The following is a 57,671-nucleotide window of genomic DNA, read 5'->3' as shown; positions in this document are numbered from 1 at the left end:
AAGCCGTGAAATTCAACCTCGATCGTGTTAATTCCAAGGATTCGCAGATTAGTGATCTAAAAAATATTCAAAGTGTAGAAGTTGTTGACGACAAAACGGTGAAGCTTCTTTTGTCCCAGCCTGATTCTTCAATCATCTTAGCCTTATCTGATCGCGGGGGCATGATGGTTTCGCCTACGGCAATCAACACCCTTGGCGCAGATTATTCGCAACATCCTGTAGGTGCCGGTCCCTTCATAGTGAGCAATCATATCCCTAATGGAGAGATTGGCTATGAAGCCAATAAAGATTATTGGCAAAAGGGCTTGCCCTATCTTGATAAACTGATTGTCAAAGTGATTCCTGATGCCAATTCCCAAATCAATGCCCTCAAAACCAGCCAAGTTGATTTTCTTGCTAATGTTCAACCGCAGATGGTTGCTACATTAAAGGCTGATCCTAATATTGTCTTAAAGCCTACGAACACCTTAGCTTTAAATATGCTTTATCTGAGAACGGATGCATCGCCCTTCAATAATAAGGCTGCAAGGTTAGCAGTATTATATGGAATTAATCGTCAGCAATTGATTGAGGCCATTAACTTTGGTCAAGGGACAGTGGCTGTTCAACCCTTCCCTAAAGATTACTGGGCACATGACGATAGTATCGACGTACCCTATGACCCCGAAAAATCCAAGCAGTTGCTGAAGGATGCCGGTCTGAGTAATGTTTCTTTCACCTTAACAACCTATCCTATTGAGTGGTGGACAAGGCTGGCTAATGGAATTAAAGGACAGCTTGAAGAGGTAGGAATCACCGTAAATATTGAAACTTTAGAACCCAATGCAGCGGTTAAGAGCTTTCTTGGTGATAAAGAGACCAATGCCCTGACAGGCAATTGGTCTGGACGGCCTGATCCCCAGATGACCATTAACAGTCTTTATGGAAAAGACAGTTATTATAATCCGGGAAGAGCTACTACTGAAGAACTTGAGGCACTGATCAAAGAGGCTGCTGCTACCACGGATCAGAATCAACGTGCCGAACTGTATAAGAAAATAGTGAATACGTCAGTAGTCGAAAATGCCTTCTCCATTCCCACCTTCTCCCAACCGATGACGGCAGCTATGAACAAGAAGGTCCAAGGTTTTGAGCCAAACATGTTAGGAAAGGCGATCTTTTCATCTCTTTGGGTAGAACAAAAATAAATTGTTCTGGCTATATCTGCTTCGGAAAAAAGTGAAGTGGGATTTCGATCCTGCTTCACTCAATTTTAAAGGAGGGTAATAATGTTTTTGAAATTCATGCTGCGACGCTTAGTATACGTCATCCCCATGCTGTTCATTACAACCCTCGTCGTCTTTTCTTTAATACTACTCATCCCGGGTGATCCTGTCCTGGCCATTCTCGGTGAAAATGCTACCTATGAAAAAGTTGCCGAATTACGTCACCAATTAGGCCTTGATCAATCTGTGCTTATGCAATATATCCATTGGTTAAATAATGCTCTTCACGGCGATTTAGGGAGATCGATCTTTACCGGGCAGCTTGTCGGGCAAGCCATAGGGCAGCACCTTTCGGTCACGATCCAGCTGGTGGTGGTGGGGATGACTTTTTCGATTGTCGGTGGAATGTTTTTTGCCATTACCTCCATTTACTATCCTAAGAGCTGGATGGATTATGTTGCCCGCTTTTTAGGAACTTTAGGCACAGCCATCCCGAATTTCTTGTGTGCCATGATCCTGATTATCATTTTTAGTTTAAAGCTGAATTGGCTTCCAGCGACCGGATTTATAAGCATTACCGATGGAGCCGGATCTTTTGCGAAATTTATTTTGTTGCCGGGCTTTTCCTTGAGTTTAGCCGGAATAGCCGTCATTACACGCCAGTTGCGCTCCTCATTAATGGAAACCATGGATGCGGAGTATATACGTACAGCCTATGCCAAGGGTGCAGGTCGCTACCGAGCTATTTTTAAGCATGGCCTCCAAAACGCTATGCTGCCTGTTGTCACGACTATTGGTCTCTTAATGGGAACCATGTTAGGGGCCACGGTCGTTGTGGAAAATATTTTTGCCATTCCGGGTATGGGACAACTGGTGATTAACGCCATTGGCCAGCGTGATTTCACTGTGGTGCAGGGTGTGGTACTGGTGATGATTCTGATGGTCGTTGTGATTAACTTCATTACAGACATTGTGTATGCCTTATTGGATCCACGAATCGAGTATTAGAGGGGAGCCGGGAGAATGAGTTTTAAAACAATCTTCAAACGCTTAATGGCGGAAAGACTCGCCTTTATCAGCTTTATTTTTCTCGCCATTCTCGTCATAATTGCCCTACTTGCTCCTCATATTCAACCTTATGACCCATTCAAGCAAGATTTAACAAAGGTCATGCAGCTCCCCAGTGCCGAACATTGGCTGGGTACAGATGGGTTAGGTTGTGATGTTTTGAGCAAAATGCTTATGGGATCACAGACTGCCATTAAATCATCCTTGTTTGCTATTATGATTCCACTCTTTATCGGGGTGCCATTAGGGGTTTTGAGCGGTTATTTGGGCGGCGTTATCGATGATATTTTTATGCGCATCGTCGATGCCATCATTGCCATTCCCGCCCTCATTCTGGCCTTAGGAATCACCAGCGCTTTAGGCGTTAACCTCTGGAATGCCATGATGGCTATTGGAATAGTCTTTACCCCCAAATTTGCCCGTTTGGCCAGAGGTCAAACTCTGCAAGTACGCTTAGAACCTTATGTCGAGGCTTCGAAAATTTCCGGAGCGGGTTTTCTTTGGATTATGATCAGACATATCCTTCCCAATATCTCGCCGCCCATCGTTGTTCAGGCTTCCTTTAATCTCAGTATTGCCATCCTAACGGAAACTACCCTTAGCTTTCTGGGGATGGGTGCCCAGCCTCCTGATGTCAGCTGGGGGAACTTGATCCAGCAAGGATACAGTTTGATCTATATTAATCCCTGGATGATCGTCTATCCCGGTATTGCCATTATGCTGACCATTCTGGCCGGGAACTTTCTGGGTGATGGTCTGAGGGTCGCGCTTGATCCTAAACAACAAAAGATACTGTAAAAGGGGGGAGATACTTGCATACAGAAACACCCATACTGGAAGTCAATCATTTAAAAACCTACATCCCGACCCCCAAAGGTGAGATTAAGCCTGTGGATGATATTTCATTTTCAATTCAGAAAGGTGAGATTGTAGCATTAGTCGGCGAATCAGGAAGTGGGAAAAGTGTTTCTTCTCTTTCCATCATGAGATTGAACGCAAGCGCCATCAAATATCGCCCGGATAGCTCCATCCTGTTTGAAGGACGCGACTTATTAAAACTAAAGGAAAAGGAATTAAGGAAAATTCGAGGCAATGATATTGCGATGATTTTCCAGGATCCCATGTCAGCGCTAAACCCGGTCCATCCCATTGGCAGGCAAATCGCCGAAGCAATCCTGCTTCATAAAAAGGTCAGCTACAAGGAAGCGCAGCAAACTGCCCTGGATTTGCTGAATAAAGTCGGCATTCCTGACGCCCAAAGGCGTCTTAGTGATTACCCCCATCAATTATCCGGCGGGATGAGGCAAAGAGCGATGATTGCCATAGCCCTGGCCTGTAATCCGAAGCTGCTGATTGCGGATGAACCCACAACTGCCCTTGATGTTACCATTCAGTCTCAGATCTTATATCTCTTGCGCGATTTGCAGAAGAAGTTTGGTATATCTATCCTCTTGATCACCCATGACCTCGGCGTTGTCGCAGAGACGGCAGACCGCGTCCTTGTTATGTATTGCGGAAAAATCGTCGAAGAAGGCAATGTGGAAGGGATCTTTGCCAACCCTCAACATCCTTATACTAAGGGGCTGATGGATAGTATTCCCTCATTAGCCGGACCTTCAAAGGAAACTTTGGACGCGATTCCAGGGGTAGTACCCAATCCCCTTGAATTGCCCAAGGGCTGTAATTTCGTGACACGCTGTAGCTTCGGCATGGATAAATGTCACGAGGTCGCTCCTGAATTGGCGCAACAACCCTCAGGAAATCGTGTGTCCTGCTGGATCCACTCATCAGGGAAGGGGTATGAGGAAGATGACAGAGAATCAACCGCTATTGTCACTTAAAGGGGTAAAGAAATACTTTCCGGTGGGAAGTGGACTTTTCGGTAAAAAGAATAATTTTGTCAAAGCTGTGGATGGTGTCAGTCTGGATATTTATCCCGGTCAAACCATGGGTCTGGTCGGGGAGTCCGGCTGCGGAAAGTCAACCATAGGCAGAATGGTGGTGGGGCTTACCAACCCCACCGCTGGGGAAATCTACTTCGAAGGAAAAAAGCTCTCTGAATACAAGAGCAAAAAAGAAATGGGCAAGAATCTCCAGATGATCTTCCAGGATTCCTATTCTTCCCTAAATCCCAGAATGTCCGTTGCCGACATTATTGCTGAACCTCTGGTTCTGCATAAAGTGGGGACCAGTAAAGAGCGTAGAAAAAGAGTGGATGAACTACTGGAAAGAGTAGGGCTGGCTACCTATCATGGCAGCAGGTATCCCATTGAATTTTCAGGAGGACAAAGACAAAGAATAGGAATTGCCCGAGCCCTGGCCTTACAGCCCAAACTGATTGTCTGTGATGAGCCTGTTTCAGCGTTAGATGTGTCCATTCAAGCCCAAATCCTCAATCTCTTGAAAGAAATCCAAAGAGATATGGGGCTGTCCTATCTGTTTATCGCTCACGGTATTCAAGTGGTGAAGCACATCAGTGATAAAATCGCCGTCATGTATTTAGGTAAAATATCCGAATTCGCCGAGAAAGAGGAGCTGTTTGCCAACCCTCATCATCCTTATACCAAGGCCTTATTAGCGGCCGTCCCCTTACCTGATCCCAAGCTTCGGGATCGCGAACGGATTATCTTAAAAGGAGATCTACCAAGCCCGGCAAACCCTCCTACAGGCTGTCGTTTCCATACACGCTGTCCGGTGGCCATGGAAAAATGTAAGGAAACTGATCCGACGCTCATTCGAACCTCTAAAGATAGTCTGACAGCTTGTTTATTATATGATAGCTCCACTGTCCCAGAGTGTGTGACCTTAAACTAGTAATTACAAAGCAAAAAACTAGCCCCGCGCAACCGCGGGGCTAGTTTTTTTCATACGTGTCAGATATTCTTGCCTCTATGAGCCATCACTGATGAATGGAAAAAATGTCTTCGGGCGCAAGCCACGTTTTCTTTAAGTTAATATAGTGGTGCTCTACTTAGACTCATTATAAAACTTGATAAATTGTTGAATCATCGGATTATCTTTATTTTCCTTATGAATCAAGATGCCGATTCGGCAGTTGATTTTATCCCGAATGGGGGTCGTAATCATGCCGTCTAAAACCTTCGGGAAGAACTTCGCCTGTCTGGCAGCACCGAGGGTGATGTGCTGGCCTTTCTGTAAGATATCATAAAAAGTAAATAAGTTGCTGACAGAGAACTTGATATTGTCTAAACCATACTTGGCAAATAGGTCTTCAAAAGGGGAAGGGGAATGGCTTGTCGGTTTATAGACGATCAACTGTTCCTTGCTTAAGGCTTTAAGGGAGATGCTTTTAAAGCCTTGCTGGGCAAAGCGACTGTCCTTATGAGAATAGACCACGAATTTGATATTGCGCATGGGGTAATAGCACAGCTCATCTGTGATTAACTCATTATATAAATCATCAATCAACATGATAATTCCTACATAGTCTTTGCTTTCATGGACCTGATGGATTATTTCCGGCACACCCATTTCTTGATAACTGAGCTTAATGTTTGGATATTCGCTGGTAAATTTATTAATGACAGTGGAATTGCTATCGCCGGCAATATTGGCCGGACAAAGAATGGTTAGATTTCCTTGCCTGTATGGCCGTGTTTTATTGTCATCGGCAAAAGCTCGGATCATCTTCTTTTGTTCATTCATGGCGTTTTGAGCCCATGCCAATACTTGTTTCCCATGTTCGGTTAGGGTAATACCACGATTAGTCCTTATAAATAGCTCCGTGTCAAAATACCGTTCAGTTGTTGCCATCATCTTGCTCAAATTTGCTTGGGTAAGGTGAAGGTTTTTACTGGCCTTGTTGATCGACTGACAGCGAGCGACCTCGACGAAATACTTCAAGTATTCAACTCTCATCTAAAGACCTCCAATTACGCCAAATAGATGGTGCTTTCCGCCTTCTACCCTTATTCTATCAGAATGTGCTCGTTATAACAATTTAAATATAACAAAACCAATTTTCACAACATATTCATGTCTACACGTCAAGCAAGCTGTGTAATATAGTTACCTTAAAGGGACGAATCATAATATTCAACCATAAGCTAAGGAGGTTTATCATGAAACAAAAAGCATTAACTGAGAAAGTAATTGTTCTCGGTGTCGATGGCTTTGACCCTAGATTAGCCAAGAAATTCATGGATCAGGGAAAAATGCCTGCCTTGAAAGAATTCACACGCAAAGGGTCAGCCAGAGAAGATTTAGTACTCTTAGGAGCAATGCCAACAGTAACTCCACCCCTCTGGACAACTTTGGCCACGGGTGCGAATCCCGGAACCCATGGCATTACTTGTTTCTTTGCATCCGATCCTGTGAATATTGACACAATGTACTATAATTTAGATTCCCGTAAATCAAAAGCTGAGCCTTTGTGGAATGTCTTTGCTGAAGAAGCTGGGAAGAAGACCTTAGTCTGGCACTGGCCTGGATCTTCTTGGCCTCCGACCTCAGATAGCCCGAACCTTCATGTCGTTGACGGCACCCAGCCTTCAGGGATCAACAATGGAATCCCCTTTTTGGATATCCTGAAAGTAATCACCGGCTCTGAGAAAATTGCTTCCAGCCAATACCTGCCCAATACCTCCCATGTCGCCCCGGGCCAAGGCTGCATTATTGACAATGCTGCAGACTTGATGGAAGAAGGAGCACAGGCAGAGACATCTGTATTTCGTAAAGTAATTGCGGCCGGTAATAATGCCAAAGGTTTTCAATTTAGTATTACGGAGCAAGACGAATGCGAAATTGAAGCCCTGGGTAATATGATTTGCGATACCATTAAAGCGGCGATTAAACCTGCCGAAGGCTGGGCTCAGGCACCGGCACAGGCCAAGGAATTTACTTTCTTTGTATCTAATGGTTTAGAACGACGCCCTGGCCTAATCGTGCCAAACGAGCTAGGAGTCTATGATACGATTCAACTCTATAAATCCAAAAAGGCAAGTGCTTCTTACCTGACCCTGAAAAAAGGAGAGATCTGCTTTGATGTCAGCGACACGGTCAAAAATGATGAGGGAGCTGATGTTCCCTGCAACCGTAATTATCAGTTGCTGGATCTAGCCGAGGACGGTTCAAAATTCAATATCATTATCAATAATGCTTCTCAGGTTGGGCGTGATGATTACTTCCATCCCAAAAGCTTATATAAGGAAGTCGTGGAGAACATCGGCAATGTTCCGGTGAATTTCCGGGTCAACGGTTCCAACGAAGTACTGGTGCGTGAGACCATGCTCCCCTCTTGGGACAATTACTGTGCTTGGCAGGCAGCGTGTCTGACCTATTTTATGAAGCATGACAAGTATGATATTATCTTCTCTCACCTTCATAACCTGGACGGAGTAGGACATTATTTCTGGCATTACGCTTGTAAGCAGGAAGAATGGAAGGACAATAATGAGCTTGCTTACCAGCAATTCCAGGAAGAAGCATACTGCCAGACAGATCGCTATCTAAGCCAATTTTTGCCCTTCCTTGATCAGGGCTGGACCATTATCATTACCTCCGATCATGGTTTGCTTACCCAAGAATATCACGGGGTAATTCTCGGTGAGATTCACGGGGTTAATGTTCCTGTAATGGCTGAATTAGGGTATACCGTCATGGTTAAGGATGAAAACGGTAACGATACCAAAGAAATTGACTGGACCAAAACCAGAGCCATCGCGATCCGCGGCGATCATATCTATATCAACCTCAAGGGAAGAAACCCTCATGGTATTGTGGACCCCGCCGACAAGTATGAACTGGAAACTCAGATTATTTCAGATCTGTATAACTACCGCGATCCCCATAGTGGCCGCCGGGTTATCTCGGTAGCAGTACGCAATAAAGATGCAGTACACTTTGGCATGGGTGGTGAACAATGCGGCGATATCGTTTATTTCACGGAAGAAGGCTTCAATAAAATTCACGCTGATTCACTTTCCACCCAATGGGGATATGCCGATACTTCCGTTTCCCCAATCTTTGTGGCTGCCGGCCGCGGCATCAAAGAAAATTGTGTCACGGAACGTGTGATCAGACAGGCTGATGTGGCCCCCACCATTGCCCTGCTCACCGGCGTGAGAGTACCGGCTCAGTGTGAAGGTGCACCGATCTACCAAATCATTTCCGAATAAGCTAAAAGAATTGATCAAAAAGTCATGTCTCAGTGATATATAGCCAGTGTTAAGTAAAGCACGGCTATATATTGCTGAAACATGGATATAAGTTTACAAATGTCCCTGAGGAAAATAATGAATTCAACACCATGAAGGAGTCAGAAAAATGCCATTAAATCAATTGAATTCTACTTCTTTCGACGAAATGATTTATAATAAAGGTCAAGCCTGTTTGGTTATTTTCTCAAGAAAAACCTGTCATGTTTGTCAAAAGGTCGTCCCCGTCCTGGAAGAATTGCAGCAGAAATACGAAGGCAAATTTGCTTTTAGTTATGTTGATTCTGAAGAAAACACCGCCCTTTTTCAACGATTCTCTTTAAAAGGTGTGCCCCAAATCCTCTATTTTAGTGAAGGCGAATATCGAGGGAAGCAAACCGGTCTTGTTGATGAGGAACTAATCGAGGAAAAAATCGCAACGATCCTGGAAGCAAATCCACTCTAACTGTAGTAAGAGATTGCTAAAATCTTATTTTAAAGGAGGGAATCAAAGCGCATGGGTAGGGATGAAAAAAACGTAGAATCTATCAATGAGGAAGAACTAGAATCTCTATCTGAAGATGGTGGTAAACGCAGACCGTTGACTGGCGGAGTGGCCTTATTTGTCAGTGCCCTGGCAGTCATCTGGACCCTATACACCATTTATTCCACAATTTTTGGCGTGCTGAATGTACTGGTTTACCGTGGAATTCATTTGACCTTCGCACTGGCACTAGGCTTTATATTATTTCCGCCAGCAAAAAAGCTTGCAAGTAATAAGGTGGCATATGCCATCGACATCGTATTGGCACTGACCAGTGTATCTTTAGGTATTTATGTCCTAAATAGCGCAAGTAGTTTTGCGGATCGGATTGGAATTCCCAATCAAGCAGACTTTATCTTTGGGGCCATTGCCGTGGTGCTGATTTTAGAATTAACCAGACGGGTTGTCGGAAAATCCATGACCATCGTGGCTACTGTGTTCTTAGTTTATGCCTTATTTGGCAAACACTTACCATCGTTTCTCGCTCATCCGGGTGTGGACGTAAAGATGCTTACAAGTACCTTGCTCATTTCCCTAGAGGGTATTTTCGGGGTAGCCTTGGGTGTTTCCGCCAATCTGCTTCTGATATTTATTGTAGTTGCCCAGTTTTTAGTGGGCACAGGGACTGGACAATTTATTATGGATCTATCGAGTTCCTTGATAGGCTGGGCGAGGGGAGGACCGGCCAAGATCGCCATCATCAGTAGTGGCTTATTTGGCAGCATATCCGGCAGTGCGGTAGCCAATGTACTCAGTACCGGAGCTGTGACCATACCGATGATGAAGAAACTCGGCTATAAGCCTCATTTCGCAGGTGCGGTCGAAGCTGCAGCCTCAACCGGAGGACAAATCATGCCACCCGTCATGGGTGCGGCGGCCTTTGTCATGGCGGAGGTCTTGGGGGTACCCTATGCTAAAGTTTGTGTTTCCGCTGCCCTGCCTGCTATTCTCTACTATATCGCCTTGTTGATCATGGTAGATTTAGAAGCAGCCAAAACCCGTTTGACCGGGATTCCCAAAGAAAACCTGGTTCCGGTGAAAAAGACCCTAAAAGAAGGTTGGTTCTATATCATCCCCCTAGTTATTTTGATTTATTTAATCATGACGGGCAGTTCTCCCCAAAGAGCTGGGGTCATTACCATTGCTGCCAGCATTATCATCAACCTTCTAAATTGGAAAAACCGCTTATCAATCAAACAATATCTTGATTTATTAAAAGAAGGAAGTCTGGGTTGTATTTTAATCGCCATGGCCTGTGCTACAGCTGGGATCATCATGGGCTGTGTTAATCTCACCGGGCTTGGCCCCAATTTCTCAGGTGTTCTGGTATCTTTAGCTTCAGGTAATCAATTGGCGTTACTTCTATTGACTATGGTGTCTTCCATCATTCTGGGTATGGCTTTACCGACCTTGATTTGCTACATGATTTTAGCTGTTCTCATCGCCCCGGCTTTAGTCAGCATGGGAGTAGAGCCTATGGCCGCCCACCTTTTCGTCTTATATTTTGGGGTAGTAAGCTTTGTGACCCCTCCGGTGGCTTTGGCAGCCTATGCCGGTGCAGCCATCGCCAATTCCAATGCTATGAAAACAGGCTGGGCGGCTGCTAAAATTGCGACATCTATGTTTGTGCTACCATTCATGTTCGTATACAATCCGGAGCTCATCTTGATTAACGGCATAGGTCTAGGTACACTACCCATTATCGTTACATCTGTGATTGGTATAACCGCGATTTGTATGGCCATCCAAGGGTATATATTTACTCCAATTAAAAATTGGTTGATAAGGTTAATCCTGTTTGTCGGAGGCTTAAGCCTAATTTACCCCGGAATATATACGGATCTATTTGGAATAACATGTTTTGTGCTGATAGTTATCACAAACTATAGGTTTAAGAAAAGAGTCCAGGTTGCATTAAGTGAATAATTTAAGGTTTGCAGTGTCCAATGTCATTTAAATCTCATCTTTTCAAGGATATCTTTCAGGATTATCTATGTTATCTTAGGTCTCAATTTGGAAAATCTCCAATAAATTTAATTTAGGAGGGCTTATCCAATGAAAAAATTTAATAAGGTAGTGTCTGTTTTCGTGATGTTTGCAATGGTGTTAATGCTCGTTTCCGGTTGCAGTAGTGCAAGTAAGAGTAATGGTGGTAATGATCAGGCTCAGGACAAGGAAAAACCGGTTGCCAAGACACAATTACGGATCATGTCGACATCCGGTGGCGACAAGTACTTCTTGACCACAGGAATTTGTAAAATCAGTGATGATTCCAGCTTGCCAATTAAAGTAGTGCATCAAACAGTAGCCGGTGACGCCGAAGCAGTCCGCAGATTAAAAGCGGAAACAGCGGATATCGGCATGGCTAATGTATTTGTAGCCTCCATGTTTTACAACGGTACGTATACCTTTGAAAAAGATGGTGCCTTCAAGGATATGAGAGCTCTATTCGCTGGCCCCTCCGCTGTAGCTCAATATGCAGTCAGAGCAGATTCCAATATCAAATCATTCGAAGACATTAGTAACAAAACCCGGATGGCCACCTTCATGGGAGCATCCCAAGTGTACACAAAATTGATTTTAGACGCCTACGGTAAACAAGAAAACGTGGATTATGTATTTATCTCTTCTAACTATGCGGATATGGCTGACCAAATCAAGGATAAGACGGTGGATGTAATTCAATTCTGGTCGGGAGCTCCCTGTCCACAAGGTGAAAACATCGAAGCTGACGTACCAATCCGCTTATTGCCAGTCAATGATAAGGCGATGGAAAGCATTAAAAAAGAGATTGACCCCTCTGTGTATCCTGCAGTAGTTAAAGCAGGCACCTATAAAGGTCAAGCGGAAGATGTGACTGTACCTGCAACTCCGACGTATTTCATCATGCGTGCCAATACAGATGAAGAGGTCGCCTATAATGTAACAAAACTTGTTCTGGAGAACTTGGCTGAGTTGGAAAAGATTCATCCACTGGCGAAGGAAATAGACATAGACAATCCGACCAAAGGGTTGCCATTTCCTTTACATCCAGGTGCAGAAAAGTATCTCAAAGAAAAGGGATATGTCAAATAATAATTACTTTTCAGATTTCAAACAACTCAATAAAGAATAATATGAAATTTGCCGGAAGCACTTTTGCTTCCGGCAAATTATTTGCACCTGTTCTAACTGCAGAAAGTCCAATATCAATCGGTGATATCCGTAAATATCTGCATGAAGTTTGTGAGGTATAGAGGATAATAATTTCGCTTTTTGTGAATAAAGCATATATCTAATGAGACTTGGAAATCGTCCAACGGAATTACCTTGATTTTAGAGCTTTCTTTTAACCCAGAGGCACTAATAAAAGTTTCAGGCATTATGGCAATTCCAAGATTTGATTCTACTAATTTTATAGAGGTCTCATAGGTGTCGGTAGAATAAATCCCATCATTTTTTACCAAATCTCCTAAAAAGCTATCAATTTCTTCTCGATAAATCCCTTGACGTCGTAAAATTATTCTAACATCCATTAGTTGGCTGAAAGAAATTTTATCATATTTTGCCAACGGATGATTATAGGATGCAATTGCCACTGAATTAGCATTGTATAATACTTGATATTTAATACCTGATAATTCCATTAGTGATTTTATTCTGCTGTTTGCCGCAATTAAAGCCACATCCATGGTATCGTCAAGAAGCCTCTCGATAATTTCCAAGGTTCCGCTTTCAATAAGTTCAACACAAATATCAGGATAAATTTTTACGAATTCCGTTAGCTTTTTCGGAACAAAGTCAAGCCTCGTGATCGGAATTACCCCAAGTTTTATTAGCCCAGATCCGGGATTAAGTATCTCCGAAATGCCGACTTCAAGCTCTGAGACGGCTTCAAGAATTGCTTGGACTAATGGTAAAAGCTGCTTACCTTCCGGAGTTAAAACGATTTTTCTTCCTTGCTTTTCAAATAATGGTAATCCAATCTCTTTTTGCAATTCATGAATTTGTTGGCTAATTGAAGGTTCACTTATAAAAAGCTTTGCAGCTGCCTCTCTCATTGTCCCATACTTAACTATAGAGTCAAAATAGCGGAACTGGCGCATTTCCATCAAATCACCTCGCTTGATTGATAGAAATAACCTATCAATCATTCATATTAGTTAATTATCACCACAGGGTAATTATAGTATAATTCAGATGAAGATAACAGAAAAGATGTTTGTGAATGTAATCCTTTGGATTAATGAGGCTTAGTAAACCATGGGAAGGTGATATGACTGCTGGTATTGAGCCAATGATCAGAGCAATTACTAAATGTTGAGGAGGTAGTTTATGAACTCAAAAACTCGTAATATAGCTGTAGCACAGATTTTCTCAACACCTCGCAGAGGAGGTGTGAAGCTGTGAAGACTTTGCAGGCGGATCGGATAGCCGGTGTGTTCTTCCTTGTTATTGGCGGGTTGGCTATTTCTGAGGCGATACGTTTGTATCCTATGCATATTGGAAGATCCCTAGTCGGCGACGAATCATTTATTGGTTTTTTAGGGGTGGCACTTATAATTCTCGGGGGACTGTTTATCTTTGTGCTCAAGCCAAAAGAAGACAAACAGGCGGAGTTCCCTACCGGTCCGTTGCGTAAAAAGATGCTGTTCGTTATGGGTTTAGTTTTTGCTTATTGGGGGTTATTGCATGTCATAGGCTACCCAGTCAGTACCTTTATTATTGCGATGGGTTTATTCCGAGCCATCGGTGATTATGGGTGGCTGCGATGTACAGTGTTTGCAGCCATACTTATTATTGTCTTTTACGGAATATTTGTAATGTGGCTAAAGACCCCATTTCCACAGCCACTCTTCACAATTTTATAACGGGGGTAAATTAGAATGGAAGCATTACAAATGTTGTTCTCCGGATTTGCATTAGCACTGGAACCCACCAATATACTAATGGCTGCCCTCGGTGCTTTGGTCGGTACGATGGTCGGCGTTTTGCCCGGTTTAGGACCAACCTCGGCAATTGCCATTTTGTTGCCTCTTACTGCTATTTTACCACCGACACAGGCTATTATTATGTTGGCAGGAATCTACTATGGAGCGATGTATGGTGGCTCCTCGACGGCGATCTTGTTAAACATCCCCGGAGAAGTTGCTTCAGTGCCTACCTGTCTCGATGGTTACCCCATGGCTCAGCAGGGACGGGGGGGACCGGCGCTGGGAATTGCTGCGATTGGCTCGTTTATTGCCGGGATTATGGGGATCATAGCCTTGACTTTTTTTGCTCCCCTTTTTGCCGAGCAAGCACTTAAATTCGGTCCTCCGGAGTATTTTGCCCTAATGCTGTTAGCACTGACCATCGTCGTAAGTTTAGGTGGAGCATCCATAAGCAAAGCTTTGGCTATGGGGTTTTTCGGATACCTACTGTCATTAATCGGCCTAGGAACGATGACAAATATGCCGCGCTTAACCTTTGGCTATACACCCTTATGGGGTGGCCTGGATGTGATCAGTGTCGTTATCGGCTTGTTTGCTATCAGTGAAGTATTAAACGGGATCGAGGAGAAGAAAATCGCTATCTCGATGGGTAATATCGGTTCGGTTTTCCCAGGGCTTAAAGATTTACGGCAAAGTTTCAAAGCGATCTTCCGCGGAGGTGCACTAGGGTTCTTTATGGGATTATTACCTGGGTGCTCCCCGGCAGTAACCACTTTTCTTGCTTATGATCTAGAAAAAAAGTGTTCGAAAACACCGGAACGGTTTGGCAAGGGGGCAATTGAGGGTGTAGCTGCCCCTGAGGCTGCCAATAATGCCACAAGCTCAGCCGGTTTTATTCCCTTGTTTGCTCTCGGTATTCCAGCTTCCCCACCGCTAGCTGTTCTTCTAGGTGGACTGATGATTTACGGCCTTACACCCGGACCTTTGCTGTTCGAGCAGAATGGTGATTTTGTCTGGGCAGTTATCGCCAGCATGTTTATCGGGAATGTGATGTGTCTGATTCTCAATCTCCCTCTGGTTGGACTTTGGGCAAAGTTAACCCAAATACCCTATGGTATCTTGGCTCCGATTATTTTACTGATATCCATCGTAGGAGCGTATACAGTCCGTAACGATATGTTCGATGTTTTGGTTGCTCTTATCTTTGGGGTTTTGGGATATTTTATGAACAAATTCGGTTGGCCCGTGATCCCGTTCATCATCTGTTTCATCCTTGGCCCTATGTTGGAAACGTCCCTTTTACAGTCCTTCGGGATGGCGTTTGAAAACCCCTTCATCTTCTTTCAGCGCCCAATCTCCTTGACGCTCCTTGTTGCAACCGGTATCTTTTTGCTTGTCTCCATTAAGCTCAGGCGGCGGACTCAAAGCAGAATTGATAACTCTGGTTTTGAAGTAAATTAAAAAATAGTAATGGGGGATTTATCAATGAAAAAGAAAATGGTTTGGATCATTGGCATCGTTCTTTTGACAGCTATCCTTGCCGGGTGCTCGTCACAATCTGCCCAGGGGCCATCACAAGCTAAACAGGAGGATGCGACTTATCCGACACGGCAAATTGAGATGGTGGTTCCGGCCGGTCCTGGGGGCCTCACAGATCTGACAGCTCGTGCTGCAGCCGATTACTTAAGCAAAAAGTGGAGTCAGCCTATTCTAGTCGTTAACAAACCCGGTGCTGGTAACGTAACTGGATTGCAATATGGTTTAATGCAGGGTAAACCGGACGGATATACCGTAGTGGCGGATAATATTGCCGCTTCCGTATTGATGAATGCCGGAATGAAAAACCCACCAATCAAGCTTGAGGATAGAGTTTTTATCTCGAAATTTGTGGAAAACCCCATGTGTTTTTCTGTTGCAGCCGATTCTCAATTTAAGGATATGAATGAACTCGTCGAATGGATTAAGCAAAATCCAGATAAATTGACCCATACTTCTTTAAGTGCCACAAGTATGAATGCACTAACTGCAGCTGAATTGTGTAAAGCCATCGGTGTGGATTACACAAAAACTCAACCCGTTCTGGTTAAGAGTGGGAGTGAAGGAATTACCATGATCGCTGGCGGTCATGCCATTTTAGGTGATCAATCCGTACAGGAAACCTATCCTCTTGCTGCAGGCGGTAAATTGAAAGTTCTGGCTGTCGCCGCCAAAGAGAGAAGCCCATTATTTCCAGATGTACCTACTTGTCAAGAACTGGGCATAGATATTGACGTTACTTGGTATGGTGGTATAAGTGCACCCAAAGGTACCCCAGAGTATATTGTAAAAAAATGGGATGAGGCCATGGCTGAAATGGTAAAGGATCAAGAATTTATGGACAAAATGAAAGAGCTTCATGCCAATATCAGCTACATGAATACAGCAGATTATAATAATACAATTCAAGAACAGGTTGGACACTATACTGAGTTGTTTGATTCAATCGGCGTTCGCCAGTAATCCTTAGTAGATCCTACAACGACATAATTGTCAGTGAGAATGGGTTTTGTGCAAAATCCATTCTCATTCTTTTAATATCCATACTCTATTTCAAAAAGAAAGGGAGGGATCAGTAGAAATGGGATGGTTTATTAATTTAAAAACCAGTAGAAAACTCTTTCTAGGTTTTTTAATAATGGCCTTATTAATCCTGCTGGTTGGTATAACCGGGTTGCTTAACCTGGGCCGGGTCAATGCTAACATCAAAAAGATTAACCAAGATGGCATCCAGCCAATTCTCATTTTGGAAGACTTGACTAAGAGTTTCGGAAAAGGAGCTGCTGAGATGGTCGGCGTAGTCTGGAAGAGCCAGGTTTCTGAAGATCCTACCCTGATTGGCGATTCCCGGAGGGTTATTGCCCAGTCGATCGAGGATTACGACCTGTTAATCCAGCAGTATCAAATGCTCAACTTGGCCGAAGAAGAAAAAGAGCTGTTAGCAGAATTTAAAAGCGAGGTGGCTGTTTACAGCGACTTGAGAGAAAAGGCTATTACAGCAGTTGAATTGAAAAGCTATGACTTAGCCGGTGACTTTAGTCAGCAAGCCGCTTTGCAGCAGGCTAAAGTAGAAGGAATAATCGAAAGCATGGTTAGTTGTGCCTTAGCATACAACGAAGAGCTTCAGCTCGCTTCGGAAGAGGAATTTACCAAGGCCAGAATGATTATCATGATTCTGACGGCTTGTGGGTTTGCCTTGGCCCTGTTACTGAGCTTGCTTATCGGCAGGATTATCAGTCGTCCGATTTTAGCTGCTGTGGAGCAAGCCAAGCTATTCGCCCAGGGTGATTTCTCTACGGATCAGCAAAAAGGTTCTATCAAGAGGAAGGACGAAATCGGCCAATTAGCCCGAGCCTATGATGAAATAGACAGCAACATGAGCCGCCTTCTGGAAAATGTTATAGCGGCTGCCGAAGCGCTGAAGACAGTGGGGGCAGAGCTATCTGTTTCAGCTGAGGAACTGAACGAGCAGGGTCAAAACATTAATGCCGGAACAGAACAGATTGCAGCAGGAATGGAGGAGACAGCGGCTTCCACGGAAGAAATGCTGGCCTCGGGGGAGGAGATCAGCAATGGTGCCGCGCAACTGGCCAAAAAGGCTTCTGTGGGCAGCAAGATTGTCAAGGAAATCGAGGAGAAGGCTCAGATGATGCGTGTAAAAGCTGAGGCCTCAAGGGGAGAGACCCAAACTATCTATCTGCAAAAACAAGAAAAAATTATCGCAGCGATTAAAAACGGTGAAGTGGTTCAGGAAATCGGGATCATGGCTCAAACCATCGACGGTATAGCTGAACAAACAAATTTATTGGCGTTGAACGCCGCTATTGAAGCAGCTCGGGCAGGAGAGCAGGGGAGAGGCTTTGCAGTGGTCGCTGAGGAGGTACGCAAGCTGGCTGAACAATCAGCAGAGACTGTGGCTGGTATTCATGAAGTAATCAAGAAAGTAACGGAAGCATTTGGCGATCTTTCGCAAAACTCCTCCGAAGTCTTACAGTTCATCGAAAATAAGGTTATTCCTGATTATGAGATGCTTGTGGAGGCGGAAGAAGAATATGCTGAGGGTGCCCATAGGGTAGGAACGCTGGTGAATGACTTTGCTGTGACTTCAGGTCAGATGCTTACTACCATTGAACAAGTAAATAACGCCATCCAAACTGTTTCGGCTTCAGTTGAGGAAACCACCGGCAGTTCCCAGGAAATCGCCGAAAATATGGACCGGATGGCCAAGGTCATGGAGCATGTGGACAAGGTTGCCCAGATTCAGGCCGAACACGCTATGAGGTTGAATACCCTGGTAGAGAAGTTTAAGATTTAATCGTTTAGTTCATAAATTATTTCTATCAGCTTGCTTTCAATTGATAACCTTAGCCTATCAGTTGTTCTTAATCGTTAATTATCACCCCAGATTAACTATAGTATAATTTTTTTAGAGATAACTTCCGAGGACATGGGCTATGAACTCTGGATAGGTTGAAATTCGCATTGTATATGTGACGAAAGGATGATATGAAAATGAAGAGGAAAGCTTTAACAGAAAAGATCGCAGTTATTGGAGTAGATGGTTTTGAGCCAAGGCTGGCGAAGAAATATTTGGACCAAGGCAAAATGCCCAATCTGCAAAAGTTCATAGAAAGGGGTTCTAGCCGCGAAGATATGGTTTTATTGGGGGCAATGCCAACTGTGACTCCAACCCTATGGACGACCTTAGCTACCGGTGCCTACCCAGGAACTCATGGTATTACCTGCTTCTTTGGACACAATCATGGCCATTTAGATAGTTTGGTCTATAACTTGGACTCTAGACGATCCAAAGCCGAACCCCTGTGGAATATTTACGCTGAAGAGGCGAACAAAAAGACATTAGTATGGCATTGGCCGGGGAGCTCATGGCCAGCCACTTCAGATAGCCCCAATCTTCATGTGGTTGATGGTACTCAGCCCCAGACCATTAATACTGGAATTGCCGGGGTAGATATTTCCAAAATAGTAATTGCTTCAGATAAATTTGCTGAGGCACAATTCTTGCCCAATACTTCTACGATTACGCCTGGCGCCGGTTGTATTATTGAGAATGTGGAAGAATTACTTGAAGATGACGGGGAAGTTAGCTATCTAAGAGCAGCCATATCAAGCGGTGCAAAAGTGATCAAAAATATTGTTACTTGTGAAGGAGAAAATGAAATCAATGTTTTGGCCAAAATGATTGCGGATACAGTAAAGTCTCCAATCAAAGAAGCCACAGGTTGGGCAAACGCACCTGAGGGTGCTAAGGAATTTACGATTACCTTGGGAAAAGGCTTGGATCGCCGCCCAGTGTTGCTTTTGAAAAACGAACAAGGTATTTATGATACGGTTGAAGTTTATAAATCAAAGAAAGACTCAAAACCTATTGCGACCATTGAAGTAGGAAAATCGGTTTATGACGTAGTGGATACCATCAAGAATGATGAAGGGGAAAATATCCATTGTAACAGAAACTACCATCTTTTAACGATTAAGCCTGACGGTTCAGAAGTCACGATGCTGATTGGCATGGCATTAGATATAAGCCGGGATGATTTATTCCACCCGAAGAGTCTGTATAAGGAAGTTATCGATAATATCGGGTTTGTTCCCAACAGGCCGGTCGTCAATGGCGCTAACGAAATCCTTGTAGACAAAGTATTTATTCCAACTTGGGACCACTATAGTCAGTGGCAGGCCGATTGTTTGACCTATTTTATGAAGAAGAATACGTACGACGTCATTTATTCTCATTTGCATAATGTTGATAATGGCGGCCATTTGTTCTGGCATTTTGCTAAGCACCAGGAGACGTGGCAAAATAATGAAGAAGCTTATAAGGCATTTATTGAGAGAATGTATATTCAAACGGATAACTATCTCGGAAGATTCCTGCCCTATCTAGATGAAGGTTGGACCATTATTGTCACTTCGGATCATGGCTTGAGTTGTCAGGAAAACCATGGTGTGGAATTGGGTGAGGCAGGTGGAATCACTACACAGGTAATGGAGGAACTTGGTTATAGCAAAATCATTACGGATGAGAACGGCAATCACGAATTTGATTGGGCGAATACAAAAGCCGTGGCCAGTCGTGGCAATCATATTTATCTCAATTTGATCGGTCGGGATGAGCACGGAATCGTTGACCCTAAAGACCAATACGATTTGGAAACCCAGATTATCTCTGATTTATATCAATACCGTGATCACAAAACCGGCAAACGAGTTGTGGCACTGGCCATGCGTAATAAGGATGCTGTAATTATTGGTCTTAGTGGACCTGAGTGTGGCGATATTATCTATTTTAAAGAAGAGTCTTTCAATGTTATTCACGCGGACTCTTTATCAACCCAAAATGGATATGCGGATTCCTCTCTTTCACCAATTTTTGTTGCGGCCGGACCGGGGATTAAAAAGGGTTATCAAACTGAACGGGTTATTCGTCAGGTGGATATTGCGCCGACAATGGCCTTTCTGAGCGGCGTTCGCTTACCGGCTCAGTCTGAGGGATCTCCTGTACATCAAATTCTTACAGAAGAGATATAAAGGACGCTCAAAGAGGTTTCTTGGCTTCTTAATTTAAGATGGAAAACATATTTACCCTCGATATTAGTTCATGGGAACATATCGAGGGTATTTTTTGGAGAAAATTAATTTAATTGATTAAAATCAATTTTTATTTCTTATATCGTTGATACAATTAAATCAGAATTCAAGGAAAATATTTTAAAGATAATAACCAACAAGAAAGAAGGAATGGATATGTCAAAGCAATTAACTTTTAATCAAGCAAAGGAAAAACATTTTAAAACCTTAGAACAATATGTACCCATCGTGGACAGAGTTCATGGCGGTAGTCACCCAGAGTTTCATGAAGTTCGTGAACTTTTTGAAGCACTCATTAAAAAAAGTAAGGCAGCGGGAACAGAAAAACCTAATTTGGATGAGGAATTAGTCAAATTACGTGAAGTTACCAATAACTTCACCGTGCCAGGTGATGTTTGCGAAAGCTATGAAGCTGTGTATAACATGTTAGCCGAAGTAGATAAAGCCTATCAGGCTTAACAGAAGGGGCTATAATCCAGAAAGCATTTTTAATAGATGCTTTCTGGAAATACGCGGGGAGGAGAATTGAGATGCAAAAGTTTATCTTAGGTAAGAAAAATCATATAACATGGATCAGCGCAGTTTTAATTGTCATTGCCTTTATGAGCAAACTTGCTTTTGAAAATATAGAGATATTCATTGGGTCCTTGGCTATCGCCTCGATTTTAGGGGTTGCACCCATTGCCATCCAAGCCTATCAAGCATTAAGGGTGAAGGTTGTCAGTATCGATGTGTTAGTAACTATCGCCGTTCTCGGAGCATTTTTAATTCAGAACTTTGAAGAATCTGCTATCGTCACTTTTTTATTCTTATTTGGTGCTTTTCTAGAGCAGCGTACCTTGAATAAAACGCGTTCGGCTATCAAAGAATTAACTGAAATGGCACCGGAAAGTGCTTTGAAACAAATGGAAAATGGCGAATTCGAAGAAGTAGAGGTAGATGAGGTTGACGTAGGCGATATATTACTGGTTAAAACCGGTGCCAAAGTTCCTGTCGACGGTACAGTGTTAACGGGAGAAGGGCATATCAATGAAGCAAGTATTACCGGTGAATCTGTGCCGGTGAGTAAAAAGAAGGATACCCAAGTCTATGCCGGAACGATTTTGGAGAATGGAACCCTGCAAATTGTCGCTGATCGTGTTGGTGAAGATACTACTTTTGGTAGGATTATTGAGTTAGTTGAAGAAGCACAGGATTCAAAATCAGAAGCGGAACGGTTCATTGATCGATTCTCCAAATACTACACCCCGGCCGTTTTAGTTCTCTCGATTATCGTATGGTTAATTTCTCGAAATATTGAACTGGCCATTACCATATTAGTTCTGGGATGCCCAGGAGCCTTGGTCATCGGGGTGCCTGTATCCAATGTTGCAGGGATTGGTAATGGGGCACGGCACGGTGTTCTTCTCAAAGGTAGTGAAGTAATTAATGATTTTAGTAGGGTTGATACAGTAGTTTTTGACAAAACGGGTACCTTAACCATAGGGAATCCAAAAGTAGCTGAGCAGCAAATTTATACAGATAACGTCGATGAAGTATTAGGTTACCTTGCCAGTGTGGAAAATGAATCAGATCATCCCTTAGCTAAAGCAGTTGTAGAATATATTGGCGATACAAAAGCATATCCAGTTGAAAAAACAGATGTTGTAAAAGGTGGCGGGATTGTCGCTCAGGTTGATGGACATCGTGTTGCTGTCGGTAATGTTGCCCTCATGGAACAAGAGAAGGTGGATATAACGGGAAAAGCTCGTGCAGATATTGCAAGATTTGAAGAGAATGGAAACTCACTTGTACTGACAGCAGTGGATGGTGAATTAAAAGCACTGATGGGGATTCGCGACCAAATTCGTCCCGGTGTAAAAGAAAATCTGCAAAAGCTGAAAAGATTAGGGGTCAAAAATCTCGTCGTGCTTTCCGGAGATAACCAAGGGACAGTTGATTTAGTAGCACGTGAACTTGGGCTTACAGAAGCACATGGACACATGTTGCCGGAAGATAAATCAGGATATATTGGGGAGTTACAAGCAAAAGGTCGAATTGTCGCCTTCGTCGGTGATGGAGTAAACGATAGTCCTTCCCTAGCTCTGGCCCAGATTGGAATTGCTATGGGAAGCGGCACAGATGTAGCGATTGAAACTTCAGATGTGGTCTTGATGAATTCGGATTTTAGTCGCTTGCCCCATGCCTTAGGCTTAACCAAAGCAACAGCGAATAACATGCGCCAAAATATTCTTATCGCAGTGGGAGTTGTATTAATTCTACTAGCCAGTCTCGTTTTCAGTGAATGGATGAGCATGTCAATCGGTATGTTGGTCCACGAAGCAAGTATATTAGTCGTAATTTTAAACGGCATGAGACTACTTCGTTACAAATTAAGATATTGAAAAAGAATAAGCTGCAAAACTTGATGTAAATCAATTTATAATAACCATAACTAATGTAAAATAGAGTTATAGAAAACTTAAGGGAGCGATGAAAATGCAAAAAGCAACCATTCAATTAGGGCCCCTAACCTGTCCATCATGTTTACAAAAAATTGACAATGCAGTAAGATCTTTAGAAGGTGTAGATAAAGAAAGTGTCAATGTGTTATTTAACTCAAGCAAAGTAAAGCTAAACTTTGATGATGGGAAAATATCGATAAAGGATATCGAAAATGCTATCGATAAACTAGGATATGAAGTTAAGAAATCACAAGTAAAAGCAATATAAAAGCACCGGTCCTCATGAGTTAGAACTATGATCTAGCCAAGGGGGCCGGCTTTTAGTTTGAAGCTTAATTATAAATTTACGTAGAATTATGCACATTATGAGTATACTCATTACTCCTTATAGGAAAAATAGATAAGACAGAGGATTCTCTGAATTGGCAAACATGTATGAGCGTTAGAACCATGGAGGGAGTCCATGGTCTGGAGGTGTATCCATCATGATCTCGCGTAAATCAGTAATCACATTCGGCATGGTCGCGATTCCCATCGCCATGTACACAGCTACCCAAGACAATGATATTCATTTTAATCAACTACATAAGGAAGACAAAAGTCGTATACGGTATAAAAAAACCTGCGCTCATTGCGACAAGGAAATAACCGCGAAAGACATTGTCAAAGGGTACGAGTATGATGATGGTAAGTATGTTGTCGTTACCGAAGAAGAAATCGAAAAGATTAAGACTGAAAAAGAAAAATCTATCCAGATTCTGCATTTTGCCGAATTGAACCAGATTTCTCCCGTCTATTATAATAAAACCTATCAGGCTGCACCTGAGGCAGGGGGTGAAAAAGCCTTCGAGCTGTTACGTGCCGCGCTGATGAACGAACAGAAAATTGCCATTGGGAAAACTGTCATGGGCACAAAGGATACTTTGATGGCGATTATCCCCCGGGAAGATGGAATCCTCATTGCCACGATGTTCTATGCTGAAGATATTAAAGAGTTGCAAAAACAGTATTCGAAACCGGATATATCGGAGCAGGAACTCACTATGGCAAAAATGCTGATCAATGCCATGGACACACCCTTTGACCCCACCCAATATAAGGATGAATACCAAGAAAAACTTCGCATGCTCATCGAGTCAAAAATCTCCGGCAAGGAGGTCGTTGCAGCGGAGGCTGGCAACACCGGAAAAGTCATCGACCTGATGGAAGCCCTCAGGGCCAGCGTCGATAAAGCCCAAAAAGTCAAGGAATTAGCGTAAGTTTATGACGGGGCGGCTAAGTGAATACAACGAAAAAAGAAATTTTACTAAAACGCTGGAGCCTGAAGGGAAAATAGATTCTGATGAGCAGTTAAGATTTGTTGTCCAACACCATCTAGCCCGCAATGACCACTATGATTTGCGCTTGGAATGGCAGGGGGCTCTTTTGAGTTGGGCTGTACCTAAGGGTCCTTCCTATAATACACATGACAAGAGGCTTGCTGTCCAAGTGGAGGATCACCCTCTTGAATACAGGAACTTTGAGGGGATGATTCCCAAGGGCGAATATGGTGGCGGCGTGGTCATGCTCTGGGATGAGGGCTTATGGGAGCCTCGTGGCAATGTGGATGAAGGGCTGATTGAAGGTAGCCTGAAGTTCGTTCTGCACGGAAGACGGCTTAAGGGAAAATGGGCCTTGGTCCGGCTGAAATCGAAGGACGGAGAGACGAGGGATAACTGGCTTTTGTTGAAAGAAAAAGATGAACATGCCAAAAACGAAGTAGGGATTGCCACATTTACCACCAGCATCCGGACCGACCGCTCCATGTCAGAAATCGCAGCCGGTGCCGAGACAAAAATCACAAGGAACCCCTTTGACAGAGCGGATGTACAACTGGCCAAGCTGATAACCAAGGTTCCTGTGGGTGAGGATTGGCTTTATGAGTTGAAGTATGACGGCTATCGGATTTTGGCGTTTGTGGAAGGCAATAGCGTCCGGTTGATGACTAGGAACGACAATGATTATACTAGACGGTTTTCAGGGGTGGCTACTGCCCTCATCACTATGGCTGCCGGAAGGGCAATGATTCTCGATGGGGAAATGACCATCACGAATCCTGAGGGCAAGACAGATTTCCAGGCGCTGCAAAACTATCTGAAGAACCCCCAGGAGCAAAGCTTAACCTATATCGTCTTTGATCTTCTGGCGTTAGATGGTATGGATCTGCGAGGACGGCCCCTTATCGACAGAAAAGCTGCCCTTGAAGCTTTGCTAAAGGATGCGCCCGGAAGCATTTACTACAGCCGACATGTTATCGGCAAGGGAAAGGAGAGCTTTCTTGCTGCCTGTGAGGCAGGTCTGGAGGGAATCATCGGTAAAAGAATGGATTCCTTATACAGGTCAACGAGAAACGGGGACTGGATCAAACTGAAATGTGAGCAAAGGCGGAATTTTGTCATTGGGGGATATACGCTATCCGACAAAAAAACCAGCGGAGTAAGCTCGCTTCTGCTTGGAATCTATGAAGGCGAGGATTTCATCTATTGCGGACGCGCCGGAACGGGGTTCAGTGAACGTGAAAGAAAGAAGCTGGCGGAACATTTCAGAAGCCTACACAAGGCGGAGCCGTCTTTCAAAGAAGCACCCCAGGCAAGATCTAATGAAAGAATTACTTGGCTTGAACCTCAACTGGTCGCGGAAATTAAATTTGCTGAATGGACAGAAGATCAGCGGTTGAGGCAAGCAAGCTTTAAAGGCTTGCAGGCAGATAAGCATCCTCGGGATATCCAAAAAGAAACGACCATCAATGAATTAGATAGTCCCCAAGAAGCGGAGAATCCAAAAGAATTGGAGAGCAAAATGGTAACAAAGGACAACAGTATCGTCATCGCTGGAATAAAAATTACCAATCCGGATAAGGTGATGTTTGAAGAACCTAAAATTTCAAAAGCGGATGTGGTCCGCTATTACGAAATGGTGTCGGAACGTATGCTGCCCCATGTAAGTTACCGAGTCCTTAGTATTGTACGCTGTCCCAAGGGCATCTCGCAGACTTGCTTCTATAAAAAGCATCCCGGTCCGGACAGCAAGGGAATCATCACTCTTCCGATCACCACCGGCAGTGGGGAAATTGAAGATTATTTCTATATTGAGAACAAACTGGGACTTATTTCAGAAGCACAGATGGGGACGCTAGAATTTCATACATGGGGAAGCCGTATCGAGGTACTGGAAAAACCTGATCTGATGGTATTCGATCTAGATCCGGATGAAGGAATGGATCTAAGCAGGGTGCGTCAGGGGGTGCGGGATGTTAAAAGTATTCTTAGTGAGCTTTCCCTGAACGCCTATCTTAAGACCAGCGGCGGCAAAGGTTATCATGTGGTTGTTCCTTTAGAACCCTCCGTTTCCTGGGAAGTGTTTTATAGCTTTGCTCGGGGTGTTGCCGAGGTGATGGAGCAAAAATGGCCTGACCGATATACAAGCAATGTTAGAAAGGCAAAGCGAGCAGGCAAAATATTTATCGACTGGATTCGCAACGGCAGAGGGGCTACCAGCATTGCCCCCTATTCCTTAAGAACAAGAAAAGGAGCTAAGGTATCGATGCCTATCGACTGGGATGAACTTGACACGATTGCCCCAGACGGTATCGATATGGCGGAGGCGCTCGCGAGGATGGCCGGCGCTGACCCTTGGCAAGATTTCTTTCGAGCTCAGCAGAAGCTAAAATGATTCTTGTAAATCTTTATCTCTCCAATCACCTGAATATGTGGTTGGAGATTGTTGTATTTTGAGGTATTCTAACCTATCGTTGCTTTGTTGCTTGTCAGCCGAAACATCCTAAGTTATAATATTAGTACCAGGTCGTAAAATGATAAGAGTGGTGGTATTATGACAAGACATCATAAACATGAACGCCATCAAGCGTTACGAGAGGAAATCGAAAATAATCCGTTTTCTACAGATGAAGAGCTTGCGAAGCATTTCGGGGTAAGCGTCTCAACCATTCGCCTAGACCGGACTGAATTATGTATCCCAGAGCTTCGGGAACGCACCCGAGCTGTTGCCCATGGAGCTTATGATGCTCTTAAGTCCCTAGGGGAAGCGGAGCTTGTCGGTGAGTTGCGCGAGCTGCGCGTTGGCGATTCGGGATCGACCCTGCTAAAAATCGATGAGACAATGGTTTTAAGCAAGGCCCGAGTGACGCGAGGACATCATCTATTTGCCCAAGCTAATTCCTTAGCCATCGCCCTTGTGGATGCGGAGATGGTCGTCACGGGGAGCGTCGATATGAAGTTTTTGCGCCCTGCCCGTTATGGAGAAGTGGTATTAGCAGAAGGGAAAGTATTGAGCCGTAAAGACAATAAGTACCAGGTTGAAATTAAGTCTTACGTTGACCAAGAGGTGGTATTATTCGGGACTTGGGTTGTCTTCTCTATTGAAAAGCCCTTGGAAGAGTAAGAAGGGAGAGTAGCGAAATGAGAATCGCTGTGGATGCTATGGGAGGGGATCATGCCCCGGTCGAGATTGTCAAAGGCGCACTCCGAAGCGTAGAACATTTTGACATTGAAGTTGTTCTCGTTGGACAGACTGAACGTATCAAGGAATGCTTGCCACAGGGTGAATTGCCGAAAAGAATACACATTCAGGAGGCCTCTGAGATCATAGAGATGGATGAGCATCCTGCGCAAGCCGTTCGCAAGAAAAAAGACTCATCTATTGTGGTGGCTACACGCATGGTCAAGGAAGGAACGGCGGATGCCTTGGTAAGTGCGGGAAGCACTGGAGCGCAGATGGCAGCGTCCTTGCTAGGTTTAGGCCGTATCAAAGGGATTGACCGCCCGGCTATCGTTACTGTGCTTCCTACCTTAGAGGGAGGAAAGCTCATCCTTGATGTGGGGGCAAATCCGGATGCCAAGCCGGAACATCTTGTTCAATATGCCATGATGGGTAGTATCTATGCCGAGAGCATCCTCGGGATTGAGAACCCCAAAGTAGGGCTTCTCAATATCGGGACTGAGGAAACGAAAGGGAATGAATTGACGATAGCTACCTATCCACTTCTCCAAAAGTCTCCCTTGAATTTCATCGGAAACGTGGAAGGCCGAGCTGTTCCTTATGGACACGATGCGGATGTGGTGGTCTGTGATGGCTTTGTGGGCAATGTGGTTTTGAAGACCACAGAGGGATTGGCTGGGGCACTGTTTCAGTTGATTAAGGAGAAGATTACCTCCACAACAGTTCGCAAGCTAGGAGCCCTTGCTATTAAACCGGGCTTAAAGGAAATCGCGAAGATGCTGGACTATGCAGAGTATGGAGGGGCTCCCTTGCTGGGAGTTAACGGGATCAGTATTATTTCTCATGGAAGTTCCAATGAAAAGGCTATCTTTAATGCCATCCGAGTGGCCAAGGAATGTGTAGAGAGCGGTTTTATTGAGGAGATTAAGCAGGAACTTCCACGATTTGCGTCCGCACAAGAGTGAACGAGACAGATAGAACATAATTGTACGCGAGAAAGAAGGATACATCATGGTAAGTGTAGGAATCGTGGGCACCGGCTCATATGTACCGGAGAAGGTGTTAACGAATTTTGATATGGAGAAAATTGTCGACACAAATGATGAGTGGATTGTCTCCAGAACAGGAATTAGGGAACGGCATATCGCTGATGCAGAGACACCTGTCTCAGAACTATGCTATCAGGCTGCTTTGCGAGCTTTAGAGGATGCTAACCTTGCGCCGGAAGAGCTGGATCTGATTATTGTGGCTACCCTTACCCCTGATTTTGTTTTTCCGGCCACAGCTTGTTTGATAGCCGAAAGACTAGGGGCTAGAAAGGCCGCGGGCTTCGATCTCCAAGCTGCCTGTACCGGTTTTCTATATGGGGTTGCAACAGCATCCCAGTTTATTGCGACCGGCATGTATAAAAATGCTTTAGTAATCGGTGGCGAAACCTTAAGCAAGCTCTTAAATTGGGAAGATCGAGGGACCTGCATTTTATTTGGGGACGGAGCAGGGGCGGCAGTTTTACAGCAGGTCGAAGATGGCTATGGATTTTTAAGCTTTGACCTGGGTATGGATGGCTCAGGCGGACATCTATTGCATGTGCCAGCGGGTGGATCCATGTATCCGGCTACCGCTGAAACCGTAGAGAAGAAGATGCACACCATTCATATGGCGGGTAGTGAAGTTTTCAAATTTGCAGTTCGCATCATGGGAGAGACGGCATTAAAGGCTCTAGCCAAAGCAGGTTTAAATAAAGAGGATATCGACTGTCTTGTACCTCATCAGGCCAATACGCGCATTGTTGATTCAGCTGTTAAACGCTTGGGCATTGATCCTGAGAAAGTGATTGTCAATCTTGATCGCTATGGGAATATGTCAGCGGCTTCGATTCCGGTGGCTTTAGATGAGGCCTCACGTAGTGGTCGCTTAAAGTATGGGGACATCATGGTTATGGTAGGGTTTGGCGGAGGATTAACATGGGGAGCCGCCGTAGTAAAGTGGTCCAAGAGAGGGGTTTAATCAGTGATAAAAACAAAGATTTGTGATCTCATAGGTATTGAGCATCCGATTTTTCAGGGGGGTATGGCTTGGACCGCTACTGGAGAACTCGCTGCCGCGGTATCCGAAGCGGGAGGCTTAGGAATTATCGGTGCTGGGCAGGCCCCTGCCGATTGGCTGAGACAAGAAATTCATAAGATCAAAAAAATTACAAGCAAACCCTATGGGGTCAATGTGATGCTTATGTCTCCTTTTGTTGAGGACGTCATGCAAGTCATTGTCGAGGAACGCGTTCCGGTCATCACGACAGGAGCAGGGAACCCCGGTAAATATATCCCGATGCTTAAAGAAATCGGCACCAAAATAATTCCGGTGGTAGCTTCGGTGGCCTTAGCCAAGCGTTTAGAAAAGGCAGGGGTCGATGCGCTGATTGCCGAAGGCATGGAATCCGGTGGTCATATCGGTGAAATTTGCACTTTACCCCTTGTTCCACAGGTTGTTGATGCGGTAAGTATCCCTGTCATTGCTGCGGGTGGAATCTATGATGGACGAGGGATGATTGCTGCCTTAGCTCTAGGGGCTGAGGGGGTCCAGATGGGGACTCGCTTTATGTGTGCGACCGAGTGCACCATTTCCCCGAAGGTTAAAGAGATGGTGATCAAAGCTAAGGATCGGGATACTGTCGTAACCGGACGTTCCACAGGTCATCCCGTTCGTTGCCTAGGCAATAAATTAACCCGTGAATTTGATCAGCTGGAAAAGGCGGGAACTCCGCCGGAAGAGCTGGAAAAGATGGGGGCCGGAAAACTGCGCTTGGCCATGGTTGAAGGAGATACCCAGAATGGGTCGGTGATGTCCGGGCAGATTGCCGGGGCGGTTGAGAAGATTGAGTCGGCGGCTGAGATCGTTCGAGATGTGATGGAGGGGGCTGAGCGGGAGCTGGCGCGGCTTCGAGAGCGGTTTGGGAAGTAGCTTGGCCTTCGGTTCGAGTAGATTTTTTTGGGACTTTGCTGTATTTGAGTAAGGTTCTCTAGGACTTTGTTTTACGCGTTCACTCTGTAAGTTGCGCGCACCCGTTCTAACGCTCAAGCTTACCGCTCCGTCGGGACCTGCGCCACTATGTTTTCGTCTGTGGTGCTGTGGCTTGGGCGAAAGCCTCATCCGGCTTTCGTCCCGCTAAATCGCCATCCTTGGCTCTCTAGCGGGTTAGAAACGTCCTGTTTCCAACCCGACTCCGCTGCAAGCTTTTCGCGAAGAACGGGTAGCTGCTCGCTTAGAAGCCGTTCTCTGCTGTAAAGCAAAGTCCTTGGGCCGCTTCTTCAGAATTAGTATTCTCTCGGGTCAGAGAGTGCCTATTTTTTTGTTTCAAAAGACCTGCAAGCGTAGCTTTTCGCACAGGAGTCGTGAGCTCCGAAAAAGAAAGCCTCCAGTGGAGGGTTTCAGGAGTTCACGCCCGAAGGTAGCGATTTTAGCGGAGGGGTGTTCAGGCGAACGATGCTTTCGGGGGGGTAGCGGCGCCACTGGTTCACATGCTGTAAGCAGAAGGGTTTGGCATAGCTCCCCCGAAAGCGAGAGCGCCAGCCCCGGAGCTACTGAGTACGTGAGATCCGATGAAGAAAGCCTCCGGTGGAGGGTTTCAGGGGCTCACGCCCGAAGGTCCGATGTGCGAAAAGCTACACGACCCGAGCAATGACTCGAAAATACGACCTGATATATGACCCCAAAAAAGAGCCGAAAGGAGCAACCGATTTGACGAAAATAGCCTGTATCTTCCCCGGTCAGGGCTCCCAATATGTAGGGATGGGCAAAGATCTCTTCGCTACCTCTTGGGGAAATGAAGTGTTAGAGACTGGCAAGCGAATTCTTGGGGAAGAATTTATACGGGTTCTCTTTGAAGGGCCCGATGAGGAATTGAAAAAAACCGCGAATACCCAGCCGGCAATCTTGCTGGCCAGTGTGGCAGCCTGGCGGGGGATTCAAGAGTCAGGGCTGAGACCTGATTATTTTGCCGGTCATAGTCTTGGGGAGTATTCTGCTTATGTGGCAGCCGGAAGTATTTCCTTGGCGGATGCCTTAAGGGTAGTGCGTCGACGGGGTGAATTGATGCAAGCGGCTGTTCCCGAGGGTCAGGGGGCTATGGCGGCTATCCTTGGCTTAGAGGGCCTTAAGGTGGAAGAAGCCTGCCAAAGGGCCGGGTCGGAAGCCGATGGAGTTGTGGGACCGGCCAATTATAATTCGCCCGGTCAGATTGTTATCTCCGGAGAGACAGACGCGGTTCAAATAGCATGTCAATATGCCAAAGAACTAGGGGCGAAACGAGCCATACCCCTAGCTGTCAGTGGCCCCTTTCACTCACCTTTAATGAAGGGAGTAGGAAGGGATTTGCGCCCAGTGCTCGAATCTATACAATGGCAACAGCCCAGTGCCCCGGTTATCTCCAATATCGATGCGGCTGAAGTTACCGATCAGGGAGTTATTGTGGAAAGCTTAGTTGGCCAAGTGAGTGGAGCGGTGCTCTGGGAGCAAACCATCCGCTACCTTGGAGAGCAAGGGGTGGATACCTTTATTGAGCTGGGGCCGGGGAAGGTTTTAACAGGTTTAGTTAAGAAAATTCTCCCCGGAGTAACGCTGCTGAATGCAGAGGATTTAACTTCTCTTGAAAAGCTACTTGCATATTTAAAGGAGAGTAGATAAAATGTTGCTTGATAATAGCGTAGCCATCGTGACTGGTGGAGGGCGTGGTATCGGACGTGCCATCGCCTTGGAGCTGGCTCGTGCGGGAGCTAAGGTCGTGGTGAATTATGCAGGACATGCGGAAAAAGCCGAGGAAACCGTGCGCTTCATTCAGGAGTTGGGTGGAGACGCTTGCGCAGTTCAGGCAGATGTCAGCCAAAGTGAAGATGTGGAACGATTGATTGAGACCACACTTAAAACTTTTGGTAAGATAGATATCCTAATCAATAATGCGGGTATCACACGCGATACATTATTGCTCCGCATGAAGGAAGTGGATTGGGATGCTGTATTGGATACGAATCTCAAAGGAGTATTCTTATGCACCAAGGCTGTCAGCAAATCAATGATGAAGCAGCGTTCAGGAGTTATCGTCAATATCACTTCTGTAGTGGGAATTAGCGGTAATGCCGGGCAAGCTAATTACTCGGCAGCTAAAGCAGGAATTATCGGCTTTACAAAGTCCGTGGCTAAGGAGCTGGCATCCCGAGGAATTCGAGTGAATGCAGTTGCTCCGGGGTATATTTCTACGGATATGACGGAATCCTTAGCAGAAGGAGTCAAGGATCAAGTGCTGGGGCAAATCCCCTTAAACAGAATGGGTAAACCCGAGGACGTGGCCCAAGCCGTGGTCTTTTTGTCCTCACCCTTAGCATCCTATGTGACCGGACAAATTCTTTCCGTCGATGGCGGAATGGCTATGTAGACCATCCCCATCCAGTATTGAGAGGAGGTGAACAGGAAGAATGAGCGCATTTGACAAAGTGAAATCGATCGTGGTGGATCAACTTGGGGTAGAAGAAGATGAAATTTCATTAGAAACAACCTTCGCAGATCTGAATGCGGATTCCTTGGATATCGTTGAACTTATTATGGCTCTTGAAGAGGAATTTGATCTCGATATTCCAGATGAGGATGCAGAGAAAATCCGCACTGTGGGGGATGCTGTAAACTACATCAAGGAAAATAAGTAACCTAGAAGCACATAGAGAGTCCCGTAGAATGCTGCGGGGCTTTCTTGTAAAGCGTTTTTTCTTTGAGTTCCGAGGTAGTTTCTAAGCTAAATTTAGGAGCAGGTCTTAGTTTTATCCTGATGAGGATGGATTATTAAGTGATTGGAACTGAAAGATTCATATAGATTCGTATCAAGGAATGAAAAAAGTTAAGTAAGAAATCAAAGTGAAAAATATCGTATCAACCTTTTTGATTTGAATGGAGGAACTTAAGTGAAAATACCAGAACTCCACCTAGCCCATCATGTTGCCAAAATGCCTGTTATCCAAGGGGGTATGGCTGTACGCATATCGATGGCTCCCTTAGCAGCAGCTGTTGCAGAGGAAGGTGGCATCGGCATCATTGCCGGGAGTGGTTTAACTGTTGAGGAATTAAAACAAGAAATTCGTGAAGCGAGAAAACGCACGTCGGGAATTATCGGGGTCAATGTTATGTTTGCCGTTCGAGAATTCGCCCAGCTCGTTAAAGCAGCTTTCGATGAGAAGATTGATCTGCTCATCTCCGGAGCAGGCTTTTCTCGAGATATGTTTACCTGGGGAAAAGAAGCGGGAATTCCTGTACTACCCATTGTATCTTCGGCGAAGCTTGCGCATTTATCGGAAAAGCTGGGGGCTGCTGCTATCATTGTAGAAGGAGCAGAAGCTGGCGGACACCTAGGCACAGACCGATCCATGCGGGAGATTCTTCCGGAGGTTAAAGAAGCCGTTAAAATCCCAGTCATTGGTGCCGGCGGGGTCATGGATGGCAAGGATGTTGCAGACGTGCTTCGTTTAGGAGCTGACGGAGTGCAGATGGGCACTCGATTTGCCCTAAGTACGGAGAGCAGTGCTGCACCGGAGTGGAAGCAGCATTTGATTCAGGCTCAGGATGAGGATATGGTCATTGTTCATAGCCCGGTCGGGTTACCGGGACGGGGAGTTCGTAATCCTTTTACCGATGCTTTAACCGAAGGCAAAGACATGAGGCGGATCGGATGCGACCAATGTCTTAAGCATTGTGAACGTAATTTTTGCATTATGGATCGTTTAATCAAGGCTCAACAAGGAGATATAAAAGAAGGTCTGGTGTTCTCGGGGGCTCATTTCACTCGAGTTAAAGAGGTTCTATCTGTCCATGAAATATTTGAAAATATTCGTGAAGAGATCCTCAGGGCTTAATCGTAGATAGAGTAAAAAGGAGGACAAAAATGAATAAGAAGCGAGCGGTAATAACGGGAATGGGAGTCGTTTCCCCTGTGGGCAGTACTTTAGAAAAGTTCTGGGAAAGTTTGATTAAGGGACAATCTGGAATTGATTTAGTGACTCGATTTGATGTCAGTGAGATGCCTACTAAAGTAGCAGCCGAAGTCAAAGACTTTGAACCTACCGATTGGTTGGATCGTAAAGAAAGCCGGCATATGGACCGCTTCACCCAACTAGCAATGGCAGCAGCGAAAATGGCCGTTAAAGATTCAGATCTTGACTTAGATCAGCTGGATAAGGCAAGAGCAAGTGTCATTGTTGGAACGGGTGTCGGCGGGGTGACTACTCTTGAGCAACAGAAGGAAGTCCTTATGGCCAAAGGCCCAGGAAGAATTAGTCCCTTCTTTATCCCCATGCTGATTTCCAACATGGCGGCGGGTCATATTTCTATCGAGTTTGGCTTCCAAGGCTCCAGCTTAAGCGTGGCTACGGCCTGCGCTTCGGCGACGAACGCCATTGGCGAAGGGATGCGGCTGATTGAAAATGGCTATGCGGATTTAGTGGTTTGTGGTGGAACTGAAGCACCGATCATTCCGCTGGCTTTTGCTGGCTTCTGTGCCATGAAGGCCATGTCTACAGAGAAGGACCTTCCTCAAGAGGCCTGTCGCCCCTTTGATGCCAGACGGTCAGGATTCGTCATGGGTGAAGGGGCCGGTATTCTCGTTCTGGAATCCGAAGAGCATGCGCAAAAGCGCCAAGCTAGGATTTATGCTGAGCTTTCCGGCTATGGCAGCACCTGTGATGCATACCATATTACCTCCCCGGCGCCGGGTGGAATCGGAGCCATTCAGTCCATGAAGGTGGCCATGGAAGGGGCTCAAGTCCTTCCGGAAGCTGTTGATTATATTAATGCCCATGGAACAGGTACCAACGCTAATGATGCGGCAGAAACTGCGGCCATTAAGACCCTTTTCGGAGAAGCCGCTCAAAAGGTTGCGATTAGCTCCACTAAATCGATGACGGGGCATCTACTTGGTGCTGCAGGAGCTATCGAGGCTATCGCCTGCGTTTTAACAATTCAAAATGGGGTGATTCCACCGACCATGAGCTATGGAGAGCCGGACCCTGAATGCGATTTGGATTATGTCCCGAATAAAGCAAGGCAGAAAGATGTTAAAGTAGCTTTATCAAATACCTTTGGTTTTGGTGGACATAATGCTACAATTGTAGTGAAGAAGTTCTAGGTGAGTAAGGAGTTATGAGCGGTGGATAAGAAACAACACGGCACGGGAAAAGTGTCAATGCACAATCTCCATGGGAATATACGCCATAAGTATCATGCAGATTCCGTGAAGCGTATTCCCACTGGCGTTGATTTGGCAAAACGGTTGGAGTTGGATACACCTCCTAACCGTTTGTTAACTACCGCTTTGACCCATCCTTCGTACTTGTTTGAAAATCCACAATCCGGTCTGGACAATAATCAAAGGCTGGAGTTTCTGGGTGATGCGATCCTAGATTTTGTGGTAGCAGAGTATCTTTACCTGAGTTATCCGGAACGACCCGAAGGGGAGTTAACCAAGATGCGGGCTGCGGTGGTCAATGAGAGCACTTTAGCCCGCACGGCTAAAAAGATCCAGCTTGGAAAAGAACTGCTTTTAGGTAAAGGTGAACAAGTCTCAGGCGGTAGGGAAAGACCTTCCATCTTAGCAGATGCGTGGGAGGCAGTGGTAGGAGCTATTTATCTACAATATGGTTTTCAGGAAGCAAGACGGGTCATCCTGACGCAGTTGAAGGATGAAATCACTGAAGTGGCACAAGGGAATTATGGAGATTATAAGACCATGCTTCAGGAAAAGGCCCAACGGGAAGAAACAGAAGTCAGTTATCGCATCCTAGCCGAAGAAGGTCCCGACCATAATAAACGCTTTACAGCAGGAGTCTACCTGCAAGGGAGCCTGCGCGGAAAAGGTAGCGGACGCACCAAAAAGGAAGCGGAGCAACGTGCTGCTCAACAAGTGCTAGATGAAATGGGAGGAGAGAATAATGGCTAAGGCCGCAGCTCTCCCTGTTTTCTTGAAATCCATTACGATCCAAGGGTTTAAGTCCTTTGCGGACAGAGTGAAGTTAGAATTAGGTCATGGTTTGAGTGTCGTCGTCGGACCCAATGGAAGCGGCAAGAGCAATGTAGCGGATGCGATTCGCTGGGTGCTCGGGGAACAGAGCGCCAAGAACCTGCGCGGCAGCAAGATGGAAGATGTCATTTTTGCGGGAAGCAACGCGAGACGTCCCGTCGGTATGGCGGAAGTGTCTTTGGTTTTTGATAATACCACAGGAATATTTCCTCTGGATTACCAGGAAGTCGTCATTACGCGAAGAGTCTATCGTGATGGCGAAGGACAGTATTTTATTAATCGCTCCTCTTGCCGGCTAAAAGATATCCATGAGCTTTTTATGGATACGGGTGCTGGAAAAGAAGGCTTCTCCATCATTGGTCAAGGCCGTGTAGAGGAGTTGCTAAACCAAAAGTCCGAAGATCGACGAACCATGCTAGAAGAAGCCTCAGGAATCACCAAATACAGAATGCGCAAACGGGAAGCACTTAAACGTTTGGATGAAACAGAACGTAACTTGGAACGGATCAGGGATATCTTAGTAGAAATCGAAGGACAACTAGGCCCCTTAGAAGAACAAGCGGCCATCGCTAAAGAAGCAGTTGAATTAACTACAGAACAGAAAGCTCTCGAGATTGAGATCGTTACGCATGATCTTAAAGAGGTGCGGACCAGGCTCACCTCTTCAGCCCAAGAGACAGAGGAGCTCCAGGCGGCGATTGCTGCAACGGTGGCTGCCTTGAGCCAAAAGGAAAGCGAAATCCTCTATAGCAAGGTTAATCTCAATCAAGCTGATGAGAAAATTCAAAAGCAACAGGAAAATACCTATGCCATCGATCAGTCCATAAATGAAATCATCCAGGAGATACGCCTTCGTCAGGAACGAGAAGGTTATCTCGGTGAGCAGATTTCCCGTGTTACAACGGAAGTTAAGGATAACGAAGAGAAGGTTCATAGCAGCTCAGAACAACTAAGATCTGTAGAGGGTAGAAAATCCCTTCTCATCAAGACCATCCAAGAGTCCAATCAGACTTTACAAGAGGATGAGCAGCGGTATGCCGAGGCGAAAGCGAAGAATGGGCTAGATGAGTTGGAAACTTTAAGGGAAAATCTAGCCTTAGTTCAGAAAGAGCTTGCGGAATCAGCAGCAGAATTAAGCCGGGTAACGCACCAATTTGAGGCTCTCACCGTAAGTCAAAATCAATGGGTTGGAGAAAAAAGGGATAAAGAATCAAGTCAAGCTACTTATGAGCAAGAGGAAGAGGTTATCCTAGGTCAGATCAAGGTCCAAGAGGATCGGCACCGAGCCAGTCAACAAGAGCTAGAGAAAATCCAGCGGGATTTGGCACAACTCCGTGAGCAGAACAGGGTAAAGCAAATTGAGCTTCGCCAGTGGAGTGGCGAGTTAGAAAAGAAATCGGCCCGCTACCATGCTCTGAAGAATCTTGAAGATTCCTTGGAAGGGTATCAACGGGGCGTTCGAGAGCTCATGCAAGCAAAGAAGAAAGGGGTGGCAGCCTGTCAACAGCTTTGTGGGACCTTGGCCGATTTGCTACAGGTGGAAGAACAACACGAGGTGGCTATTGAGGTCGCCTTAGGTGGGGGAATCCAGAACATTGTCACCGAAACGGAAAAAGGTGCTAAAGAAGCTGTTCACTATCTAAAAACCCATAATTTGGGTCGTGCGACGTTTTTGCCCCTCGATGTCATTCAAGGCGGGCAAACGAACGTAGCGAAAGAGGTTGCTAACGATCCTGGATTTATCGGGTTAGCAGTAAATCTCATCACATTTCAGGAGAAATATCGTAAGGCTTTCGAATCCCAACTGGGGAGAATCGTCATTGTTAGCGATATGGAGGCAGCGACCCGCGTGGCACGCGCTTCTGGGTATCGGGCTCGGATCGTCACCTTAGAAGGTGATCAGGTTCATCCGGGTGGCTCTTTGACCGGTGGTAGTTACCAGAGAAAAGGTGCCAATATTTTGGGACGATCTCGAGAGCTCCAGGAGCTACAGCAGGAATGCGAAGCTCGACGTCGGCAGCTGCGAGAACTTGAAGAGAAAATTAATCTACTCAATACCCAGATCCAGAAGCAAGAGGAAGGCCTCAAAGCCCTTGCCGCTGAAGAGCAAGAATTAAAATCCGGCTTAGCTGTATTAAGAACCCACCAGCTTAATCTTCATGAACAAATTCAGCGCCTTAAGGCTGAAATCGCGGACCTTAACCATCGTCTGGATGGAATGAATCAAGAGGGTGAGGAACTGCTCCGACGGAAAACAAGGAGAGAAGAGGAGCAGCTTCAACTTAAAGCACGCCTGCATGAAGCACAAGGGGCCTTAAGCCTTCAAGAGGAGCAGAATCAAAAGGCAAGTCGCGAGCTAGAGGTGCTTCAAGAGAGTTTAACCCAAGCGAAGGTTCAAGCGGCCAAGTGGGAGCAAGAGCTTAAGCAAGCCACAGAGCGCATCGAAGAAGTACAAGCCCTTCTCTTGGAGAACAACCTTCTCCTCGAGCAAAAACGCCAGGATCTCATGGAATTAGAAGTAGGGAAAGCCCGTATAGTCCAAGAGCAAAGGGAATGGGATGCCCAACGCCAAGAAACGGCAGAGAGGCAGCGGCAAGCTCAGGAAAGGCTGGTTGCCTTGCGTCAAGAGCGTGAGATTCTATCCAAGGAGCTCATGGAACAGGAACGCCTAGCTCAAAACCAAAGGCAAGAACAGCAAGGCTTGGAGCAAAAGCTCCATAATTTAGAGGTGCGGCTGGCACGCTGGGATGCAGAGTGGGAAACCGGTTATAAGCGCTTACAAGAGGAATTTGCTTTAACTTGGGAAGAAGCCCAAGCCTACGAGACTGAACGAAGCCAAGGGGGGATGACTGCCAGGGTTCAAGAAATCAAACAGCGGCTCGAATCGCTGGGTCCTGTGAACCAGGCGGCCATCGAAGAGTTCCCCAAGCTGCAAGAACGCTTCGTATTTTTATCTGTGCAAAAACAAGATCTCGAAGAGGCGAATGACTCTCTCCACGACTTGATTGGTGAATTGGATAAAACCATGTCCGAGCGCTTTCAAGAAGGGTTTACGGCAGTCAATGAGGCCTTTCAAGTGGTCTTTAAGGAGTTGTTCAACGGCGGCTTTGCCGAACTACGGTTAGTCGATCCAGACAATCTTTTGGAGACCGGGGTAGAGATTATCGCACAGCCACCCGGTAAAAAAGCCCAGCTTCTTTCCCTGTTGTCCGGGGGAGAACGGGCTCTCACAGCTATTGGCTTGCTCTTTGCCTTGCTCAAAGTGAAGCCTAGCCCCTTCTGTATTCTTGATGAGATTGAAGCTTCCTTGGATGATGCCAACGTAACCCGCTTCGCTCAATATGTCCATCGTTTAGCTAATTCGACTCAATTCTTGGTCATCTCCCACCGTAAGGGAACCATGGAAGCAGCCGATGTGCTCTATGGTATTTCCATGGAGGAGTCCGGTGTATCCAAGCTTCTTTCTGTAAAATTAGCAGAACAAGATAAGGATATCCAAACGGCGTGATGGATTTACGTAAGTTTGGATGGGTCTTAAATAGCCTAATGAATAGATGAATTAGAAAAGGATACCTCTTTTAGGGAGGTATCCTTTGTTTTTCACACAACCTAGAAATCAACTATTTGCGTTTTTTCGCTTGTTGTTTCACTTGTTGTTTCACTTGTTGTTTCCCAATCTCATCTTTCCTTTTACAAATATGCCCTTTAATAATTTCTCTACCTATTAAGCCTATAAAAAACAAAGTTTGCATCACCGAAACATATTGGCTATTATTATCGAGCACTTCAAGATTGGATTCACCAAACGCCTTATACGAGAACCAAGAAAATAAAACTAAGGATATGATACACATAACATTCGCAAGTACAATAAACCAGGAGTTAGTATACTCATTTTTCGATATTACCCTAAATAAATCGATTGTTAGGATTGCAACTCCAAGAAAACAGATAGATATTACTATTACCTAGATTCTACGTCAGTACTTCAAAAAGCATAATCAAAGCCTTGATAAATATGCGTTCCTTCGAAATTCAGCTTTCACCCATTGGGTGAAAGAAAAGTGCTCAAAAATATGTTAAATTATCAGCTTTTATGACTCGATATATGGTAAAATAATAGTAAGAAAAGTAGTAAAAAGGGGTTCTAATTATGATTAATAAAATTGATTTCAAAGCTAAGAATCTAACATCAAATGCAGGTCTTTTTCTGCTCCTTGAGAATGCAAAAAGCAATGGGATTTTTGATTTTATTGAAAATGACCTCGTATTTGATAATGACTCAACAAATAAAATCAAGATGAATCATATAAAGACCATGCTCTGCGGTCACTTCATTGGCATTGATAAGTTAGAACGTCTAAAGCTACTTCAAAATGATCCCCTCGTCAACGAGTTTGATATTTCCGTAAAAGAACCTGAAACAGTGTCACGGTTTCTAGGAAACTTCAACTTCAAGACAACCCAAATGTTTAGAGACATTAATTTTAAAGTCTTTAAAAAACTGCTCACTAAAAGTAAATTGACATCCATTACGATTGATATTGATAGTAGTGTAATTAACGTAGAAGGTCATCAAGAAGGTGCGTCAAAAGGATATAATCCTAAGAAACTGGGAAACCGATGCTACAATATCCAATTTGCATTTTGCGACGAATTAAAAGCATATGTTACCGGATTTGTAAGAAGTGGCAATACTTACACTGCAAACGGTGCTGCGGAAATGATCAAAGAAATTGTTGCTAACATCAAATCAGACGATTTAGAAATTTTATTTCGAATGGATAGTGGCTACTTTGATGAAAAAATTATCGAAACGATAGAATCTCTTGGATGCAAATATTTAATTAAAGCCAAAAGTTATTCTACACTCACCTCACAAGCAACGAATTCATCAATTGTATTCGTTAAAGGAGAAGAAGGTAGAGAAACTACAGAACTGTATACAAAATTAGTTAAATGGGAAAAAGACAGAAGATTTGTCGTATCTCGCGTACTGAAACCAGAAAAAGAAAGAGCACAATTATCACTTTTAGAAGGTTCCGAATACGACTACTTTTTCTTTGTAACAAATACTACCTTGCTTTCTGAAAAAGTAGTTATATACTATGAAAAGCGTGGTAATGCTGAAAACTATATCAAAGAAGCCAAATACGACATGGCGGTGGGTCATCTCTTGCTAAAGTCATTTTGGGCGAATGAAGCCGTGTTTCAAATGATGATGCTTTCATATAACCTATTTTTGTTGTTCAAGTTTGATTCCTTGGACTCTTCAGAATACAGACAGCAAATAAAGACCTTTCGTTTGAAGTATGTATTTCTTGCAGCAAAAATAATCAAAACCGCAAGATATGTAATCATGAAGTTGTCGGAAAACTATCCGTACAAGGGAGTGTATGAAAAATGTCTGGTATAATAAGAATATCATCAATAAAATTGAGTGTTGCTCTGTGGATAACTTGCAGAGTTTATTAAGTATCATTGCAGCAAAGATGAAATCAATGATTTATCAAAATGATTGAAAGGTGGTTGTAAATAATGTTACAATGTGTGAGAAGCAGTCTAAATTCTTCGTGAAATAGTGATTTTTGAAGCTAATAAAAAACACACGTGGAATTTAGGTTTTCTTTATAAACATAGGGGGAATTGCATGAAACGTTGCCTCATCTGCCTAGAAGAATTGGATCTGTTTCGGGGTCTGGAAAAAGAACAGATTACAAACTTGTGTCAATGTACAAATAAAAAACGGCTGTCCAAAGGACACTATCTTTTTTATCAAGGGGATATTACAAGTACTATATTTCTTGTGAAATCAGGAAAACTTAAACTTGTGCAAAGTGCTGAAGATGGACATGAAACAATTCTGGATATCTGTGGTCCCGGTGAGGTACTAGGTGAGTTGTCGCTATATCAAGAACAAAAGGAATGTTCTAGCGCGTTAGCCATGGAAGAGGCTTGCATCTGTTGCTTTAGTAAAATGCAATTTGAAATGTTAATTAAGAAAGATCCTTCTTTTGCCTTAAGGATAATTGATTACCTTGGGCAAAAGCGTTATGCCAATATGAATTCAGATAAGGAAACTAGACGAACTGTAAAAGAAAGATTATTAGGTCTATTTTATAACCTTGCCAACCAATATGGGAAAAAGCTGCCAAACGCGACAATGATCGATTTAATAATTACGCAGCAGGAATTAGCTGATATGATTGGTTCTTCACGGGTAATGGTCATTCAGGCCCTTAATGAGTTAAAAGAAGCCAAAATAGTCGACCGCACTAACAGATATTACATATTAAAAGATGACCCTTGTCTTAGTACGCACATATTTAAATAATAGGGTCAAGCAGCTACTTCTCTGATTTTTAGGTATGGAAATTCAACTTTTCAAATTTTTTTATTAATTGTTAAATACTTAACAGTATTAGAAACATAAATCACCTTATAATAAATCATAATTATATTCTAGGAGGGATTTTCTTTGATAGCTTTAGGTCCTATAGAAATAATGAATCATACTCCCTGGCATTTTCTGGCTGCATGTGTGCTCCTGGTCTTATTTTTTATCGCTACTTTTAGTGATGACCAAAACCTAAAAACAAAACTCCGTAAAATCATGTATGTTGTCTTTGGCTTCGCAGTATTAACAGGATGCTATGTTTGGACACTTGTTGATTTTAGCCTTCCATTGTTAATCAAGAGCATTGGAGGTTTCGCACTCTTTTGGGTGATGATCCAACTCACAAAGAACCGATTCAATAAACTTTATTGGGGGTTATTTATTTTAATTGCCGCTGTAGGTTTGACATTGGCTTTCGTCTACATTTAATTGAATTAATTAACCTGTTATAAGACTAATTATCCGAAACAATATCAGGCCGCTTCTAACGGAGTAAAGGGTTGAACAAAGGGAAATACAAACGCTGTCAAGTAGTAAAATATACTATAGAAATTGATTAAAATGGGGGGCTGTAACGAAACTTAGCCCCAAGCGAAAGACGTCAATTATGGCGTCTATTCTTTTTGGGGTGTTGCAGGGTTGCATAGATTTTCCGTATTATAGTTTTTGCTTCTACAGAAATGTTCAAAGTGCCAATATATTTAAGAAAGAAAACAGGGAACATAAGAGCAACCAAAAGAGCAGTCTCAATTATTTTTTTGAAATTTAATTTTTTACCAAACATCATTGTTTATTCCCTTCTTGAACAGATTCAGTTTACTCATATTAATGGTCTAAAACATACGGCCTATAATACAATCTATATTAGCATAATTCAACCAAGAAAGTAACTTTAAAGCTATTTCTATGAAATCCGCGCAGGACGCGCGGTAATTTTGTGGCATTGCATATAACGTCCTGAGGAGTCCAGCAGCGTCACAACCGCATGCATCATCCTCTAGTTGCTAGACTCCTCTGTTATCTGGTGGTCGGCGCCCCATAGGAATACCCGATTAATTTCGCTAATTTGCATTACTACGTAATTACGCATATACTGTAATTAGAAAGAGCCGAAAGGGTGATATTCATGGCCGCTATCTCCCGTAGAGTCTTCGTTCAAAAACGAAACCTTATAAGCCTACCAAGGGATATAAGAGAGAAACTCAATATTTCTGAAGGTGATGTTCTCGACATTAGGATGGATGACAATAAAATTATCATTGAACCTATGAAACTAGTCCCCTCCGATCAAGCATACTTTTGGTCTGACAGAGTCCAAAAAGATATGCTCGAAGCCAAAAATGACGTTGAATCAGGTAATGTTCGTGAGTTTAGTGCAATTCGCGAATTTCTTGACGGTATCGAGCAATGACTAGGCGCTTTAGATCTACTCGAAAGTTTGATAAGCAATTTAAGCAACTTACCTCGAAAACATTTAAGCAAGCTCAAAAAACCATTGAGATATTCATGTCTGACCCAACTCATCCATCGCTGCGATACAAAAAAATTCAAGGGACAGATAACTTCTATGAGATCAGTGTCAATATGTCGATACGCATTATCATTGAAATAACTATAGAAGCGAGCGATCAAATCAATACACTATATATCATCGGTACTCACGATGATGTATTCCCACCAAAGTAGCCTTAACTGGCTACTTTTTTGTTCGCCGACTTTCATATAACGTCCTGAGAAATCCCGCAGCGTCATATTACATTCATATTTTCTAAGTTGCGGGAATGGACGTGTTATGTGACGTATTGTGCCCCCAGATTCAGACAGCGCCATGGACGGCGCTGCCTTAAACATAAGCTAAGACTTCTGCATCATAAAATAGGATGAATGCGACGTAATTTACAAGTTGTGAGTGGTAAAATAAATTGATCGGTTTTCAGACATCAAAACTGATCGGAATTTGGCCACAAATTGATCGGTATCATCTTGAAAAAATACACCCTGACCAATCCAAAGGCTGCAGCTGTAATCACTCAAAAGCGGTCAATTAAGGAGTATGAACGGGTTGGTGGGCTATCATGAGGACAAAAACCAAGGAATCTATTGAATCAATGCTGACAGCACTCCATCTTGAAAAAGTAGAATTCGAGAATCTTTTCCAAGGAGAACACAGTCCGCTGGAAAGCCTAAGCCTTTTCCTGTCCGAGCAGATTCGGCTTAAAGATCAAAAGGCTACTGAGAGCAGAATCAAGCGATCAGGTATGCCACAACTTAAGACCCTAGAAGAATTCGACTTTGGCTTTCAACAAAGTATAATCAAGGAACAAATGCTCAGGTTATCCGACTTTACATGGGTTGAACAGGCTTATAACATTATGTTTTTGGACCACCAAGCGTTGGGAAGTCGCATTTGGCCAGTGCCCTCGGTTATCTAGCCCTTCAGAAAGGGTATACCGTATCGTTTTTATGCTTGGATGAATTGATCAAAATCCTTAAAACGGCCGAAATTACGGCGTCATCAAGGAGAAAGCTGATTTTTGATCAATGGCTTTTTCTGTGTCTAGGAACATCATGAATCTCTAATTAGTTAGGGGAAGTGTCCAGCTTCGAAGGATAAACTTGCAGGTAATTCTCCACAAGTATATACATTATTATCCACACGAACGATTATCCCCTTCTAAATTGGCAAAACTAGACATAGAGTCTTGTAACCGAACTATGGAGGTGGTAAGATATGGACAAGAATAATCCTCAAGAGGCGGGTGGACAAATGCCTTCATTAGCAAAAAAAGAAGCAAACACAACATACAAAGGCTTGTCTTTATCTGACAAAAAACTGAAGGAAATAACTATAAGCCCTAAAATTAAAGATGGTAAAATACTGTTAGACAAAAATAATCCCGCTCATCGTTATATCTATGAGGATTGATTGATAAGAATGGACTTTAATGTTGGAGATATTTTTTGGTTAGATGTTGAATTTGAAGATGATCCAGATAGTAGCAAAAGAAGACCAGCAATAATTGTTGGTGGTAACGCAGATGAATTATTTATTTTAGTATCAACAACTTCTCAACCTCCAAGCAATCCCCCCTCCTATCATGATCAATTCAAGATCCCAATTTTGAATTGGCGCAATAATGGTTTTACTAAGCCATCGTGGGTAAAAGGTCTATTTTTATTGAGATATTCTAATGAGTATCTAGTGAGTGTAGTTAAACCAGACGATTACATTATAAAGATGGATGAAAACAGCTTTAATTACTTAGTAAGTGAACTTGAATTAATATATGGAAGAAATGACTAGGTCCTCTAATTAGGGGGCCTTTTATCATTCATAATCCTCATACACCATAGGCACAAAAAAATGCATGCACAAGTAAGACGGAAAACAATGCTTGGGAATGGACATTTCGCCTAACGTTCTGGGGAGTCCCGCAGCGTCCCAACCACATTCATCATCCTCAAGTTGCGGGACTCCTCTGTTATACGCCGTACCATGTCCCCATAGAATTTCAGGAATTAAATATTCGCCTTCTTTTGCTCAAATAACCTCCATGTGTACTCCAAATACTTCCGGTCAAATACATGACCATCAATCATCTCTAAATTAACTAAATGGTTACGATCCTCTTCAAAAAGACAATGTACTTTTAATGTATCTGGATCAATCGCATAATACAATTGATCAAACTGAGCGTGGCAATTAGGACATAAGGTTATGAGATTTCTAAATGTATCATCGCCCTTATGGGTTCGATTATATGGTTGTATATGGTGGGCCTCAGACATAAAACTTCCATTTGCACTTCTTAGTTTATTGCTACATAGCTGGCATTTATTATCATATAGCCTTTTTAATTTCCTAGAAATAGTTGTGTCTCTCACAAGGCGATTTATGTTTATTTCACTATCTTCTAAGTTACTATTACTCATAGAGTCAAAATCAATTAAGTCATTCAATCCGATGTCACCTTCTTCAGAGTATAATAATAAATCAATAAATAAATTAGACTCAACCTCCCCAGGATCTTCTTCTGGTTCTTCATCGAATCTTGATTCCTCTTTCGAATGTTTAATCTCTATCACATTGAAATCATCGATGTTCATTACACCTTCAGAATTATCCAATGAAGCATAGTTTTCCATATAGTATCTAAATGCTTTTTTCCATTGTTGATTGCCGGCTTCAATTATTTGAAGTATTTTCGAGAGTGCCTTTCCTTGAGTAGACGTTAGCCAATATAATAAAGTACTGGAATAGAGTAATTGAACATGTACTTTCTTAACCTTGTCTCTATTTACCTTTCTTTCATAAGGCGCTAAGAAGGAATTAATTCCATTTGCATTATTGCTTAATGGTTTATCTTGGTATATAAAAAAGTCTTGTTGATCTGTTTTAAGTAAGAGGCGATAATTTTTGAGATAATCATTTATGCACTTTTGTGATACATCATTTAAACGTAACCACTTTAGTAAATGAGCCGTTGAATCATTGTCATCATCAGTCGCTCTAAGATTTCTGACAAGCCCACTTTCAACTAGGACATCGTTAAGTTGTAATGCGTTGATATGTTTTTGTTCGAAGAAACAAAAGCAAGCCAATGCGCATATAGCGCGCGAAATAAGCTTTTCCTCTCTACTTTCAAATTCTGCATCATTAAATATATACTTAATTTCTTCTAAAGTGAGAAATTCGTTATTGATTTTCTCCTTTATAGTATTTGGAAATTCAAACTCGAATCCTTTATTAATTTTTCCTTCCGAGATTAAATAAGCTAAGAATTTATTTAATGCAGATCGTACAATAATGCTCTTTCTTAACTTACGAAAGCGAGAAATATTATCTTCACTAAAAAACGATTCGTAGTTATATTTCTCTATCTTGTTTAGGACAATACTACGAAGAAAATCACCAATAATATCACGATATTGATTAAAAGTAACTGACTTTAGACTAATTATTTTCTTCTCATACCCAATTAGTAAGTTTGAGATGTCCGCCTCATTGAAATATTCAGCCATTTCTTCACCTGAATAATCCGGGCTAAAATGAGCCACTGTTCCGGAATATGAGAGCCAGGTCTCTGGAATTTTTGAGCCACTCCTCCGGATGGTGAGCCACTTGGTTAGACTTCTTGGTAGAATGTAGCAAACACTCAAGAGAGGAGTGTTAATACATTCAATGGGAGGTCTATGGATGACCAATTACAGAGAGATTCTACGGCTCATCAGCCAAGGAATCAGCCAACGGAGCATTGCGGTAAGCTGCGAATGCTCACGAAACACCGTCGCAAAGGTGGTAAATCGGGCAGTAGAGCTTAATTTAAAATGGCCACTGACCCCAGATATGACCAACGGTGAACTACAAAAACTTCTCTTCCCCGAATCGTCATTACCATCAACCCGCAAGCGTCCGGACTGCGAATACCTTCATAAGGAGATGGCTAAAAGCGGAGTAACACTTAGCCTGCTCTGGAATGAATACTGTGAATCTTGCCGGTTAAGTAATGAGATCCCACTCATGTATTCCCAATTCTGTTACTACTATCAGCAGTATGTCACGAAAACCAAAGCAACCATGCATATTAGCCACAAGCCTGGTGAGCAAATGGAAGTCGACTGGGCTGGTCAAACAGCTGGAATCATCGATAGCGATACAGGCGAAATCATCACGGCCTATGTTTTTGTAGCTGTTCTCTCATGCAGTCAATATGCCTATGTAGAAGCCTTTCTATCACAGAATCAAGAATCTTGGATTGCAGCCCATGTTAATGCTTTCAAGTACTTTGGCGGTGTCACGCGAATATTAGTGCCAGACAACCTTAAAACAGGCGTAGATCGGGTGTCCTGGTATACCCCGGTGATCAACAAAACTTATCATGAATTAGCTGAGCACTATGGCACAGCGGTTATACCTGCACGAGTAAGAAAGCCGAAAGACAAACCCAGTGTTGAAGGCGCTGTAGGAGTTATCTCAACATGGATTCTAGCTGCACTAAGAAGACAACAGTTCTTTTCCTTAGGAGAGCTCAATGAAGCGATTCAGGGCAAACTTGAGGAATTTAACCGAAAGCCCTTTCAAAAGAAGCCAGGGAGCCGGTTGAGTGTCTTTCGGGAGGAAGAAAAAGCAATGCTCTTGCCCCTTCCACCTACTCCTTATGAATTAGCGGTTTGGAAGGTCGCAACAGTGCAATTTAACTATCACGTTGCGGTAGATAAGAGGTACTACAGCGTTCCTTATGAATACATCAAGCACAAGGTGGATGTTCGTGTTACCAGCCATGTCGTGGAGGTTTTCTTCAATGGGAATCGGATTTGTTCCCATCCCAGATTACGCGGACGTGAAGGTCTATACAACACAGTCACGGAACATATGCCCGAGGACCATCAAAAGTATATAGCATGGAACGCAGAGCGATTCGTGTCTTGGGCGAAAAGTATTGGTGAGCATACTGAGGTTGTTGTGAAGGCAATCTTAGCTTCTTATCGAGTTGAACAACAAGGTTACAAAAGCTGCATGGGCCTACTCAAACTGGCGGACAAGTATTCCATCAATCGTTTAGAAGCAGCCTGCCAGAAAGCTCTTTCTTACACTCCAAATCCTAGTTTTAAGAGCATCCAGACCATCCTCCAGACGGGACAAGACAAAATCCTTAGAGAAGAGCCGGTTAACGTTCCAGATTCCTCCTCCTTTGGATTTACCAGAGGCGCAGACTATTACAGGAGGAACTCATAATGCTAAACGAAACAACCATTAGTAAACTCAATGAGATGCGGTTATCCTCGATGGTGGGATCTTTTCGCCAACAAATACAAGATCCGGCCTATAATGAGTTATCTTTTGAAGAACGGTTTGGGATAATGGTCGACATCGAATGGGCAAGGCGTAAAAACAATAAGCTCGCTAAATTGATTCGAAAAGCTGAACTGAATTTGCCCGAAGCCTGCATAGAGAATATTGAGTATCATGCCGATCGAAAACTGGACAAGGCACAAATCACCCGACTTTCTACATGTTCATACATTCAAGACAAACACAATATTATTGTTCTCGGAGCTTCTGGCGCCGGGAAGACTTATCTAAGCTGTGCTTTTGGAATAGCTGCCTGCCGCAACTTCTACACTGTAAAGTACATTCGGCTCCCAGACTTATTAAATGAGTTAGCCATTGCACGGGGCGAAGGAATTTACAAGAAGGTCATGAACCAGTACAAAAAGGTGAGTCTTCTCATTTTGGATGAATGGTTACTAGTACCTTTAGCCAACAGTGAAGCTAGGGATCTCCTAGAGATCATTGAAGGAAGGCATAAAAAAGGTTCGACCATTTTTAGCTCCCAATTTTCCCCCGCAGGCTGGCATGGCAAAATTGGCGAAGGCACCTTGGCGGATGCAATTTTAGACCGAATTGTTCATGATTCCTATACGATCATGATTGATGGAGATGATTCCATGCGCAAACGTAAAGGAATACTTGAATAACGAAAAAACATAAACTGTGATGTTGTGGAGGGTATACATATACTCTCCACGCATCAAACCTAGAGAAGCAAAGAAGCAGGAAGACTTCCCCTCCCTTGGCTACGCCAAGTACGGGACTTTGCTACCATTTCGTTAGGGCGGATATTGGGGTCTTTATGCCGTATTGCATGATTGGCTCCGTAAGCGGAACGGTGGCTCAATTTTTCTGGAGAGGTGGCTCAACTACCTTCGGAATAGCGGCTCTCGTGAACCGTAATATTCATTCACCTCACCCTAATAATGCAAGAATACATAAAATATTGCCCTAAACAACCCTATACGCATGGTATGGCGTATAACATCTCTTTACCGCAACATCAATGCGCTTTTTTGTTATCGTTAGTAGGATTACCGCATGTCATTGCGGTAATCCTACCTCTATCAACAGTCCTGAATCTGATTGTTTTTCCATATAGAAGCTAAAGGATTTTGCATTCTTCCCAAATGCCTTCTTTCCTTCTATAGGGAAAAGAAGTGAAAGAGTACCCTTTTGTCAATGAACGCAAATTTATGATTTGGATTGCTCCTTAGAAAAGATAACTTCTATCAAACATTCAAACATTCTCCGCGCTCTACCTATTTCCTCTTTGTTATCCTGATTTTTACAGAAAAATGACCCCTATGAATATTCAAATTTTGCACCAGTGCTAATTTTGACGTACACACACGTCCTTCTCCAGTTAGCTAATGGAAGGGGAGAGAGGAAGCACAATGATTCCTTGTGTGGCAGGAATTACCAGACCCCCTTGTTAACGGAGTAGCTTACAATCTTTGGCAGTATGATATAATGTGATGTAAATAGTGGAAAAGGCGCAACTGACATGCCTTTTATTGAGTGAAGTGAGGTAGGGCTATTATGAATATGGAAAAGCATATTAAGAGATTGCTATGCCTCGGACTAATTCTCGTTATAGTATCTACCACTGCAGGCTGCACCCGACAGACTGCAGAAAACAGCGGTAGCCAAATTGTGCCCACAGATAATCTACCGATAGGCAGTGAAGTTACCGATCCTGAGTTGGAGCGTCTCTGGCAAGAATATATTTATGATGCAATTTATACTATCGGCAATACTTGGGAGTTTCATTCAGCGGAGGAGATCGACCCGGCAGCCGTAGCTCGGTTTTGTTGGCAGAAATATCAGGAAGAAAACGGCACAGATAAGCTCCAGAAAGTGAGTGAAGAGGATTTGTCCCTTCTTTTTCCGTTAGCCGATGCCCAGAAGTATGCTGAGCGCTATTTTAACCTAACCGCTCTGGATGTAAGTAAAATAACGGATTACTATAAACCTGAAAAACAGGCCTTTGTCTTCTCGCCCCATATAGAAAAATGCAAGCCTCGACATACCACGGCGAATGCTTGGGGTACCAAGCTGGATAAAGTGATGAAGACCAATGACGGGACACTTACTGTTGCAATAGAATATTATTCTGACAGCCGTGTTGACAGCAGGCAGACGTTTAGCTTGAAAGAGCGTGCCGACGGTAGCTTTTATTTTGTCGATGGCCGCAGAGAGTTTATCGATAATCATTTGGTAACCTTGACGGGGAATGTGAAGGAATTTCGGGAAATTGAGGGTTTTAGCGGTGATTTGCAAGAGATTTCCATGGTGGGAGAGGCTGAAGGAAAACTGCTGCTTGTCTATACTCCTTATAATGAGAGCCAAAGTGGTGCGTTGATGCTCTTGAATCCCAATGAGATGCGGATAGAGAAGAGCGTGTCTCTAAGCAGCAGGATTGAAAGTACAGATGTGAGGTTTACAGACAATAGACTGATTGTGCGCTCAAAAGATAAAGTGCTGGTCTACAGCAGGGACTTAGAGGTGCAATCGGAAATCTCCTTGCCCAACGTTATCACGGAAAAAATGGTGAGGGAACAGAAATATGATCAGATGGGTTTGACGGATGTCTTTTTTGGCGGTTACGATATATCTTCCGACTTGTGCCAGATTGTCTACACAGATGAAATAGGTGTCAAGCTTGTCACGCTTCAAGATGGAAAGGAAAAGCTCCTAGCGAAAACCATTGCACCTAAGGTATCCGAGCCCTCCCGTGGTGCACCTATTACCCCTTCTTATCACTTTTCTCCCAGATTTGTCGCTGATGACAAGAAAGTTATCACTACGCTATCGGCTTATGAATGGACTGCGGGTTTTACGCTCTGTGATCTGGATAAAGGCACAAACACAAAGTATGAGATCATTACCGAAGGATCACTGGCTACCGGAGGTATCCGTTATGATACCGGTCTACTGTTCGTTAATCAGTATTGGTATGATGAAAGAGGCGCGGAAAAAAACCGGAATACGGATGGATATATAACTACATTTCTAGATTTTCATTCGGGCCAAGTATCGGAGATAGAGCTCAGCGAACCGGGGGACACCGGTTACATCCGATTTGATGATCAAAGTTATATCGGACAGAATTATGCGGCATTTGCCACGAGCAAAAGATCCGACGGTGGCAGAGCAAATGACAGGCATTACTTGAATCGGATTAATCTGCAGACACTCAGGCTCGAGCAGGAGATTGTCTCAATCGCAGCTACAGATATCCATATTCTCGGGGTTCTGGAAGATGGGCGAATTATTTTCTGGTATCAGTACAATCCGGCTGAAAAAGGGATTGGACTGACTGCAGAACGATAAGAAGAATCTATAAACCCAAGGTATAATGCAAAACAGCCGAGGCATATAGTAGTAGAGATTGATTATATAGTCTTGGGGGTGAGAAGGGTGCTTTCACCAAGTCTGGAGGACTATTTAGAGGAAATTTATCGGTTCTCCTTGGCGAGCGGTGTCGTTCGAGTTACCGATATCAGTAAAAAGCTCGGTGTTTCTCTTCCTTCGGTGTCTAAAGCTCTGCAAAAGCTCAATAATCAAGGCTATATCAATTATCGACCCTATGAGGAAATCCTCTTAACAGACCAAGGCTGTCAGAAGGGGAGCTATCTGGTGGAGAGAAACCAGATGCTGCAAGAGTTTTTGTTTCTCATTCAGAGTCAATGCGATGTCTCAGCTGAGACAGAAGCCATCGAGCATTATATCTCCGATTCCACAATCCAGGCCTTGCACCAATTAGTTGGTTTCTTTAAAGAAAACCCGACCTGTTATGATAACTTTCTTTGCTTCAAAGAAGTAAAGGACGAAGCGAAGGACCTAATTAATATTTGAAATTGTCCTGTTAAAATACCTGATGAGGTTTCAGAATTCTGAAACCTTTTTTGTATTGTAGGGGGCATTTTTTTTATATGTAGTAACACTTCATTTTAAAATTTAATACAGTATTAAAAACATAGTTCACATTGAAAATGAAATCGGTGTAAAAGTTAACTTAGTCTAACAATGAAGGGAGAGTCATAGAATGGATTCACAATCGCTTGTTCCCTTATCGACCCTTAAGCGAGGGGAAAAGGCTTATGTTGTTGATCTGGCCTTGAACGGATTATTTCGGCGTAGACTTCTTGATTTAGGTATCGTTCCCGGAACCTCTCTTAAATGTTTAGGCTCGGCACCGGCGGGGGATCCCATTGCTTACTTAGTTCGTGGAACAGTAATTGCTCTAAGAAGTGAAGATGCACAAGCTATTCGAGTGAATTCGACTTTAGTATAGAGCTTGTTCTTTACGGAATATGAATACCTTGGAGAGTGACTGATATGAATTTGAAAATTGCCGAAGACCAATGGGTCATTGCTCTGGCAGGAAACCCAAATGTGGGAAAAAGCACCGTATTCAATGCTCTAACCGGGCTCCGCCAACACACAGGTAACTGGCCGGGAAAAACAGTGAATAATGCCCAGGGGTATTTCGCTTATCATCATCAAAAATTCATGCTGGTGGATTTACCGGGTACTTATTCCTTGCTTGCGCATAGTGTCGAAGAAGAAATCGCTAGAGATTTTATTTGCTTTGGTCAACCGGATGCCACGGTGGTGGTTTTAGATGCCACATCTCTGGAACGCAATCTTAATCTAGCCTTGCAGATTATGGAGATTACCCCTCGTATTGTCGTGTGTGTCAATCTCATGGATGAAGCCAGCAAGCGCGGTATCCATATTGATATTGCTGCCCTGCAACAGGAACTTGGCGTGCCGGTAGTAGCCACTGCAGCTCGCCACAATCAAGGACTTCAGGAGTTGCAAAGGTCCATCTATGAGATTGCTGTAGAAAAACAAGCGACTCAGCCCAAGCAAATCGTTTACTCTGAGGATGTGGAAAAGGCTATCCGGATGCTACAGCCCAAGATTGAGAAGGTAGGAATGGGAAGCATTCTGAGCCCGCGCTGGCTGGCTTTGCGACTCTTGGATAGCAATCCTGCATTTATCGAGGAGATTGGCCGTTTTGTGTCCTTGCATAGGGAAGGCGAGGGCCAGCCTAAAAACGAGGAGGGAAGAATGGCATTATGAGCAGTATCAATCCGGCAGATCCATTCTTAAAACTCTATAAGGATAGCGAAGGGATTCGGGATACTTATGGACACTCTCTAGGGGATCGAGTCGTCACCGATATATTTTCTTATTCGGAAAAGTTGGCTAATCAAGTGGTCTGTCGTGAAGGAAAGAAGGAAAGTGAATGGCGAGCGCGCATTGACCGGATTGTTATTTCAAGGGCGTTTGGTTATCCGATTATGCTTGGTTTGCTAGGTCTGATTTTTTGGATTACGATTGTGGGTGCTAATCTCCCATCCCAGCTGCTTGCAACGGTGCTATTTGGTTTTCAGGATGTTCTTAGTCAAGGGTTTCATGCTGTGGGGGCCCCTGCCTGGCTCCATGGGGTAATCGTTCTGGGTGCGTATCGCACCTTAGCTTGGGTTGTTGCGGTGATGCTACCCCCTATGGCAATTTTCTTTCCGCTTTTCACTATTTTAGAGGATTTGGGCTATCTGCCTAGAGTTGCTTTTAACATGGATCATATGTTTAAGAAGGCCAAGGCCTGTGGCAAGCAATGCCTAACTATGTGTATGGGCTTCGGCTGTAATGCTGCCGGGGTCGTATCTGCCCGGATCATCGACTCACCAAGGGAGCGATTGCTCGCTATCTTAACCAATAATTTTGTGCCCTGTAATGGCCGTTTTCCGACCCTGATCGCTATTGCGACGATTTTCGTGACGGGCATGGCTGCTTTATCTCAGTCGATCTTGGCAGTGGGGTCGGTTGTCTTAATTGTGCTTGTAGGCATTTTTATGACCTTTGCTGTTTCTTGGGCACTCTCCATGACCCTCTTGAAAGGGGAACCCTCCTCACTGGTTTTGGAATTGCCTCCTTATCGGCGGCCGAAAATCCGAGCGGTACTTTATCGTTCCATGCTAGATCGGACTCTTTTCGTCCTGCGCAGAGCCATCGTCGTCGCCGCACCGGCTGGGGCTGTGACCTGGATCCTGGCCAATATCACTGTAGGTGATGCCAGTATTATCGGTCATATGGCGGCTTTTCTTGATCCCTTGGCCAAGGCCATCGGCTTGGATGGATTCATTCTGTTGGCGTTTATCTTAGGAATACCTGCTAACGAAATTGTGATTCCGATTCTCCTCATGAGCTATTTGGCTACCGGACAGCTGACCGAATTTAATAGTTTGATGGAGCTGAAGGAAGTGCTCCTTGCTCATGGCTGGACCTGGCTTACTGCTTTAAACGTCATGCTCTTCTCGCTCCTACATTGGCCCTGTGCCACGACTTTGATCAGCATGTATAAAGAAACAGGGAGTAAAAAATGGACCGCTCTGGGCTTTTTTCTCCCGACCATAATTGCTTTTATAGTGTGCTTTGCTGTCGCTCAAATTGTATATGGATTAGGGTTAGTCTAATAAGATTATTGGTGATATATGAATATAAAACATAGACAGGTTGTTAGAATACACGCATTAGTGCGAATAACAATCTGTGTTTGTTTTTTTGTTTATAGCCCAACTCCTAGGGATGTTCAATTAGTTCTAAAAGAGTCGGGACTGAGCCTATATTCCAAGAGATGGAATATAGGCTTTTTCAATTCGACGAATTCAGTTTGAGAGCCTGACCATAGTGTGGTACAATAGCATCGAAGGTGTGCCTACATAAGGAGGAAGTCCAGTTGGCAGGTTTTTTTTCGAAATTGAAACAAGGATTATCAAAAACCCGTGATCAATTCGTGGGTAAAGTTGAAGAGATTTTAACGGGAAGACGCAAAATCGATGATGAACTTTATGAAGAGCTTGAGGAAGTTTTGATTCGTTCAGATGTGGGAGTGAATACTTCCTTAGAGCTGGTTGAGAGGCTACGTAAAGAAGTAAAGAAAAGAAAGCTTCAAGAGGCGGAAGAGCTCAGGGAAGTTCTGCAAGAACTTATGGCTGATTTACTGGGAACAGAGGAGGCTATGAATTTTGCCGAGCAGGGACCAAGTATCTTCCTAGTAGTTGGTGTAAATGGCGTGGGGAAAACGACGACCATTGGCAAGTTAGCCCACTATTTCCGCACGGATGGGAAGAAGGTCATTTTAGCTGCCGGAGATACTTTTCGGGCGGCGGCTATTGATCAGCTTGAGGTCTGGGGACAGCGAGCTGAAGTGGAGGTTATTAAGCAGAAAGAGGGCGCAGACCCTGCTGCAGTTGCCTATGATGCACTTCAAGCTGCGAAATCCCGGGGAGCGGATCTGGTCATTATGGATACGGCCGGACGGCTCCACAATAAAGTGAATTTAATGGAAGAATTACGCAAGGTCAAACGGGTGATTGAACGTGAGGTTCCCGGAGCACCCCATGAAGTGTTGTTGGTTCTAGACGCTACAACCGGGCAGAACGCACTTCAACAAGCTAAGCTTTTTCAGGAAGTAGCGGGTGTAACTGGAATTGTGCTCACGAAGTTGGATGGAACGGCAAAAGGCGGCGTCGTCTTAGGTATTCAAGGAGAGATTAATATTCCGGTGAAATGGATTGGTGTTGGGGAAGGGATGGAAGATTTGCGTCCCTTTAATCCTCAGGACTTTGCGGGGGCTCTTTTTGACCGTTCGCCAGAAGGGGTTGAAGAGGGCTGAATACCTATGCGCTCATCGGCGGAACAGGCCTAGAAAATTTAATACTCCAAGATGCTCGCACAGAAACAATAACGACTCCTTATGGGGTGGTTACGGTCGATATAGGACATTTTGGGGGGCAGAATGCTCCGCTTGTTTTTATGAGTCGCCATGGTAAAGGACATACCTTGCCGCCCCATCTGGTGAATTATCGGGCTAACATATGGGCTCTGCAAGAATTAGGTGT

At 43.9% G+C, this 57,671-nt stretch carries 51 protein-coding genes and 1 pseudogene (2 of these 52 running past the window's edge); 47 read left to right on the top strand and 5 right to left on the bottom strand.

Annotated elements, in window-relative coordinates:
* The 5 genes from DESDI_RS13060 to DESDI_RS13040 form a co-directional block, all read left to right on the top strand.
* Positions 1-1,187, top strand: the 3' portion of a protein-coding gene (locus tag DESDI_RS13060; protein ID WP_015263085.1) for an ABC transporter substrate-binding protein. The gene continues 391 nt to the left of window position 1, outside the view; only the last 1,187 of its 1,578 coding nucleotides appear in the window; its start codon lies beyond the left edge, outside the window; it ends in the stop codon at positions 1,185-1,187.
* Positions 1,188-1,268: 81 nt separating this feature from the next.
* Positions 1,269-2,213: an ABC transporter permease gene (locus DESDI_RS13055; RefSeq protein ID WP_015263084.1), complete on the top strand. Its 945-nt coding sequence runs from the start codon at positions 1,269-1,271 to the stop codon at positions 2,211-2,213.
* A gap of 15 nt (positions 2,214-2,228) precedes the next feature.
* Positions 2,229-3,071 carry an ABC transporter permease gene (locus tag DESDI_RS13050; protein WP_015263083.1) on the top strand — a complete coding sequence of 281 codons (843 nt, stop codon included), beginning with the start codon at positions 2,229-2,231 and terminating at the stop codon, positions 3,069-3,071.
* A 14-nt stretch (positions 3,072-3,085) separates the two neighbouring features.
* On the top strand, positions 3,086-4,114 hold the full coding sequence (locus tag DESDI_RS13045) for an ABC transporter ATP-binding protein (RefSeq protein WP_015263082.1): 1,029 nt from the start codon (positions 3,086-3,088) through the stop codon (positions 4,112-4,114).
* Positions 4,083-5,087 (top strand): ABC transporter ATP-binding protein, encoded by a 1,005-nt coding sequence (locus DESDI_RS13040; RefSeq protein WP_041219484.1) that lies wholly within the window; start codon positions 4,083-4,085, stop codon positions 5,085-5,087. The genes DESDI_RS13045 and DESDI_RS13040 overlap by 32 nt, the downstream gene beginning before the upstream one ends.
* 153 nt (positions 5,088-5,240) lie before the next feature.
* Here the strand turns inward: DESDI_RS13040 and DESDI_RS13035 are convergent, their stop codons facing one another.
* Positions 5,241-6,152 carry a LysR family transcriptional regulator gene (locus DESDI_RS13035; RefSeq protein WP_015263080.1) on the bottom strand — a complete coding sequence of 304 codons (912 nt, stop codon included), beginning with the start codon at positions 6,150-6,152 and terminating at the stop codon, positions 5,241-5,243.
* Positions 6,153-6,355: 203 nt separating this feature from the next.
* Between DESDI_RS13035 and DESDI_RS13030 the strand changes: the two genes are divergently transcribed.
* The 4 genes from DESDI_RS13030 (at position 6,356) to DESDI_RS13015 (ending at position 12,047) form a co-directional block, all read left to right on the top strand.
* Positions 6,356-8,410, top strand: coding sequence for an alkaline phosphatase family protein (locus DESDI_RS13030; protein WP_015263079.1), 2,055 nt, complete (start codon positions 6,356-6,358; stop codon positions 8,408-8,410).
* 148 nt (positions 8,411-8,558) lie between these two features.
* Positions 8,559-8,894, top strand: a complete 336-nt coding sequence (locus tag DESDI_RS13025) for a thioredoxin family protein (protein ID WP_015263078.1) — start codon at positions 8,559-8,561, stop codon at positions 8,892-8,894.
* A gap of 51 nt (positions 8,895-8,945) precedes the next feature.
* Positions 8,946-10,898 (top strand): TRAP transporter permease, encoded by a 1,953-nt coding sequence (locus DESDI_RS13020; RefSeq protein WP_015263077.1) that lies wholly within the window; start codon positions 8,946-8,948, stop codon positions 10,896-10,898.
* Between the two features lie 129 nt (positions 10,899-11,027).
* Complete coding sequence (locus DESDI_RS13015; RefSeq protein ID WP_015263076.1) at positions 11,028-12,047, top strand: TAXI family TRAP transporter solute-binding subunit; 1,020 nt, start codon at positions 11,028-11,030, stop codon at positions 12,045-12,047.
* A 113-nt stretch (positions 12,048-12,160) separates the two neighbouring features.
* On the opposite strand, the gene DESDI_RS13010 is transcribed toward DESDI_RS13015, so the two are convergent.
* On the bottom strand, positions 12,161-13,063 hold the full coding sequence (locus tag DESDI_RS13010) for a LysR family transcriptional regulator (RefSeq protein ID WP_015263075.1): 903 nt from the start codon (positions 13,061-13,063) through the stop codon (positions 12,161-12,163).
* 294 nt (positions 13,064-13,357) lie between these two features.
* Here DESDI_RS13010 and DESDI_RS13005 point away from each other — a divergent pair, with 294 nt between their 5' ends.
* From DESDI_RS13005 to smc, 21 genes are all read left to right on the top strand, one after another.
* Positions 13,358-13,822 (top strand): tripartite tricarboxylate transporter TctB family protein, encoded by a 465-nt coding sequence (locus DESDI_RS13005; RefSeq protein ID WP_015263074.1) that lies wholly within the window; start codon positions 13,358-13,360, stop codon positions 13,820-13,822.
* A 15-nt stretch (positions 13,823-13,837) separates the two neighbouring features.
* Positions 13,838-15,346 (top strand): tripartite tricarboxylate transporter permease, encoded by a 1,509-nt coding sequence (locus tag DESDI_RS13000; RefSeq protein WP_015263073.1) that lies wholly within the window; start codon positions 13,838-13,840, stop codon positions 15,344-15,346.
* Between the two features lie 24 nt (positions 15,347-15,370).
* The gene (locus DESDI_RS12995; RefSeq protein WP_015263072.1) at positions 15,371-16,384 is read left to right on the top strand and encodes a tripartite tricarboxylate transporter substrate binding protein; all 1,014 of its coding nucleotides are present in this window, start codon (positions 15,371-15,373) and stop codon (positions 16,382-16,384) included.
* Positions 16,385-16,502: 118 nt separating this feature from the next.
* The gene (locus DESDI_RS12990) at positions 16,503-18,236 is read left to right on the top strand and encodes a methyl-accepting chemotaxis protein (RefSeq protein ID WP_015263071.1); all 1,734 of its coding nucleotides are present in this window, start codon (positions 16,503-16,505) and stop codon (positions 18,234-18,236) included.
* Positions 18,237-18,433: 197 nt separating this feature from the next.
* Positions 18,434-20,473 carry an alkaline phosphatase family protein gene (locus DESDI_RS12985; RefSeq protein WP_015263070.1) on the top strand — a complete coding sequence of 680 codons (2,040 nt, stop codon included), beginning with the start codon at positions 18,434-18,436 and terminating at the stop codon, positions 20,471-20,473.
* Between the two features lie 216 nt (positions 20,474-20,689).
* Entirely contained in the window at positions 20,690-20,992 is a 303-nt protein-coding gene (locus DESDI_RS12980) for a hypothetical protein (RefSeq protein ID WP_015263069.1), read from the top strand.
* Positions 20,993-21,063: 71 nt separating this feature from the next.
* Positions 21,064-22,917, top strand: a complete 1,854-nt coding sequence (locus tag DESDI_RS12975; protein WP_015263068.1) for a heavy metal translocating P-type ATPase — start codon at positions 21,064-21,066, stop codon at positions 22,915-22,917.
* Positions 22,918-23,011: 94 nt separating this feature from the next.
* Positions 23,012-23,245: a heavy-metal-associated domain-containing protein gene (locus DESDI_RS12970; RefSeq protein WP_015263067.1), complete on the top strand. Its 234-nt coding sequence runs from the start codon at positions 23,012-23,014 to the stop codon at positions 23,243-23,245.
* Between the two features lie 217 nt (positions 23,246-23,462).
* On the top strand, positions 23,463-24,236 hold the full coding sequence (gene ku, locus DESDI_RS12965; protein ID WP_015263066.1) for a non-homologous end joining protein Ku: 774 nt from the start codon (positions 23,463-23,465) through the stop codon (positions 24,234-24,236).
* 4 nt (positions 24,237-24,240) lie between these two features.
* The gene (gene ligD / locus DESDI_RS12960; RefSeq protein WP_015263065.1) at positions 24,241-26,688 is read left to right on the top strand and encodes a DNA ligase D; all 2,448 of its coding nucleotides are present in this window, start codon (positions 24,241-24,243) and stop codon (positions 26,686-26,688) included.
* Positions 26,689-26,847: 159 nt separating this feature from the next.
* Complete coding sequence (gene fapR, locus DESDI_RS12955) at positions 26,848-27,417, top strand: transcription factor FapR (protein ID WP_015263064.1); 570 nt, start codon at positions 26,848-26,850, stop codon at positions 27,415-27,417.
* 17 nt (positions 27,418-27,434) lie between these two features.
* Complete coding sequence (gene plsX, locus DESDI_RS12950; RefSeq protein WP_015263063.1) at positions 27,435-28,439, top strand: phosphate acyltransferase PlsX; 1,005 nt, start codon at positions 27,435-27,437, stop codon at positions 28,437-28,439.
* A gap of 46 nt (positions 28,440-28,485) precedes the next feature.
* Positions 28,486-29,481 carry a beta-ketoacyl-ACP synthase III gene (locus DESDI_RS12945; protein WP_015263062.1) on the top strand — a complete coding sequence of 332 codons (996 nt, stop codon included), beginning with the start codon at positions 28,486-28,488 and terminating at the stop codon, positions 29,479-29,481.
* A gap of 3 nt (positions 29,482-29,484) precedes the next feature.
* Entirely contained in the window at positions 29,485-30,432 is a 948-nt protein-coding gene (fabK, locus tag DESDI_RS12940) for an enoyl-[acyl-carrier-protein] reductase FabK (protein ID WP_015263061.1), read from the top strand.
* 777 nt (positions 30,433-31,209) lie between these two features.
* Positions 31,210-32,154, top strand: a complete 945-nt coding sequence (gene fabD, locus DESDI_RS12935) for an ACP S-malonyltransferase (protein ID WP_015263060.1) — start codon at positions 31,210-31,212, stop codon at positions 32,152-32,154.
* 1 nt (position 32,155) lies between these two features.
* A complete protein-coding gene (gene fabG, locus DESDI_RS12930; RefSeq protein ID WP_015263059.1) occupies positions 32,156-32,899 on the top strand; it encodes a 3-oxoacyl-[acyl-carrier-protein] reductase in 744 nt (247 codons plus the stop codon).
* A 40-nt stretch (positions 32,900-32,939) separates the two neighbouring features.
* Positions 32,940-33,167 carry an acyl carrier protein gene (gene acpP / locus DESDI_RS12925; protein ID WP_015263058.1) on the top strand — a complete coding sequence of 76 codons (228 nt, stop codon included), beginning with the start codon at positions 32,940-32,942 and terminating at the stop codon, positions 33,165-33,167.
* 252 nt (positions 33,168-33,419) lie between these two features.
* On the top strand, positions 33,420-34,364 hold the full coding sequence (locus tag DESDI_RS12920; protein ID WP_015263057.1) for an NAD(P)H-dependent flavin oxidoreductase: 945 nt from the start codon (positions 33,420-33,422) through the stop codon (positions 34,362-34,364).
* A gap of 29 nt (positions 34,365-34,393) precedes the next feature.
* Positions 34,394-35,632 (top strand): beta-ketoacyl-ACP synthase II, encoded by a 1,239-nt coding sequence (fabF, locus tag DESDI_RS12915; RefSeq protein WP_015263056.1) that lies wholly within the window; start codon positions 34,394-34,396, stop codon positions 35,630-35,632.
* A gap of 21 nt (positions 35,633-35,653) precedes the next feature.
* On the top strand, positions 35,654-36,442 hold the full coding sequence (gene rnc / locus DESDI_RS12910; protein ID WP_015263055.1) for a ribonuclease III: 789 nt from the start codon (positions 35,654-35,656) through the stop codon (positions 36,440-36,442).
* A complete protein-coding gene (gene smc, locus DESDI_RS12905) occupies positions 36,435-40,031 on the top strand; it encodes a chromosome segregation protein SMC (protein ID WP_015263054.1) in 3,597 nt (1,198 codons plus the stop codon). Before rnc ends, smc begins: the two co-directional genes overlap by 8 nt.
* Before the next feature lie 112 nt (positions 40,032-40,143).
* Here smc and DESDI_RS17915 read toward each other — a convergent pair whose 3' ends face one another.
* A complete protein-coding gene (locus DESDI_RS17915; protein ID WP_156801136.1) occupies positions 40,144-40,308 on the bottom strand; it encodes a hypothetical protein in 165 nt (54 codons plus the stop codon).
* Positions 40,309-40,676: 368 nt separating this feature from the next.
* On the opposite strand from DESDI_RS17915, the gene DESDI_RS12900 reads away from it, so the two are divergent.
* The 3 genes from DESDI_RS12900 to DESDI_RS12890 all read left to right on the top strand — a co-directional run bounded on the left by DESDI_RS12900 (position 40,677) and on the right by DESDI_RS12890 (position 43,349).
* On the top strand, positions 40,677-41,939 hold the full coding sequence (locus DESDI_RS12900) for an IS1380-like element ISEcp1 family transposase (RefSeq protein ID WP_000608644.1): 1,263 nt from the start codon (positions 40,677-40,679) through the stop codon (positions 41,937-41,939).
* A 234-nt stretch (positions 41,940-42,173) separates the two neighbouring features.
* Positions 42,174-42,857: a Crp/Fnr family transcriptional regulator gene (locus DESDI_RS12895; protein WP_015262316.1), complete on the top strand. Its 684-nt coding sequence runs from the start codon at positions 42,174-42,176 to the stop codon at positions 42,855-42,857.
* Positions 42,858-43,001: 144 nt separating this feature from the next.
* A complete protein-coding gene (locus tag DESDI_RS12890; RefSeq protein WP_015262315.1) occupies positions 43,002-43,349 on the top strand; it encodes a hypothetical protein in 348 nt (115 codons plus the stop codon).
* Between the two features lie 172 nt (positions 43,350-43,521).
* On the opposite strand, the gene DESDI_RS12885 is transcribed toward DESDI_RS12890, so the two are convergent.
* Complete coding sequence (locus DESDI_RS12885; RefSeq protein WP_015263053.1) at positions 43,522-43,707, bottom strand: hypothetical protein; 186 nt, start codon at positions 43,705-43,707, stop codon at positions 43,522-43,524.
* A 339-nt stretch (positions 43,708-44,046) separates the two neighbouring features.
* Here DESDI_RS12885 and DESDI_RS18435 point away from each other — a divergent pair, with 339 nt between their 5' ends.
* The 5 genes and pseudogenes from DESDI_RS18435 to DESDI_RS12860 all read left to right on the top strand — a co-directional run bounded on the left by DESDI_RS18435 (position 44,047) and on the right by DESDI_RS12860 (position 46,224).
* Positions 44,047-44,331 carry an AbrB/MazE/SpoVT family DNA-binding domain-containing protein gene (locus DESDI_RS18435; protein WP_015263052.1) on the top strand — a complete coding sequence of 95 codons (285 nt, stop codon included), beginning with the start codon at positions 44,047-44,049 and terminating at the stop codon, positions 44,329-44,331.
* A complete protein-coding gene (locus tag DESDI_RS12875; RefSeq protein WP_015263051.1) occupies positions 44,328-44,606 on the top strand; it encodes a hypothetical protein in 279 nt (92 codons plus the stop codon). Before DESDI_RS18435 ends, DESDI_RS12875 begins: the two co-directional genes overlap by 4 nt.
* A 389-nt stretch (positions 44,607-44,995) precedes the next feature.
* Positions 44,996-45,492, top strand: a pseudogene (locus DESDI_RS12870) (ATP-binding protein).
* Between the two features lie 159 nt (positions 45,493-45,651).
* Entirely contained in the window at positions 45,652-45,846 is a 195-nt protein-coding gene (locus DESDI_RS12865) for a hypothetical protein (RefSeq protein ID WP_015263050.1), read from the top strand.
* A gap of 9 nt (positions 45,847-45,855) precedes the next feature.
* Positions 45,856-46,224, top strand: coding sequence for a type II toxin-antitoxin system PemK/MazF family toxin (locus DESDI_RS12860; protein ID WP_041219960.1), 369 nt, complete (start codon positions 45,856-45,858; stop codon positions 46,222-46,224).
* A 215-nt stretch (positions 46,225-46,439) separates the two neighbouring features.
* On the opposite strand, the gene DESDI_RS17340 is transcribed toward DESDI_RS12860, so the two are convergent.
* Entirely contained in the window at positions 46,440-47,978 is a 1,539-nt protein-coding gene (locus DESDI_RS17340; RefSeq protein WP_156801135.1) for an HNH endonuclease, read from the bottom strand.
* A gap of 139 nt (positions 47,979-48,117) precedes the next feature.
* On the opposite strand from DESDI_RS17340, the gene istA reads away from it, so the two are divergent.
* The 9 genes from istA to mtnP form a co-directional block, all read left to right on the top strand.
* Positions 48,118-49,656, top strand: coding sequence for an IS21 family transposase (gene istA / locus DESDI_RS12850; RefSeq protein WP_015262274.1), 1,539 nt, complete (start codon positions 48,118-48,120; stop codon positions 49,654-49,656).
* Positions 49,656-50,399 carry an IS21-like element helper ATPase IstB gene (gene istB, locus DESDI_RS12845; protein WP_015262273.1) on the top strand — a complete coding sequence of 248 codons (744 nt, stop codon included), beginning with the start codon at positions 49,656-49,658 and terminating at the stop codon, positions 50,397-50,399. The genes istA and istB overlap by 1 nt, the downstream gene beginning before the upstream one ends.
* An 895-nt stretch (positions 50,400-51,294) precedes the next feature.
* Complete coding sequence (locus tag DESDI_RS12840) at positions 51,295-53,088, top strand: hypothetical protein (RefSeq protein ID WP_015263047.1); 1,794 nt, start codon at positions 51,295-51,297, stop codon at positions 53,086-53,088.
* Between the two features lie 87 nt (positions 53,089-53,175).
* Positions 53,176-53,613: a metal-dependent transcriptional regulator gene (locus DESDI_RS12835; protein WP_015263046.1), complete on the top strand. Its 438-nt coding sequence runs from the start codon at positions 53,176-53,178 to the stop codon at positions 53,611-53,613.
* A 190-nt stretch (positions 53,614-53,803) separates the two neighbouring features.
* On the top strand, positions 53,804-54,052 hold the full coding sequence (locus DESDI_RS12830) for a FeoA family protein (RefSeq protein ID WP_015263045.1): 249 nt from the start codon (positions 53,804-53,806) through the stop codon (positions 54,050-54,052).
* 44 nt (positions 54,053-54,096) lie between these two features.
* Complete coding sequence (locus DESDI_RS12825) at positions 54,097-54,846, top strand: FeoB small GTPase domain-containing protein (RefSeq protein ID WP_041219481.1); 750 nt, start codon at positions 54,097-54,099, stop codon at positions 54,844-54,846.
* Positions 54,843-56,243, top strand: coding sequence for a nucleoside recognition domain-containing protein (locus DESDI_RS12820; protein ID WP_041219479.1), 1,401 nt, complete (start codon positions 54,843-54,845; stop codon positions 56,241-56,243). The genes DESDI_RS12825 and DESDI_RS12820 overlap by 4 nt, the downstream gene beginning before the upstream one ends.
* Before the next feature lie 263 nt (positions 56,244-56,506).
* Positions 56,507-57,445 (top strand): signal recognition particle-docking protein FtsY, encoded by a 939-nt coding sequence (gene ftsY, locus DESDI_RS12815; RefSeq protein ID WP_015263043.1) that lies wholly within the window; start codon positions 56,507-56,509, stop codon positions 57,443-57,445.
* Positions 57,442-57,671, top strand: the beginning of a protein-coding gene (gene mtnP, locus DESDI_RS12810; protein ID WP_041219477.1) for an S-methyl-5'-thioadenosine phosphorylase. It continues 562 nt past the right edge of the window; only the first 230 of its 792 coding nucleotides appear in the window; the start codon lies at positions 57,442-57,444; the stop codon falls past the right edge of the window. Before ftsY ends, mtnP begins: the two co-directional genes overlap by 4 nt.

It is taken from the genome of Desulfitobacterium dichloroeliminans LMG P-21439, from assembly GCF_000243135.2.
Taxonomy (GTDB): Bacteria; Bacillota; Desulfitobacteriia; order Desulfitobacteriales; family Desulfitobacteriaceae; genus Desulfitobacterium; species Desulfitobacterium dichloroeliminans.
This window is presented reverse-complemented; position numbering and strand designations above follow the sequence as displayed.

What these genes read in the sequence shown, in the direction of transcription:
- DESDI_RS13035 (WP_015263080.1), bottom strand. Translation starts at nt 6,152, where the DNA reads ATGAGAGTTGAATACTTGAAGTATTTCGTCGAGGTCGCTCGCTGTCAG.
- DESDI_RS12860 (WP_041219960.1), top strand. Translation starts at nt 45,856, where the DNA reads ATGGACTTTAATGTTGGAGATATTTTTTGGTTAGATGTTGAATTTGAA.
- DESDI_RS18435 (WP_015263052.1), top strand. Translation starts at nt 44,047, where the DNA reads ATGGCCGCTATCTCCCGTAGAGTCTTCGTTCAAAAACGAAACCTTATA.
- DESDI_RS12985 (WP_015263070.1), top strand. Translation starts at nt 18,434, where the DNA reads ATGAAGAGGAAAGCTTTAACAGAAAAGATCGCAGTTATTGGAGTAGAT.
- DESDI_RS12895 (WP_015262316.1), top strand. Translation starts at nt 42,174, where the DNA reads ATGAAACGTTGCCTCATCTGCCTAGAAGAATTGGATCTGTTTCGGGGT.
- DESDI_RS12995 (WP_015263072.1), top strand. Translation starts at nt 15,371, where the DNA reads ATGAAAAAGAAAATGGTTTGGATCATTGGCATCGTTCTTTTGACAGCT.
- ku (WP_015263066.1), top strand. Translation starts at nt 23,463, where the DNA reads ATGATCTCGCGTAAATCAGTAATCACATTCGGCATGGTCGCGATTCCC.
- DESDI_RS12865 (WP_015263050.1), top strand. Translation starts at nt 45,652, where the DNA reads ATGGACAAGAATAATCCTCAAGAGGCGGGTGGACAAATGCCTTCATTA.
- DESDI_RS12875 (WP_015263051.1), top strand. Translation starts at nt 44,328, where the DNA reads ATGACTAGGCGCTTTAGATCTACTCGAAAGTTTGATAAGCAATTTAAG.
- DESDI_RS13040 (WP_041219484.1), top strand. Translation starts at nt 4,083, where the DNA reads ATGACAGAGAATCAACCGCTATTGTCACTTAAAGGGGTAAAGAAATAC.
- DESDI_RS12825 (WP_041219481.1), top strand. Translation starts at nt 54,097, where the DNA reads ATGAATTTGAAAATTGCCGAAGACCAATGGGTCATTGCTCTGGCAGGA.
- smc (WP_015263054.1), top strand. Translation starts at nt 36,435, where the DNA reads ATGGCTAAGGCCGCAGCTCTCCCTGTTTTCTTGAAATCCATTACGATC.
- fapR (WP_015263064.1), top strand. Translation starts at nt 26,848, where the DNA reads ATGACAAGACATCATAAACATGAACGCCATCAAGCGTTACGAGAGGAA.
- DESDI_RS12980 (WP_015263069.1), top strand. Translation starts at nt 20,690, where the DNA reads ATGTCAAAGCAATTAACTTTTAATCAAGCAAAGGAAAAACATTTTAAA.
- DESDI_RS13050 (WP_015263083.1), top strand. Translation starts at nt 2,229, where the DNA reads ATGAGTTTTAAAACAATCTTCAAACGCTTAATGGCGGAAAGACTCGCC.
- DESDI_RS12990 (WP_015263071.1), top strand. Translation starts at nt 16,503, where the DNA reads ATGGGATGGTTTATTAATTTAAAAACCAGTAGAAAACTCTTTCTAGGT.
- DESDI_RS12975 (WP_015263068.1), top strand. Translation starts at nt 21,064, where the DNA reads ATGCAAAAGTTTATCTTAGGTAAGAAAAATCATATAACATGGATCAGC.
- fabG (WP_015263059.1), top strand. Translation starts at nt 32,156, where the DNA reads ATGTTGCTTGATAATAGCGTAGCCATCGTGACTGGTGGAGGGCGTGGT.
- fabF (WP_015263056.1), top strand. Translation starts at nt 34,394, where the DNA reads ATGAATAAGAAGCGAGCGGTAATAACGGGAATGGGAGTCGTTTCCCCT.
- DESDI_RS12970 (WP_015263067.1), top strand. Translation starts at nt 23,012, where the DNA reads ATGCAAAAAGCAACCATTCAATTAGGGCCCCTAACCTGTCCATCATGT.
- DESDI_RS12830 (WP_015263045.1), top strand. Translation starts at nt 53,804, where the DNA reads ATGGATTCACAATCGCTTGTTCCCTTATCGACCCTTAAGCGAGGGGAA.
- DESDI_RS13030 (WP_015263079.1), top strand. Translation starts at nt 6,356, where the DNA reads ATGAAACAAAAAGCATTAACTGAGAAAGTAATTGTTCTCGGTGTCGAT.
- acpP (WP_015263058.1), top strand. Translation starts at nt 32,940, where the DNA reads ATGAGCGCATTTGACAAAGTGAAATCGATCGTGGTGGATCAACTTGGG.
- DESDI_RS13025 (WP_015263078.1), top strand. Translation starts at nt 8,559, where the DNA reads ATGCCATTAAATCAATTGAATTCTACTTCTTTCGACGAAATGATTTAT.
- DESDI_RS13015 (WP_015263076.1), top strand. Translation starts at nt 11,028, where the DNA reads ATGAAAAAATTTAATAAGGTAGTGTCTGTTTTCGTGATGTTTGCAATG.
- DESDI_RS12820 (WP_041219479.1), top strand. Translation starts at nt 54,843, where the DNA reads ATGAGCAGTATCAATCCGGCAGATCCATTCTTAAAACTCTATAAGGAT.
- plsX (WP_015263063.1), top strand. Translation starts at nt 27,435, where the DNA reads ATGAGAATCGCTGTGGATGCTATGGGAGGGGATCATGCCCCGGTCGAG.
- DESDI_RS12885 (WP_015263053.1), bottom strand. Translation starts at nt 43,707, where the DNA reads ATGATGTTTGGTAAAAAATTAAATTTCAAAAAAATAATTGAGACTGCT.
- ligD (WP_015263065.1), top strand. Translation starts at nt 24,241, where the DNA reads ATGACGGGGCGGCTAAGTGAATACAACGAAAAAAGAAATTTTACTAAA.
- DESDI_RS13000 (WP_015263073.1), top strand. Translation starts at nt 13,838, where the DNA reads ATGGAAGCATTACAAATGTTGTTCTCCGGATTTGCATTAGCACTGGAA.
- istA (WP_015262274.1), top strand. Translation starts at nt 48,118, where the DNA reads ATGACCAATTACAGAGAGATTCTACGGCTCATCAGCCAAGGAATCAGC.
- DESDI_RS13020 (WP_015263077.1), top strand. Translation starts at nt 8,946, where the DNA reads ATGGGTAGGGATGAAAAAAACGTAGAATCTATCAATGAGGAAGAACTA.
- DESDI_RS13055 (WP_015263084.1), top strand. Translation starts at nt 1,269, where the DNA reads ATGTTTTTGAAATTCATGCTGCGACGCTTAGTATACGTCATCCCCATG.
- DESDI_RS12945 (WP_015263062.1), top strand. Translation starts at nt 28,486, where the DNA reads ATGGTAAGTGTAGGAATCGTGGGCACCGGCTCATATGTACCGGAGAAG.
- DESDI_RS13010 (WP_015263075.1), bottom strand. Translation starts at nt 13,063, where the DNA reads ATGGAAATGCGCCAGTTCCGCTATTTTGACTCTATAGTTAAGTATGGG.
- istB (WP_015262273.1), top strand. Translation starts at nt 49,656, where the DNA reads ATGCTAAACGAAACAACCATTAGTAAACTCAATGAGATGCGGTTATCC.
- DESDI_RS12840 (WP_015263047.1), top strand. Translation starts at nt 51,295, where the DNA reads ATGAATATGGAAAAGCATATTAAGAGATTGCTATGCCTCGGACTAATT.
- DESDI_RS12900 (WP_000608644.1), top strand. Translation starts at nt 40,677, where the DNA reads ATGATTAATAAAATTGATTTCAAAGCTAAGAATCTAACATCAAATGCA.